Below are 55,316 nucleotides of genomic sequence, written 5' to 3'. Positions count from 1 at the left end.
CGCCGGGTCGTCCGCACGCGGGCAGAACTCAAACACCCAACGGGGGAGCATCCATGCACAACAAGAAGCCACGTCCCGGCTCGGCGCCCGCCTGCGCGCGTCAACTGGGGATTCTCTTTGCTGTCACCCTGGCACTGGCCGCCTGCGGCGGCGGTGGTGGAGGAGGGGCCGGCACGGGCGGAACCGAGTCGGGCGCCTCGGCGCCGGCACCGTCCACCTCGCCACCCCCGCCGCTGCCCGAACCCGCGTTCGAGCCGCCACCCACGAACACGCCGGTCGTTCTGCCCGCGCCAGTCGCTGCCCCGGTGCAGGCGCCGCCGCCCGCGCTGCAACTGCCATGGGGCGTGGACCTCGGCAACCCCGGCGCGCCCGTGGCCCCGGTGGCCGCCACCTCATCGCCCACCGCGGGCGGCAACACCGCGTCCAAAGCCATCGATGGCAGCGGCAGCACGCGCTGGGAAAGCACCGCCACCAACAACGCCTGGATCCAGTTCGACTTCGGCGCCAAGACGCCGATCGGCTACCTCAAGCTCGTCTGGGAGAACGCCTATGGCAAGGAGTACGCGCTGCAGGCGTCCGACGATGGCCAGAACTGGTACCAGCTGCGCTACGTCATCGCCGGCAAAGGCGGCGTGGAAGAGTTCTTCAACCTCAATGCCAACGTGCGCTACTTGCGACTGCAAGGCGTGGCGCGTGGCACGCAGTATGGCTACTCCCTCTACGAGGTCGTGTTCAAGTCACCGGGCAGCGACAACTCCCTGCCGACGCTGGCGACCTCGGCCGTGCCCTTCCCGCCCAATGGCAACGGTCGCCAACCCCTGCCCGCGCCCGCCAATCCGCTGGAGACCATCCAGTTCTCGCTGCCCGACGGCACCCTCGTGACGCGCTGGGGCATGGTCGGCCGTTCGCGCCATGCGCGCGAACGCGGCGAGGACTGGAACGAGATCGGCCACGGCCCCAACGAGACCGTCGACGCGGCCGGCCAGCCGCGCGACAAGGGACCGGGCGCGCACCTGAACTTCGTCGCCAACTACTTCAAGAACCGCACCTGGGGCGTCGAGTTCATCGACAACAGCAAGGTGCCCGGCGTCACCCGGCCGCGCCTGGTCATCAACCACTACTTCCAGCAGCCGCAGCGCGGCGGTGGCCTGGGCTTCGTGCGCAACTTCAGCAACCCGGACGTCACCGGCTTCGGCTGGATGAGCCCGGGAGACTTGCTGGACGATTCGACGTACACGCAGGGTGGACAGGGCATCGCCGCGTGCCCGGTGATCCCGCTGCCACCGCAGGGCGCCTTGCGCCACCCCACGAGCGGCTACAACGGTGTCATTGGCGCCAACGGCGGGTGCAGCTGGGTGTTCGATCAGCTCCCGGCCTACACCGACCTGCGCCCCGATGCCAACGGCGTGCTCGTGCCCACGGGGCCGCGCATCCCCTCGCGCGCGCTGGCGGTCGGCGATGCCTTCGAGTTCACCAGCTCGTTCTTCTCCACCCGCGCCGACATGGACGCCCTGGGCGACAGCGGCGGCTTTCGCTACTACACGAACGAGCTGACCTACGTGGTGGGCGAGGGCCTGCGCCCCTGGTACGGCGTGCAGCCGCGCCTGATGAACAAGCCCCTGCCGCTGGAGACGCTGCAAGGCGGGCTGGGCTCCATCTCCTACGACTACGCCGACAACCCCAGCTTCATGTTCCAGCAGCCGCACAACCACATCGGCATGAAGAACATGCAGCGCTTCGTGGAAGGCCGGCGCTGGTTGCACACGAACCTGTGGACGGGTGAGCACAACGAGGCCGGCAACGACCGCAACGACGCCGGCATCGGTCTGCAGGGCCCGCTGTTCAACCAGTCCACCTGCGTCGGCTGTCACATCAACAACGGCCGCGGCATCGCCCCGAGCGCGATCAACCAGCGCCTGGACACCATGGCCGTGCGCGTGGCCGCCATCGACGGCAATGGCCAGCAGGTGCCGCACCCCAGCTATGGCCTGGCGGTGCAAATGAACGGTCGCTCGGCGCCTGGCGCTTCGATCGACTGGGGCACGGGCGTGCGGGTGATCGGCTTCGACACCCGCAACGTCACCCTGGCCGACGGCACCGTCGTCGAGCTGCGCAAGCCACGCGTGGCCTTCGACGGACCGACGCCGCCGGTGTATTCCCTTCGCAGCGCGCAGCCCATGATCGGCATGGGTCTGCTCGAGGCGATCACCGACGAGGAGATCCTGTCTCGCGCCCGCAGCACGCCCGATGCCGACGGCGTGAAAGGCACGGCGAACTTCGCCTACGACCCGGAGACCGGTGCGGTGCGTGTGGGCCGCTACGGCTGGAAGGCGTCCAAGGTCAGCTTGCGCCACCAGGTGGCCAGCGCGGCGCTGACCGACATGTCCGTGACCTCACCCGTCTACCCCAACCGCGAGTGCATGGCCGGGCCGGCCCGCTGCTCGGCCACGCACAAGCTCGAGCGCGGCCTCGGCGAAGAGGCCCTGCAGTCGATCACGCGCTACCTGGGTCTGCTGGGCGTGCCGGCGCAGCGCAGCGTGGCCAGCGGTTTTCCCAAGGGGGTGGCCCCGCTGCCCTATCTCGACGTCAAGCCGACGCAGGTGGCGCTGGGCGCCACGGTCTTCGCGAACGCGCGCTGCACGAGCTGCCACGTCAGCCAGATGAAGACGGGCAAGGGCACCGAGTTCGCCGAGGTGCGCGAGCAGACCATCCGGCCCTACACCGACCTGCTGCTGCACGACATGGGGCCGGACCTGGCCGACCAGCTCGTCGAAGGGCAGGCCAGCGGCAGCATGTGGCGCACGCCGGCCCTGTGGGGCATCGGCTACACGCAATGGGTGGCGGGGCGCAACGGCATGGCGGGCTACCTGCACGACGGCCGCGCGCGCACGCTGACGGAGGCCATCCTCTGGCACGGCGGTGAGGCCACGGCCAGCCGACAGCGTTTCGAGGCGCTGTCGACAGCGGACCGCGAGGCCTTGCTGCTCTTCCTGGGGTCGCTGTGAGCCGCGCGGCGCCTCGGCGGCGGCGCCTGCTGCTGGCCGCGCTGGCGGGCGCATCGGTCGCCGCCTGTGGTGGTGGTGGTGATGGGGGTGGTGGCACCGGTGATCCGGGCGCGTCCCCTGCGCCGGGCGCTGGCTCACAGCCTTTGCCGCGAACGAAAAGCGCCAAGCGCGGCATCGCCTACGACCTCGGGGCCGCGGCGGACTTCGCTGCGCTCGCGCCGGGTGTCAGCTGGTGGTACGGCTGGGGATCGCAGGTGCACGGAGGCACCTCGATCGACCTGCGCGCCAGCCACGGCATGGACTTCATCCCCATGCTCTGGAACGGCAACTTCAACGACGCCCAGATCGTGCAGATGCTGCAGGCGGACCCGGCCATCCGCCACCTGCTGGTCGTCAACGAACCCAACCTGGTCGACCAGGCGAACCTGACCCCGGCGCAGGCGGCCGCCTTGTGGCCCCGCTTCGAGGCCATCGCCCAGGCCACGGGCGTGCAGATCGTGGGACCCCAGGTGACCTGGGGCACGATGCCGGGCCACGCCGACCCCGTGGTGTGGCTCGATGCCTTTCACGCCGCCTACCGCGGCGCCCACGGCGGACGAGATCCCCGCATCGATTGCCTGGGCTTCCACTGGTACGACTACGGGCTGGCGGCGCAGCTCGATCGGCTCACGCGCTACGGCAAACCCTTCTGGGTCACGGAAATGGCCAACTGGCACGTGGGCGACGGCAGCGCCGAGATCGACAGCGTGGCCAAGCAGAAGGTGCAGATGAGCGACATGGTGGCCACTTGCGAGGCGCGTGCCGACGTGCAGCGCTACGCCTGGTTCACGGGCCGCTGGAACCCCGACCCGCACTTCACCAGCCTGCTGGCGGGGCCCGGGGTGTTGTCCGAACTGGGGCAGCACTACCTGTCGCTGCCGTTCTCCGTCTGATGAACCGGAGGCTCCGGGGACGCCGGCCAGACCGCGTGCCGCCCCGTCAGCGGGGCATCTCGCTGCTCCATACCGAAGCGAAGGCTTCGTGAAAGGCCTGTTGCATCAGTGAGGGCGGCCGATGGCGGTTGCGCAGCACGGCGATCGGCAGGCGCTCGCGTGTCTGGAACGGCCGAACGGTGAGGCGGCTGAAGGTCGAACCCGCCACGGCCGCTCGATCCACGACGGCCACGCCGCCGCCCGACTGGGCCTCCCAGCAGGCCGAGGTGGCGGAGCGAACGAGCGAGTGGATGTTCAAGGACGCCGCTTCGCGACCGTAGGCCTTCTGAAGCGCCTGGCCATAGGGGGTGTCGGGCGGCGAACCGATCAGGCGTTCACTGAGCAGGTCCGCCGGGGTCACGGCGCGCTTCTTCGCGAAGCGGTGGCCTGGCGGGGCCACGCAGGCGAAGCCGCATTCGTAGCGCGCGACCTGCTCGAGGTTGGGGTGCACATGGGGCAGCAGGGCCACGCCGACATCGGCCGAGCGATCGAGCAGGGCATCGACCAGGATGGGGTTGATGAGGATCTCCATGCGCGTCTGCAAGCCAGGGTAGCGGCGCGACAACTGCGCCAGCGCGCGCGGCACGAGGTAGGGCGCCAGGCTTGCTGACACGGCAACGGTCAGCGTGCCGCTGCGCGGCGTGGCCAGGCTGCGGGAGACATCGCGCACGCGCTCCACGCCGCGCCACAGGGCGTCGATCTCGGCGTGCAGCGCCTGCGCCTCCGCCGTGGGCACCAGCCTGCCCTTGACGCGCGCGAACAGGGTGAAGCCCAACTGGCGCTGCGATTGGGCGAGCGTCTTGCTCACCGCCGGCTGAGAGACGTGCAGCAGTTCGGCCGCTCCGCTCACGCCGCCGGTGAGCATGACGGCCCGGAACACTTCCATTTGGCGCAGGTTCATCGCGACAACATAACCGATGGTTAAGGGCTGTCCAACTCTTTTCATTTGACCGTGCCAGGCCTCTCACCCGACCATGCATCCCAGAGGCCATGACGGCCCGATCACCGGAGACATGCCATGCGCGACAGCCATTCGTTCACTCGACGCCAAACCCTGATGGCCGGCCTGATGGTCGCGGCCGTGCCCTCCTGGGCACAAGGGTCGAAGTTCCCGGCTCGACCGGTGAAGCTGGTGTTGCCACAACCACCGGGCGGGGCGGCCGACCGCCTGGCCCGCCTGGTTGGCGAGCGGCTCGAGAAGCACTGGGGACAAGCCGTCGTGATCGAGAACAAGCCCGGCGGCGGGGTGGTGATCGGCACACAGGCGGTCGTGCGTTCGCCCGCCGACGGCTACACCATCGGCCTGCTGGGCAGCTCGCTCAGCATCAACGCGCTGCAGCGCAAGGATCTTCCCTACGAGCTCAAGGACCTTCAGCCGATCGCCCGCGCGGGCTACTACACGGTGGCGCTGGTCGCCGCGGCCAGCTTCCCGGCCAACGACATCAAGTCGCTGATCGCTTACGCCAAGACCCAGCCGGCCAACAGCATTTCCTTCGGCTCCAACGGCATCGGCACCTCGGCCCATGTGGCCGGCGAGATGCTCAACCACATGGGCGGCATCCAGTTGCAGCACGTGCCCTACAACGGCGCGGCCAAGATGTACACCGACATCGCCGGTGGTGTGCTGCCCATCGGCTTCTCGGTGGTGAGTTCGGCCGACAGCTTCATCAAGGCCGGGCAGATGAAGGTGCTGGGTGTGACCAGTCTGCAGCGCAGCCCCTTGTTCCCCCAGTGGCCCACGATCGCCGATACCTTGCCGGGCTTCGAGGCCGTCAACTGGGCCGGATTCTGCGGCCCCGCAGGCATGCCCCGTGACATCACCGAGCAGATTGCCCGCGACCTGATCGCCGTGCTCAAGGCGCCCGACATGGCCAAGTCGCTCGAGGCCTCGGGCTTCGAGCTCTCGACGCAGGGCCCCAGCGAGTTCGGTGAGTTCATCCAGAGCGAAGTGAAGCGCTTTGCCACCGTGACCCAGCCCTTGCCGGGCCAGAAGTGAGCGATGAGAGTGAGAGTGAACCCGTGACCGCCAGCTACCAACTCTCCCGCAGCATTCCTGCCGACGCCCCCTACGACCTCGTGGTCGCGGGCGGCGGACCCGCAGGCACCGCCACGGCGGTGTGTGCCGCGCGCCTGGGCCTGAAGGTGCTGCTGGCCGAGGCCACCGGTTGCCTCGGCGGCATGGGCACCAGCGGCCTGGTCGCCTCCTTCGGCCCGGTGTCGGACGGCGAACGCATGCTGGTGGGTGGCTTCATGAAGGAACTGCTCACGACGATGTGGGAGCAGAAAGCCTTCGCGCCCCAGGTCACGCAGGACTATTTGAACCGCCAGCTCAACCGCTGGGTGCCGTTCCAGCCCGAGCACCTCAAGCGGATTCTTGACGACTTCACGGTGCAGGCCGGCGTCGAGGTGCGCTTCTTCACGCGCGTCGTGGAAGCCGATGTCGACGGCCGCCGCGTCAATGGCGTGGTGGTCAGCAACGTGGAAGGGCTTCGCTACGTGCCCGCCAGGGCCTTTGTCGATGCCACAGGCGACGCCGCGCTGGCCACGCTGGCGGGTGCGGAGTGCAAGGTGGTGCTGCGCGACACCGAGACCGTGGCGCCGAGCACGCTGTGCTCCCTGATCGCGGGCATGGACTGGGACGATCCCGCCTATGCGGACGATGGCCTGGACAAGATCAAGGCCCGCGTGCGCAGCGAATGGGTGCCGCAGGCGATCGAGGACGGCTTCTTCAGGCAGGAAGACCGCTTCTTTCCCGGCATGAACCGCGTGGGGCCGCAGGGTGCGACGCTCAACGCCGGCCATGTGTTCAACCTCAACCCGCTGTCGGTGCGCAGCCTGTCCGATGGCATGGTGTTCGGCCGCAAGCTCGCCGTGGAGTACACCGAGTTCTACCGGACGTACGTCCCTGGCTGCGAACGGATCGAACTGATGGGCACGGCGCCGTCGATGGGCGTGCGCGATTCGCGGCGCATCGTCGGCGAGTTCGAGCTGGGCATGGACGACTTTCTGGCGCGCCGCCAGTTCGCGGACCAGGTGGCCGTCTACAACCGGCCGACCGACGTGCACCCGAGCGACACCAGCCGCAAGGAATACGAGCGCTTCCTCAAGGACTTCCACGGCAAGGACAACCTGGGCCGTGGCGAGTGCGTGGGCATCCCCTACAGCATCCTCGTGCCGCGCGGTTGGGAGAACCTGTGGGTGGCGGGCCGCTGCCACTCGAGCGAGACCAAGGTGCACGGCTCCATCCGCGCGCAATCGGCCGCGTACATGATGGGGCAGGCAGCCGGCACGGCCGCGGCGCAGTCGATTCGCACCGGGCAACCGGCCAACGACCTCGACACGCGCGCGCTGGTGGAGACGCTGCGCGAGGCGGGGGCCTACCTGCCGCAGAAGACGCTCGCGCGCGAGATGACGCGCGCGTGAGCGCGGCTGGCCCGGTCTTGGCGCGTGTCAGGCCTTGGGTGTTTTCAGGAAGCGGCCAAAGAAGGCCGACAGCTCCTCATGCGCCTCCAAGGGCAGCACGTTCGCGACGTACTGGTCGGGCCGCACCACCACCAGCGCGCCGCGGCCGCGGTCGATGCCGCGCAGCGTGAAGATGTCCGGGCCGTTCTTCAGGTCCGGGCAGAAGACCTTCTCGTAGTCGATCAGCCCGAAGCGCCCCTTGCGCGGCAGCAGCAGTGGGGGCAGCTTGTCGACCTCGAGCTCGCGGTGCCCCTGCTGGAAGATGGCGCGCAGGTCGATCACGCTGTCGATGTCCGCGCCCGCCGGGGTGAAGCGGCGCATCGGTGAGTCCGCCGATTGGTCGAGGAAGTGGGCCAGCGCGCGCAAGCGATCCCCACTCGCGTCGGCGAAGGCGTAGAGGCGCCACGCGGCGTCGGCACGCGCGGCGTGGCCCAGGTGCATGGGCTTCGCATCGGCCAGGCGGATCACCGGCGCCGAATGGAAGCGCATGCCGATGGTGAAGCCCGTGGCCAGGTGCTGGTGCACGGGCGGGGCGGTGAGCACCGTCTCGCTCGGGTAGTGCGTGGCCACACCGGCGGTGTAGCGACCCGACTTGACGAAGTAGGCCTGCAGTTCGGCCGGGTCCACGCCACCGAGCTCGGGGTGCTTCGGGTCCTTCGGCGGCGAGGCCATGATCTTCGACCACTCCTTGTCGAAATCGATCAGGCCCTGGGCGATGGCGTGGCGCTCGATGCCGTAGGTGCGCAGCAGCTCGGGCCCCGCCCGGCCTTCGAGCACCGACACCAGCTTCCAGCCGAGGTTGAAGGCGTCCTGCATGGACACGTTCATGCCCTGGCCGGCCTTGGGGCTGTGCGTGTGGCAGGCATCGCCGGCGATGAACACGCGCGGCAGGCGCGCGCCGGCCTGCGCCTGCGGCACGTCGTCGAAGCGGTCGGTGACGCGCTGGCCGACCTCATAGACCGAGGACCAGGCGACGTCGCGCACCTCGAGCGTGTAGGGGCGCAGCACGCGCTGCGCGACCTCGACGATCTTGTCGGCCGTGTAGCGCTCGCGCAGGTCCGAGCGCTGGGCCGGGTCGACCTCGCCGAGGTCGACGTACAGGCGCACCAGGTAGCCACCCTCGCGCGGGATGAGCAGGATGTTGCCTTCGTCGGCCGACTGGATCGCCGCCTTCAGACGGATGTCGGGAAAGTCGGTGACCGCGAGCATGTCGACCACGCCCCAGGCGTGGTTGGCGAAGTCGCCGCGCGGCTCGGCGCCAATGGCCTGCCGCACGCGGCTGCGCGCGCCGTCGCAGCCGACGACGTACCTGGCGCGCAGCGTGCGGGTCGCGCCGCCGTCCACCTCGCGCAGCGTGACGCGCACGGGGTGCTCACCGTCGGCGTCCACCGTGAGGTCGACGAACTCGAGGCCGTAGTCCGGCTCCAGCCGGGTCGGCGACTGGCGCATGAAGTCCAGCAGGTAGGCCTGCATGCGCGCCTGGTTGACGATGAGATGCGGCATCTCCGACAGGCCGTCTTCCACGTCCTGCACGCGCCCGGTGCGCACGATGCGCGAGCGCTCGCCCGGCGCGGGGCGCCAGAACGCGGTCTCGTTGACCCAGTAGCCTTCGCGCCGCAGTTTGGCGCCCAGGCCGAAGGCCTCGAACATCTCCACCGTGCGGCAGGCCACGCCGTCGGCCTGGCCCAGTTCGAGCGGGCCTTGGCGACGCTCCACGAGGCGGGTGCGGATGCCCGGGAACTGGGCCAGTTGCGCGGCCAGCACCACGCCGGCGGGGCCGCTGCCCACCACCAGTACGTCCACCGTTTCATCGGGCCCCCAGGACCGGTCCGTGGCGCCGGGTGCGGCGGCCAGCAGGTCGGGGTCGCCGGGGCGGTAGCCATTCAGATAGAACTGCATCGTGTCTCCATTCGGGTGCCCGGCAACTATCCTCGCCGCTCTCTATTGCGTCCAGCCACAATACGCCATACCCGCCATATCGTTTTTCAATAGAACTCATGTCCAAGCTCGACCTCGACTGGCTCGGCGTGTTCGTCGAGGTCTACAAGACGCAGAGCGTCTCGTTGGCTGCGCAGCGCCGCGGCATGGCGCAGGCCAATGCCAGCATCGCCCTCAACAAGCTGCGCCGCCACTTCAACGACCGCCTGTTCTGCCGCACCTCGCGCGGCATGGAGCCCACGCCGCGCGCGCGCGCCATCTACCCCGAGCTGCTGGAGGCCTGGCAACGGGTCGAGAAGGCGCGCCTCACGCCCGAGGTGTTCGATCCCGCCAGGGCGCAGCGGGAGTTCCGCATCTGCATGAGCGACATCAGCGAGGTCGTGCTGCTGCCGGCGCTGGTCAACCACCTGGGGCGCATCGGGCCGCACATCCGCGTCGAGGCGGAGAAGGCCTCGGCGCAAAGCCGCGGCCGGCTGGAGTCGGGCGATGTGGATCTCGCGGTCGGCTTCATGCCCGACCTGGAGGCCGGCTTCTTCCAGCAGGCGCTGTTCGCGCAGGACTTCGTGGTGATGGCCTCGCGCGAGCACCCGCGCATCCAGAAAAGCCTGACGAAGCACCGCTTCGAGGCCGAGGGCCACATCGTCGTGACGACCTCGGGCACCGGCCACTCGATCGTGGACAAGGTGCTGGGCCGGCATCAGGTGCAGCGCCGCGTCGTGCTGCGCGTGCCCAGCTTCCTGGGCGTGGCCCGCATCGTCGCGCAGACCGAGTTGCTGGTGGTGGTGCCGCGGCTGCTGGGCGATGTGCTGGCCTCGCAGGACCGCGTGAGACTGTTCGAGCCGCCGTGGTCACTGCCGAAGTACAAGGTCAAGCAGCACTGGCACGAACGCTTCCACGCCGACCCCGGCAACGTGTGGTTGCGCCAGACGATGGCGCAGTTGTTCGCGGGGAACTGAGCCGCCGCTCAGGCCTTCGATGGCCGCTGCGCCTTCCGCTGGCCGATCGCCTGCGCGTCGCGGTGCCACTGCAGTTGCCGCAGCAGCCCGGCCTTCATGCGATCCGTCAATGCCGCCGCTTCGATCATGGCGGGCCAGAGCGCATAGGCCGCTTCCCGGCAGCGGCGCAGCGCCGTTAGCACGGGTTTTTCGACGATGCCCAACTGCGCGCAAAAGCCGCGCACCAGGTGCACGGTCAGCACCGAGTCGCGGTTCAGGCCCTCGGGCTGATCGGGGCTGAGGTGCAGCGCGCGGCCACGCGGCATCCCGGCGTAGGCCGCGTAGCCGACGATGTCGTAGGCGGGCGGCAGCTCGGGCGTGCGGCCGTCCGGGTAGCGCAGGCCCATGTTCTTGAGGTGCATGTCGGCGTTGCCCAGCATCTCGCTCACCAGGATGCGGCGCAGCAGCTCCTGCACGGCCGGCTCGCCCAGCGTGGGCAGCGCCATGAGCACGCGCGCCACCGAGAGGTAGTCCCGCGTGTACTTGGCCTCGGGCTGCACGCCCAGGATCTGGGCGAAGTCTTCGCAGTGCACGCGCCGCGTGGGGGTGTCCGCGTCCCGGTCGTAGCGCTGCACCGCCAGGAACCGGCTGCTGGCACTGGCGTCGCCGAGGTCGTAGCGGTGCTGGGCCTCCAGCCGCTCCAGCGGGGCGAGTTCGGCCTGCACGACGCTCACCCCCGCGGCCGCGGCCAGGCGCAGCGAGAGTTCTTCCAGTTCGGGCAACAAGGGCTGGCCCACGACGGGCAGCTTGGCGATGACGTGCCGGGCCTGGTCGCGCTCGTCGAGCCGGGTGCGGGCGACGAATCGGTCGCCGAGCTTCAACACCGAGAGCTTGGCCTGGATGCCCGAGACGGAGATCGCGTCCTGGATGGGTTCGGCCGTGACCGACATCTCCAGCGCGTCGTGGTCCGAGGTGACGAGGCGCTGCATCTGCGCGTGGTCGAGGTCGGCGGGGCGCACGTAGACGTTGCCGGGCAGGTCAGCGCCGGTGGCGGCGAGCAGTTCGAAGTGGTCGTTGATGCCGCAGCCGCGCAGCTCGGCGATCTGGTTGCGCAGGGGGCCTTCGGGCAGCAGGCCCTGGAACCAGGCCGGCAGCAGCCAGCCGCGCTGGGGATCGCGCGAGAGCGATCCGTTGAGGACCGGGCTGCTCACGCCGCGCCAGAAGGCGGACTGGGCCTGCGCGTCGGCGGCCAGGAAGCCGACCGAGAGCAGCTCCTGGTTCGGGTCGTCGGCGAAGGCGTCGTGGGCGACGAAGCGGTTGGTGGTGTGCTCGGGCGAGACGGGGTACTGGAACAGGTGGCCGGCCGCCCGCTCGCCGATGAAGACCTCCAGCGCTTTCATGGCTTGAGCGCGCGCTGCACCAGGGTCTCGACGACCGGTTCGCTGACGCCGAGCGCTTCGCCACGCGCCGCCGCCTTGGGCAGGAGCACGGGTTCCAGGCCGAGCTTGTCGGCCACCGCGAGCAAGGTGCTGAGCTTGAAGTCCTCGGTGCCCTTGAACACGTTCACCGCGGTCTGGCGCGAGAGCCCGGCGGCCTGGCGCAGGGCCTCCTGGGTCATGCCGCTGCGCTTCAGCGCGGCGCGCAGGGTCTGGGAGATGTCGGCGATGCTTGTCATGTCAGTCAAACAAGAATAATTGACGAATATTCTGCTTTGATTGTCTTTTTGGTGGGCGGTTTGTCAAGACCGGCGTTCAACAAAGCAGACCAATCGGCATTTTGTCTACTTTGATGGACATCTGCCGATGCAACAAATGCGCTCGCCACCGCCCGCTTATCTCGCGACCGCCTGCGGTCGGGTCGCCTCAAGATGGCGGCCACGGCGGACGATACGCCGAGCACGCTGCCGCCGTTGCGGTGGCCAATGCCCAACTCCTTACTCCGGACCCTTGCATGAAACTCAATGACCTCAAGGTCGGCAACCGCCTGGCCTTCGCTTTCGGATTGGTTCTGCTCATCACGGCGCTCATGTCCGGCATCGGTGTCTGGCGCCTGCAGGAGCTGGCCCAGACCACGCAACAGCTGGCCACCATCGACAACGAGAAGCTGAAGCTGGCCATGCAATGGCGCCAGACCATCGACCTCAACTGGATTCGCACGCGCGCCGCCGCGCTCGACTCGGACACCAGCCGCATGAGCGAATGGCAGGCCGCCATGGACAAGACGTCCGAGATCACGCTCGCGTCGCGCAAGCGCATCATCGAACTGGTGCAGTCGGAAGAAGGCAAGCGCCGCATCGCCGCCATCGACGCCGCGCGTGAGGCCTATCGCACCCCGCGCGCCAACCTGCTCAAGCAGCGCCTGGCAGGTGAGGACATCAGCGCGGCTCTGGACCGCGACCTGCGACCGCTGGCCGAGGCCTACCTCGACTCGATCGTCAAGCTGGAGGAGTTCCAGCAGTCCATCTACGACAAGACCCTGGCCGAGGCCACCGCCACCGCCGCGCAGGGCCGCACCATCCTGATCGCGGGTGGCGTGCTCGCCCTGCTGTTCGGCGCCGCCGCCGCCTTCGTGCTGAGCCGCTCCATCACCGTGCCCTTGCAGCAGGCCGCCGACAGCGCGCGCCGCATCGCCGAGGGCGATCTCACCAACCGCATCCACAGCGACGGTCGCGACGAAGCGGCCCAGTTGCTGCAAGCCCTCAAGGGCATGCAGGACAACCTCTCTCGCGTGGTCTCCAACGTGCGCGGCAACGCCGAGGGCGTGGCCTCGGCCAGCTCGCAGATCGCGCAGGGCAACCAGGACCTGTCGGCCCGCACCGAGCAACAGGCCTCGGCGCTGGAGGAGACGGCCGCGTCGATGGAGCAACTGAGCTCCACCGTGCGCCTGAACGCCGACAACGCCCAGCAGGCCAACCAGCTGGCGATGAGCGCCTCCACCGTGGCGGCGCAGGGCGGCGAGGTGGTGGCCCGCGTGGTGGACACCATGAAGGGCATCAACGACAGCTCGCGCCGCATCGCCGACATCATCAGCGTCATCGACGGCATCGCCTTCCAGACCAACATCCTGGCCCTGAACGCGGCCGTGGAAGCGGCGCGCGCCGGTGAGCAGGGCCGGGGCTTTGCGGTGGTGGCGGGCGAGGTGCGCAACCTGGCGCAGCGCAGCGCGGAGGCGGCCAAGGAAATCAAGGGCCTGATCACGGACAGCGTGGAGCGCGTGGAGCAGGGCTCGGCCCTGGTCGATCAGGCCGGCGCCACGATGAGCGAGGTGGTGGCCAGCATCCGCCGCGTCACCGACATCGTGGGCGAGATCAGCGCCGCCAGCAGCGAGCAGAGCTCGGGCGTGGCCCAGGTGGGCGAGGCCGTGACGCAGATGGACCAGGCCACGCAGCAGAACGCGGCGCTGGTCGAGGAAAGCGCGGCGGCGGCCTCCAGTCTGAAGACGCAGGCCGCGCAGATGGTGGAGTCCGTGGCGGTGTTCCGGCTCTCGCACGGCTGAGTCACTGCGCGCCCATCGGCGCGCACCAGACCTCGAAGGCGGCCGGCAGGCCGCCTTTTTCTTTGGGCGAATGGGTGCGGATAGTTGCTCAAGCGGCAACTATCCATTTCTGCGGCGCTGGTTTATTCCCGTTCCGGCAATCTTTACAGTTCATCCCATGCCGAACACAAAGCGGCATACAGAGCAAACCCCCGTTAACTACCCGTTATCTCAAAGGAACTGTCATGAAATCCGCCAAAAGCATTGCCCTCTCCCTGACCCTTGCCCTCGGCGCCGGCGCCGCCTTCGCTGAAGGCCCGATCGAAGGCAACGAGGTCTTCAACTTCCAATCCACCCTGAGCCGCGCCGAAGTGCAAGCCGACGCCGTGCAAGCCAACCGCGCCGGCCTGATCGCCCGCGGTGAAGTGCTGCCGGTCGAAGACAAGGTCGCCAACAGCGGCCTCAGCCGTGACCAGGTGCGCGCCGAAGCCGTGCAGGCCAACCAGGCCGGCCAGATCGCCCGCGGCGAAATCGTGTCGGTGACCACCGGTGCGTAACGACAGCGCGCACCACGCGCTCGACGACGACGGCCCTTCGGGGCCGTTTTCGTTTTTGGGGGCCTGCTCAGGCGATGAGGCGCTCGAGCCAGCGCGTCCACCGGGGCACGCGGGCGGAGGCCGGCGGCGCGGACAGGCCCAGGGCCAGCAGGCGCTGCTCCACACTGGGCACACCGGCCTGCCGCGCCGCCTGGAGCGGGGTGAGGCCTTCCAGTTCGGAGAGCAGGTCGGGCCGGGCGCCGTGGTCCAGCAGGTAGTGGGCCACCGCTTCCTGCCCCTCCAGCAGGCAGGCCACCAGCGGCGTCGACAGGAATTCGGGGTGCACGTGGTTCAGGTCCACCCCCATTCGCACGTGGTACCGCACCAGGGGCAGGTTGCCCGCGCAGGCGGCCGAGAACAGTTCTTTCCAGTCTCCAGCGGACACGGTGTCTCCTCAACGAATGGCCCGGTCTGGCGCCGGGCTGGGGCAGAGAATAACCGGCCCGTTCCGCCCTTCGCCCGCCATGAAAACCCTGTACTGCACCGCCTGCTCGACGCGAAGGCCTTCGGCACCGGTTTCGCGCAACCGCACGACGAGGTCGTGAAGGCCTGAGCGCGGCACTTGCCCGCGCGCACTGGCCCGCGCGGTCACACCCGGTCACAACGGGCGCCTGCGCTATCCTGTCCCGCGGCACCAATGCCGTCGGATGGGACGATGACCACATTTGCTTCCTCGCTGAAGAAGGAAATCGCGCGCGTCGCGCGCAAGGAGTTGAAGGACGAGCTGGGCGCACTGCGCAAGGCCTCGGCCAGCTACCGCACCGAGATCGCCGCCCTCAAGCGGCAGGTTCGCGAGCTGCAGGTGGCCCTGCGCCAGACCAGCCGTCGCGCCGACAAGGCCCTGCACACGGTCGCGCCCGACGAGCCGGCCGAAGCACCGAAGCGCGGCCGGCGCGCGGTGTTCAGCGCGGAACGCTTCAAGGCCCAGCGCGAACGCCTGGGCCTCACCCAGAAGGACATGGCCGCCTACCTCGGCACCTCCACGCTGTCGGTATGGAAATGGGAGACGGGCCAAGTGACGCCACGCGCGCGCTTCCTGCCGGCCATCCTCGGCCTGCGCACCATGGGCAAGCGCGAGGTGATGCAGAAGCTGGGCACTCAGGACGGCTGAGCCCGCACAGGGTCACCGGCCCGGGCCCGCGCCGGCTTGGCGGCCATGGCCGTTCGAAGATGAATGCGCCCCCAGCGGCGCCCATCGTTGCGGGATTCGAAACAGTGCGTTGTCCGCCGCGCTGTTTTTCTCTGTCAGGGAAAACCCTAAAGTACATCCCATGTCGAACAGAAAACGGCATTGACAGACAAACCCCCTCAACGACCCGTCATCTTCAAGGAATTGCCATGAAAACCGCTCAAAACCTCGCCCTGTCCCTCGTTCTGGCCCTCGGTGCCGGCGCCGCCTTCGCCGAAGGCCCCATCGAAGGCAACGACGTCTTCAACTTCCAATCCACCCTGAGCCGCGCCGAAGTGCAAGCCCAGGCGGTGCAGGCCAACGAAGCCGGCCTGATCGCCCGCGGCGAAATCGTCCCGGTGGAAGACAAGGTCGCCAGCACCGGCCTGAGCCGTGCGCAAGTGCGCGCCGAAGCCGCCGAAGCCGTGCGCCTGGGCCTGACCGCCCGCGGCGAGCTCCTGCCCGTGGCCACCCCCGCCCAAGCCGAGCAGATCCGCAACGCCGGCCTGCGCGCCGTCGGTGGCAACCAGCTGGTGCAGTCCGGCAACGCCGCCGTGATCGCCAACTGAGCGAACCGCGCCCCACGACAACGGCCCTTCGGGGCCGTTTTCTTTTACGCTCCGTGCCCGTGATCGGCGATACTGCCTTTATTAACTCTTTAGAGAATTACAGCGCGTGAGCAAGTCTTCCCCATCGGCCCCCGAAGAGCGCCTGCGGGACGCCGATCGTTCGCAGGCGACCATCCTGAACGCCGCGCGCGACGAGTTCTCGGAGCACGGACTGGGCGGCGCGCGCATGGACCGCATCGCCGAGCGCGCGGGCCTCAACAAGCGCCTGATCTATTACTACTTCGAGGACAAGGAGCGCCTCTTCCAGGCGGTGCTGGAGCAGACCTACCACCACATCCGCGACGAGGAGCACAAGCTCAACCTGGTGCACCTCAAGCCCGAGGTGGCGCTGCGGCGCCTGGTGGAATTCACCTGGCAGTACTACCTCGACCACCCCGAGTTCCTCACCCTGCTCAACAGCGCCAACCTGCACAAGGCGCGGCACCTGGCGCAGTCCGAGCGCGCGCGCGAGCTGAACTCGCCGCTGGTGCGCATGCTGGAGGACATCCTGGCGCGCGGCCAGGCCGACGGCAGCTTCCGCGGCGGCGTCGATCCGGTGCAGCTCTACATCTCCATCGCCGGCCTGGCCTACTTCTACCTGTCGAACAACCACACGCTCTCGGCCATCTTCGGTCGCGACCTGATGGCCCCCAAGGCGCTCAACGAACGCCTCTCGCACATGTGCGACGTGATCCTAGGGTATGTCCTGAGAGGCTGAGCCAGCGGGCGCCTTGACGGCGGGGTGGGCGGTTCCTAGCATTAACCGTTCGGTGAATTAACCCCAGCCAGGAGACATCGCATGACCACCGCCCGGCCGCTGCGCCAACTGCTCATCGCCGCTCTGCTCGCCGCCGCCGCAGGCGGCGCACTCGCCCAGTGGAAGCCCGATCGCCCGATCACGCTGATCGTGCCCTGGGCGCCCGGCGGCTCCACCGACCAGGTCACGCGCGTGACCGCGGCCGAACTGGAGAAGCACCTGGGCCAGAAGATCGTGATCCTCAATCAGCCGGGCGCCTCGGGCTCCGTGGGCACCAAGAACGCCCTGGCCGCGCCGGCCGACGGCTACACCTGGACGGCCGGTGGCGCCAAAGACCTGGGCACCTACAAGGTGCTGGGCATGCTCGACACCTCCATCGGCGACTGGAACCTGTACCTGAACGTGGCGCACATCGCCGTGGTCGGCGTCAACGCCGACACGCCGTACAAGACCATGGACGACCTGCTCAAGGCCATGAAGGCGAATCCGGGCTCGGTCTCGGTGGCCACCGCGGGCGTGAACTCCAGCGGCCACTCCGCGATCGAGGCCCTGTCGCGCGCGGCCGGCGTCACCTACAAGCACGTCACCTACGACGGCGGCGCGCCCGCCGCCGTGGCCGCCGCCTCGGGCGAGACGCAAGTGACCACGCAGCTCGCGGCCGAGCAGACCGACATGATCCGCGCCAAGAAGATCCGCCCGCTGGCGGTGGTGGGCGACAAGTCGATCGAGATCGAGGGCTACGGCACCATCCCGCCGCTGTCGCAGTTCATTCCGGGCTTCAAGGACCCGATCAACTACTTCGGCGTCTTCGTGCCCAAGGCCGCGCCGCCCGAAGTGGCGCAGACGCTCAACCGCATCTGGGCCACCGAGATGGTGAAGAACGAGGCGCTGAAGAAGTACGCGCAGTCGCGCGGTGCCATGTTCGCGCCGATGTCGGGTGAGGAAGCGCAGAAAGCCGTGTTCCCCGCCGTGCAGTCCTACGCCTGGACGCAACAGGCCGCCGGCAAGGCCAAGGTGTCGCCCGACACCGTGGGCATTCCCAAGCCCTGATCCGCCCCAGGCCCTGACATGTCCGAGGGAGGAACCACCGCCCGCTCCGATCTTCGGGGCGGAGCGGGCTGGCTGGGTTTTGGCCTGCTGATCCTGATCGGCTCCTGGCGCATGGAGCGCTTCGAGTCCATGGGCGCGCAGCTCTATGCGATGCCGGGCTTCGTGCCCGCCTTGCTGGGTGGTGTGCTGGTGCTGCTGGGCCTGGCGCTGATGCTGCGCGGCTGGACGCGGCGGCGCCACGAAGCCGCCGGCGCCGGTGGTGCCGCGGCACCGCTGCTCAATGGCCGCATCGCCGCCACGCTGGCGCTCACGCTGCTGTATGCGGTGGTGCTGATCGGCCGCCTGCCGTTCTGGCTCGCCACGGCGCTGTTCGTGGCCGCCTTCGTCGCCCTGTACGCGCCGCCCGGGCAAGGCCGTGCGCGCCGCCTGGTGCTCGCGCTGCTGGCGGGCGCCATCACCTCGGCCGTGGTCACCTGGGTGTTCCAGTTCGTGTTCCTGGTCCGCTTGCCCTGACGTATTCCCGCATGTTCGACGGACTGATCCTTTTCGGCCACTCCATCGCGAACTTCGCCGCGCCCGCCACCGTCGGCCTGGCGCTGCTCGCTTCGCTGGTGGGGGTGGTGATGGGCGCGCTGCCCGGCCTCACCGCCACCATGTCGCTCGCGCTGGTGACCACGCTCACGCTCAAGCTGCCGCCCTCGCAGGCGCTGCTGATCCTCATCTGCACCTACGTGGGCTCCATCTACGGCGGCTCGCGCTCGGCCATCCTGCTCAACATTCCGGGCACGCCGGCGTCGGCCGCGTCCTGCCTGGACGGCTACCAGCTCGCGCGCCAGGGCATGGCCGGCCGCGCGATGGGCATCGCCACCACGGGTTCGGTGATGGGCACGCTCATCGGCATGTTCTTCCTGGCCACGCTCACGCCGGTGCTGGGCGGGCTGGCACTGAAGTTCGGCGCCTACGAGTTCTTCTGGCTCGCGCTGTTCGGCGTGATCATCGCGGGCACGCTCACCGGCGACGACCCGCTCAAGGGCTGGATCGCGGGCATCGCAGGCCTGTTCGTCGCCACCATCGGGCAGGAACCGCAGTACGGATTCGAGCGCTTCGCCTTCGGCGTGCGCGATCTCGCGGGCGGTATCCAGTTGGTGCCCGCGCTGGTGGGCGCCTTCGGCTTTGCCGAACTGCTCACCAACATGCGCGCGCGCCAGGCGCCAGTGAAGATCAGCGCCTTCGACACCGTCATCCCCAAGCTGCGCGACGTGTTCCAGTACTGGCGCACCATCCTGCGCTCGGGCCTCATCGGCACCGGCGTGGGCGTGGTGCCCGGCGTGGGCGAGGACGTGGCGGCCTGGTCGTCCTATGCCGCGGCCAAACGCGCCAGCAAGGAGAAGGAACAGTATGGCAAGGGCTCGGTGGAAGGCCTGATGGCCGCCGAGACCGGCGACAACGCCTGCGTGCCGGGCGCGATGATCCCGGTGCTCACGCTGGCCATCCCGGGCTCGGCGCCCGCCGCGGTGCTGATGGCCGCGATGATCATCCACGGCGTCAAGCCGGGCCCGCTGATCATGGTGGAGAACCCTTCTTTCGTGTACGACGTGGTGGCCATGATGCTGTTCGCCACCCTCGGCATCCTCATCTACGGCCTGGTGCTCACCAAGGCACTGGTGCAGGTGCTGCGCGTGCCCCAGCACCTCATCGTGCCCATCATCTTCGTGCTCTGCGCGGTTGGCAGCTTCGCCATCGCGGGCCGGCTGTTCGACGTCTACGTGATGCTGGCCTTCGGCCTCATCGGCTTCGCGCTGCGCCACTACGGCTACCCGATGGCGCCGCTGGTGCTGGGCATCGTGCTGGGCGACCTGCTGGAGAAGAACCTGCGGCGCGCGCTGATCCTGTCCGACGGCGACCTCACACCCTTCTTCACGCGGCCCATCGCGGGCACCGTGGCCGCGCTGATCGTCGCCACCATCGCCTGGCGGCTGTGGGCGCTGTACCGCCCGCGCCCCACACGCGCGCCGGCATGAAGCTCTCGCTGTGCAACGAAGTGCTGCGCCCGCTGCCCCTGGCCGCGCAGTGCGAGGCCGCCGCGCGCATGGGCTACGCGGCGCTGGAGATCGCGCCGTTCACGCTGGCCGATGACCCCGCGACGCTGAGCGTCGCCGATGCGCGCCAGTGGCGGCACACGGCGCACGACCACGGGCTGGCCATCAGCAGCCTGCACTGGCTGCTGGTCAGGCCCGAAGGCCTGTCGCTGGTGAGCGATGACGCCGCGCTGCGCCAGCGCACGCTGGCCCTGCTGCGCCACCTCATCGCGCTGGCGGCCGCCTGTGGCGCGCGCGTGCTGGTGCACGGTTCGCCGCACCAGCGCTCGCCCCGCCCGGGGCAGCGCCTGGCCGATGCGCTCGCGCGCTTCGAAGACGCCATGGCCGAGCTCGCGCCGCACGCCGAAGCGGCCGGCGTCGTCTATTGCGTCGAGCCCCTGGGCCGCATCGAAACGCCAGTGATCAACACCGTGGCCGAGGCGGCCGCGCTGGTCGATCGCATCGGCTCGCCCGCCCTGCGCACCATGCTCGACGTGAGCGCCGCCTCGCAAAACGAGACGGAGCCCGTGCACGAGGTGTTGCGCCGCTTTCTCGTCAGCGGCCACATCGCGCACGTGCAACTGAACGACCGCAACCGCCGCGGGCCCGGCCAGGGCGACACCGACCAGCGCCCCGTGTTGCAGGTGCTGAAGGACACGGGCTACACCGGCTGGGTGGCGGTGGAACCCTTCGACTACGTGCCCGACGGCCCGGGCTGCGCCGAGGCCAGCGCGAGGCACGTGCACGAACTCTGGAATACCTTGACATGACCAGCGTGAACCTGCGCCTCCACGAGATCGAGCTGTACGAGCGCCACGTCACGCTGCGTCTGCCCTTCCGCTTCGGCGCGGCCACGGTCACGCAGTGCCCCCAGGCCTTCGTGCGCGTTCACGCCGAGGCCGAGGGCCGGCGCGTGGAAGGCGCCGGCGCGGAGCTGATGGTGCCCAAGTGGTTCGACAAATCCCCCGCGCTCACGCACGAGCAGAACTTCGAGCAGTTGCGCGAGTCGCTGCGCAACGCGCGCGAGGCCCTGCTGGCCGGACGCGACGCGCTCACGCCCTTCGCGCATTCCCAATCGGGTGGCGAGGCCGCCATTGCGGTCTCGGTGTCGCGCGGACTGCCGCGCCTGGCCGCCCAGTTCGGCGCGGCGCTGCTGGACAAGGCCGTGGCCGACGCGGCCCTGCGCGCGGCGGGCCTGGGCTGGGTGGACGGCCTGCGCGCCGGTGTGCTGGGCGACCCGTGGAGCGCGGGACTCGCGCTGTCGCACCCCGACGAGGTGGTGCTGCGCCACACCGTGGGCCTGGCCGACCGCCTCAGCGAAGACGACCCCGGCACCGACCCGGGCGACGGCCTGCCCGCCACGCTGGAAGCCGCCATTCGCCGCTACGGCTTGCACCACTTCAAGCTCAAGCTCAGCGGACGCATCGAGGCCGACGTCGAGCGCCTCATGCGCATCGCCGCCGTGCTGCGCGCGCACGCACCGGCGCACCGCGTCACGCTCGACGGCAATGAAACCTTTGCCGACGCCGCGAGCCTCGGCGCCTATTGGCGGGCGCTTCGCGGCACGCGCGAACTGGCCGATCTGCTGCACCGCACCGTGCTGCTGGAGCAGCCCCTGGCGCGCGCCGTGGCGCTGAGCGAATCCATCGCGCCGCTGGGCATCGAGGTGCCGGTGATCCTGGACGAGTCCGACGACCACGCCAACGCGCTGGACGAAGGCCTGGCACTGGGCTACCGGGGCATCTCCAGCAAGGCCTGCAAGGGCATCTACCGCTCGCTGCGCAACGCGCGGCGCATCGCGCAGGACCCGCGCCTGCTGCTCTCGGGTGAAGACCTCACCTGTCAGGCCGGCCTGGCGGTGCAGCAGGACACGCTGCTGGCGGCCAGCCTGGGCGTTCGCCACATCGAGCGCAACGGCCACCACTACGTGGACGGCTTCGGCCATGCGCCTGCCGAAGAGGCCCAGGCCTTCGCCACCGCCCACGCGGGCTTCTACGAGGTGCACGCCGGGCGGCCCCACCTGGCTGTGCGCGAGGGCCGGCTGGACCTGCGCTCCCTGCGCGTGCCGGGCTTCGCGAGCGCCGCACTGCCGCAGTGGCGAAGCCTGCAAAGCATCGCCAGAAATTAACCATCTGTTGAATTGTCGCCTCACACAGCCAAGGGTATTCCCTAGTATTCGAGGCAGTCGCACCCGTTGTCCTTCGACATCCCGAGCTTCATAATCCCATCTATTCACCGATCAGTGAATTAAAACCCCATCCCGGAGACAAGACATGCAATTGATTCGCGCCGCGGCCCTGGCCGTGTCCACCCTGGCCCTGAGCCTGAGCGCCGCCGCGCAGGGCGCCTACCCGAACAAGGCCATCCGCGTCATCGTGCCCTTCGGCGCTGGCAGCACCACGGACATCATCGCCCGCGCCATCACCGACAAGATGAGCCAGAGCCTGGGCCAGCCGGTGATCGTGGACAACCGCGGCGGCGCCAGCGGCACCATCGGCCAGGCCGCCGTGGCGTCGGCCGCGCCCGATGGCTACACCATCATGATCCATTCGTCTTCGCACACGGTGAGCCCCTCCACCTTCGCGAAGCTGCCCTTCGACACGGTGAACGATTTCGCCGGTGTCACGCCGATCTCCTCCACGCCCAACGTGCTGGTCATCGCGCCGAGCAAGAACCTCAAGACCCTGCCGCAGCTCGTGGCCCACGCCAAGGCCAACCCCGGCAAGATGAACTTCGCCTCGGCCGGCCAGGGCAGCGCCACCCACCTCAACGCCGAAAAATTCAAGCTGGCCGCGCAGATCGACGCGGTGAACATCCCCTTCAAGGGCTCGGCCGACGCCGTGACCGAAGTGCTCGCGGGCCGCGTGGACTATTACTTCTCGCCCATCGCGCCCGTGATCGGGCAGATCCGGGACGGCCAGTTGCTCGCCCTGGCCGTGGGCTCGCCGCGCCGCGCCAGCGCCTTGCCCGACGTGCCCACCACCGCCGAGGCCGGCGTGCCCGGCTCCGAATTCAACTTCTGGATCGGAATGATGGCGCCCGCGAAAACGCCGCGCGACGTGGTGAACCGCCTGCACGACGAGGTGGTGAAGGCCCTGGCCACGCCCGAGGTGAAGGAGCGCTTCCTCAAGCTCGGCGCCGACGCCTGGACGCTCAAGCCCGAGGCCTTCGACGCCTACATCAAGGACGAGATCAAGAGCAACGCCGCCGTGGTGAAGGCCGCCGGCCTGCTGGCCACGAACTGACTTTTCCCCGCACGACAGACAGCACAAGGACGCTCACATGGCAGTCAAGACACTCGGCCTCATCATGCACGGCGTGACCGGGCGCATGGGCATGAACCAGCACCTCATCCGCTCCATCTGCGCCATCCGCTCGCAAGGCGGCGTGACCCTGAGCAACGGCGACCGGGTCATGCCCGACCCCATCCTCATCGGCCGCAACGCCGAGAAGATCGAGGCCCTGGCCAAGGCCCACGGCATCTCACGCTGGGGCACCGACCTCGACGCCGCGCTGGCCAACCCGGCCGACACGGTGTTCTTCGACGCCGGCACCACGCAGATGCGCCCCACCCTGCTGGCCAAGGCCATCCGCGCGGGCAAGCACGTGTACTGCGAGAAGCCCATCGCCACCAACCTCAACGAAGCGGTGGAGATCGCGCGCCTGGCGCAGGAGGCCACGCAGAAGCAGGGCCTCAAGCACGGCGCGGTGCAGGACAAGCTCTTCCTGCCCGGCCTGCGCAAGCTCGACATGCTGCGCCGCGCCGGCTTCTTCGGCCGCATGCTCAGCGTGCGCGTGGAGTTCGGCTACTGGGTGTTCGAGGGCGACCTGCAGCCCGCCCAGCGCCCGAGCTGGAACTACCGCAAGGAAGACGGCGGCGGGATCATCCTCGACATGATGTGCCACTGGCGCTACGTGCTTGACAACCTGTTCGGCGAGGTGAAATCGGTGTCGTGCATCGGCACCACGCACATTCCCAGGCGCTGGGACGAAGCCGGCCAGCCCTACGAGTGCACGGCCGACGACGCCGCGTACGCCACGGCCGAACTCACCGGCCACAACGGCGAACCCGTCATCGCGCAGCTCAACATGAGCTGGGCCACGCGCGTGAACCGCGACGACCTGGTGACCTTCCACGTCGACGGCACGCACGGCTCCGCCGTCGCCACGCTGACCGGCTGCAAGGCGCAGAGCCGCGTGAACACGCCGCGCCCGGTGTGGAACCCGGACGTGAAGAACACCATGAACTTCAGCGAGCAGTGGCAGGACGTGCCGGACACGCAGGTGTACGACAACGGCTTCAAGATCCAATGGGAGCACTTCATCCGCCACGTCGTGGAGGACGCCCCGTACAAGTGGACGCTGCCCGAGGGCGCCAAGGGCGTGCAACTGGTGGAGGCAGCCCTGGCGAGCTGGAACGAGCGCCGCTGGATCGACGTGCCTCCCCTGAAGGTGTGACATGGCGCTCTCTCTGCAACTGCCCACCGCCTCGGGCGCGCTCGCGGCCTACACCCTGCGCGGCAGCGCACCGGTGAAGCCCGCGCCGGGCGTCAAGTTCAACCGCATCGCCTACTCCGCCGCGCACGTGGTGGCCGATCCGCTCGCGGCCATCGACCCCTGGCTGCAATGCGCCATCGACTGGGACAGCACCATCGCCTACCGGCAACGCCTGTGGTCGCTCGGTCTGGGCGTGGCCGAGGCCATGGACACCGCGCAGCGCGGCATGGGCCTGGACTGGCCGACCTCGCTGGAGCTCATCCGCCGCTCGCTCGACGCCGCGAAGGACCACCCCGGCGCGCTGGTGGCCAGCGGCTGCGGCACCGACCACCTGGTGCTGGAGAACGTGAAGACGGTCGACGAGGTGATCGCGGGCTACGAGGAACAGATGGCCGCGATCGAGAAACTTGGCGGCAAGCTGATCGTGATGGCCAGCCGTGCGCTGGCGCGCGTGGCCAAGGGCCCGGCCGACTACGAGCGCGTCTACGACCGTGTGCTGAGCCAGGCGAAGCAGCCCGTGGTGCTGCATTGGCTGGGCGACATGTTCGACCCCGCGCTCGCGGGCTACTGGGGCACGAAGGACCTGGACGCCGCGATGGACACGGCGCTCGGCATCATCGCCGCGCACGCCAGCCAGGTGGACGGCATCAAGATCTCCCTGCTCGACAAGGACAAGGAAATCGCCATGCGCCGGCGCCTGCCGGCGGGGGTGCGCATGTACACCGGCGACGACTTCAACTACGCCGAACTCATCGCGGGCGACGGCTTCGGCAGCGAGAAGACGCACGGCCAGAGCGATGCGCTGCTGGGGATCTTCGACGCCATCGCGCCCGCCGCCGCCGCCGCGCTCGGTGAACTGGCGCAGGGCAACACCGCGCGGTTCCACGACATCCTCGGCCCCACGGTGCCGCTGTCGCGCCACATCTTCGCGGCGCCCACCCGCTTCTACAAGACGGGTGTGGTCTTCATGGCCTGGCTCAACGGCCACCAACAGCACTTCACCATGGTGGGCGGCCAGCAGAGCACGCGCTCGCTGCCGCACCTGGCCGAATTGTTCCGCCTGGCCGACGCGGCCAACCTGCTCGAGCAACCCGAGCTGGCGGTGCGCCGCATGAAGACGCTGCTGGCCCTGCACGGCATCGACCACTGACCGTTCGGGCTGAGCCTGTCGAAGCCCTCTCCATCACCACCCCGGCCTTCCCATGCGCGACTTCTCATCCGACCACCGCTGGCTGTCCATCAACACCGCCACGGTGCGCAAGAGCCGGGGCCAGGACCTGCCGCTGCCGCAGATCCTGGACGCCGTGGCGCGCCACGGCATCCCCGCCATCTCGCCCTGGCGCGACCAGGTCGCCGCCGCCGGCCTGAAGACCATCTCCGCGCAGGTGAAGGCCCTGGGCCTGAAGCTCTCGGGCTATTGCCGGGGCGGCATGTTCCCGGCGGTGGACGCCGCCGGTCTGGCCGCCGCGCGCGACGACAACCGCCGCGCCGTGGACGAGGCCTGCGAACTCGGCGCGCCCTGCCTGGTCCTGGTGGTGGGCGCGCTGCCCGGCGCGCTGGCGGGCAAGGCCGCGCACAAGGACATCGCGCGCTCGCGGCAACAGGTGAGCGAGGGCATCGCCGAACTGCTCGAGTACGCGAAAAAGAGCGGCATGCCGCTCGCCATCGAGCCCCTGCACCCCATGTACGCGGCCGACCGCGCCTGCATCAACACCATGGAACAGGCGCTGGACGTGTGCGACGCGCTCGACCCGTCGAAGAGCGGCGCGCTGGGCGTGGCGGTGGACGTGTACCACGTGTGGTGGGACCCGAAACTGCAGGCGCAAATCGAACGCGCCGGCCGCGAGCGCCTGCTGGCCTTCCACGTCTGCGACTGGCTCACGCCCACCACCGACCTGCTCAACGACCGCGGGATGATGGGCGACGGCGTGATCGACATCCCGCGCATCCGCGGCTGGGTGGAAGCCCAGGGCTTCGCGGGGTTCAGCGAGGTCGAGATTTTCTCGACCGGCAACTGGTGGCAGCGGGAGCACGACGAGGTGCTGAGGACCTGCATCGAGCGGCACCGCAGCGCGGTGTGAGCGACGCGTTGCTGGCAAAGGGCCCGCTCAGGCGCCCTGCGCGCCCAGTGCGACGAACTCCCCCTCGAAGTGCCCCACGGCCCGGCCTTCGAAGCGCAGGGTGGAGGCGATGGTGATCCTGGCGCGGCCCCTTCGCACCAGCGTTCGGGTGAACAGGTCCCACTGCTCGGCGGATGGCGACTCGGCGCGCGCCGTGAAGTCGCCGCTGATGGCCTGTTCGTAGTGCATGGTGTTGCGCTGGATGACCAGGCGCGTCGCATGGCCGGCGGAGGTCAGCTTGAGGTGCAGCAGCGACCAGGCCGACAGGATGGCCAGCGCCGAGGCGCTGCCACCGAACACCGTTTCCCTGTGGTTGATGTTCGGGGCCAAGGGCGCGCCCAGGACAACATGGTCCGTGCTGGCCGCTTCCACCCGAACCTGCATGGCCGCAGACAGGGGGATGTGTCCATGAAGGTAGCGCTCGAGTTCGGCTGGGCTCACTGTGTGGCTCCCCGGTTGTGCAAGGCAGGTGCATGGAGCATGGCAGATCTCCGTCGTGCTCACCGCCCCATGTGCGGCTGCTTCGCGAACAGCTCCGCCGCCCACTCCACAAACGCCCGCACCTTGGCGCTCAGGTGCCGGTTGGGCGGGTACACCACGTAGACCGGGATCGTCTCGCAGCCCCACTCGGGCAGCACCTGCACCAGCTCGCCGCGCTCGATCAGCGGCATGGCCACGAAGCTGCCCGTTTGCGCCACGCCCAGGCCGGCCAGCAGCGCGGCCGTCATGGCGTTGCTCTCGTTCACCGAGAGCTTGTAGCGGCCCGAGATCTCCAGCTTCTGCCCGTCCTTGTGGAATTCGTTCGGGTACATGCGCCCCGTGCGCGTGGAGAAGTAATTGATCATCGTGTGCTCGGTCTCCAGCTGCTCGGGGTGCGTGGGCGTGCCGTGCGCCTTCAGGTAGGCCGGTGAGGCCACCGTCACCAGCGGCAGGTTGGCGATGCGCCGCGCCACCAGCGACTGCTCCTGCAACTCGCCGCCGCGGATCACGCAGTCCACGTTGTCGGTGATCAGGTCCACCGGGCGGTCGGTGACGCCGAGGTCGAGCTGGATGTCGGGGTAGCGGCGGTAGAAGTCCGCCAGCGCGGGAATGATGATGTACTGCGCCACCGAGGTGCCCACGTCCACGCGCAGCCGCCCGCTGGGCTTGGCCTGGGCGTTGGTCATGCTGGCCTCGACGTCGTCCAGGTCGTTGAGCAGGCGCGCGGTTCGCTCGTAATAGGCGGCGCCGTCGGGCGTGACCGTCACGCGCCGCGTGGTGCGGTTGAGCAGCTTGACCTTCAGGCGCGATTCGAGGTGCTGCACCAGCTTGGTCACCGTGCCCTTGGGCAGATCCAGCGATTCGGCCGCCTTGGTGAAGGTGCCCGCCTCCACCACGCGGGCGAACACGCGTATCGATTGCAACTGGTCCATTCCCTCAACTCCTGTCTTGTCGTGTGCAGCGATTGTTGCGGCGCGATTGTTCACGCGCCGGAAACAGAGCGGTGTGTGCAGACCGCTTTTTCCGCACGATCGATGTGCCTATAGTCGCCGACATGGATTCAACTGCCACCTTCCCCCTGCCGGTGCAGACGCTGTCGGTGCCGGGCCAGGCCGCGCTCACGCTGCGGGTGCTGGGCCGCAAGCCGCGCGGCGGTGCGCTGCCGCTGGTGCTGCACTTCCATGGCGGCGCCTTCGTCTCGGGCGACCTGGACAGCGGCGCCTGCCTGGCCGAGCTGCTGGCCGGCTCCGGCGCGGTGGTGGCTTCGCTGGCTTACCCCCTGGCACCGGAGCACCGTTTCCCCGAAGCCCTGGAAGCCGGCTACGCCGCGCTGGAGTGGCTGTACAAGCAGCGGTCGAAACTGGCCGGCAAGGACGCGCCGCTGTTCGTGGCGGGTGAGGAAGCCGGCGGCAACCTCGCGGCCGCCATGGCGCTGATGGTGCGCGACCGCGCCCACCCGCCGCTGGCCGGCCAGATCATGGTCGCGCCCATGCTGGACCCGTGCAACGCCACCGCCTCGCTGCGCCAGAGCCTGGGCGACTGCGTGGAGTGCAAGTACGCCGACGGCTGGAAGCAGTACCTGCGCGGTCCCATGGACGCCGAACACCCCTACGCCGTGCCGGGCCTGGCCCAGCGCCTGGCGGGCCTGCCGCCTGCGCTGGTGCTCACCGGCGCCGACGACCCCATGCGCGACGAGGCCCTGGCCTATGCCGAGCGCCTGCGCGGCGCCGGCATCCAGGTGCAGGCCCACGTGCTGGGCGCCGACACGGGCTGGCCCGAGTCGCTGGCCGAGCCGCTGACCGGCGAATGTCCCTGTGCCAACGAGGCGCGGGAACGCCTGCGCGCCTTCTTCCAGGCCGCGACGCCGCCGCCACCGTCCTGACGGACGAGCCGCTCCCCTTTCCCCTTTTCTCCCGATGTCATCCCCGGCCACCCGCCGGGGATGGCTTTGCTCACCCTCAAAAAGGATCAGACCATGTCCCGCCCGTCCGCCAAGCCCACCGCCCTCGGCCGCATCCTGGTGCCCACCGCCGTGCTGGCCGCCATTTCCGCCGCCGTGTTCGTGATCGCCCAGCAGGCGATGACCGCCCAGGCCAGCGCGCCCACCGACGCAGCGGCGCCGCCGCCCATGCCGGTATCGGTCGCCACCGTCGCTGAAAGCGACGCGACCACCTGGGACGAGTTCTCCGGCCGCCTGGAAGCGGTGGAGCGCGTGGACATCCGCTCGCGCGTGGCCGGTGCCGTGCTGGCCACGCACTTCCGCGAAGGCGCGCTGGTGAAGAAGGGCGACCTGCTCGTCACCATCGACCCCGCGCCCTACGCCGCCGAGGTGGCGCGCGCCGAGGCCCAGGCCAGCGCCGCGCAGGCCCGCCTGAGCCACGCCAAGGGCGAATTCGCGCGCTCGCAGCGCCTGTGGGAAGACAAGGCCATCGCCCAGCGCGAGCTGGACGACCGCCAGAACGCGCTGCGCGAGGCCGAGGCCAACCTGCTGGCCGCGCAGGCGCAGGTGCAGACCGCGCGCCTGAGCCTGGGCTACACGCAGGTGCGCGCGCCGGTGGCGGGCCGCATCGGCAAGGTGGACGTGACGGTGGGCAACCTGGTCGCCGCCGGCCCGGGCGCGCCGGTGCTCACCACGCTGGTGTCGGTGAGTCCCATCTACGCCAGCTTCGACGCCGACGAACAAACCGTGGCGCGCGCGCTCGAGGGGCTGAGCCAGGGCGGCACCAGCGCACGCCAGGCCATCGAGCGCATCGCCGTGCAGATGGGCACGGCCGGCAGCAATGACACGCCTTTTACCGGGCGCCTGCAGCTCATCGACAACCAGGTCGACGCGCGCAGCGGCACCGTGCGCGTGCGCGCCGTCTTCGACAACAAGGACGGCAGCCTGATGCCCGGCCAGTTCGCGCGCATCCGCATGGCACAGCCGAAGCATGAGCGCCAGCTCCTGGTGAGCGAGCGCGCCATCGGCACCGACCAGGACAAGAAGTTCGTGCTGGTGGTGGGCGAGAACAACACGGCCGAGTACCGCGAGGTGACGCTGGGCGCCCCGGTGGACGGCCTGCGCAGCGTGCGCAGCGGCCTGAACCCGGGCGAGCGCATCGTCGTCAACGGCCTGCAGCGTGTGCGCCCCGGTGCGGTGGTGCAGCCGCAGCCCGTGGACATGAAAACCGCGCGCGCCACCAGCGACGCACAGACGCTCGCGGCCAACAAGCCGTGATGCGCCCCGAGTGAAGAGAACAACATGAACCTCTCCAAATTCTTCATCGACCGGCCGATCTTCGCGGGCGTGCTCTCGCTGCTGATCCTGATCGCCGGCCTGGTCGCCCTGCGCGGCCTGCCCATCTCCGAGTACCCCGAGGTGGTGCCGCCTTCCGTGGTGGTGCGCGCCCAGTACCCGGGGGCCAACCCCAAGGTCATCGCCGAAACGGTGGCCACGCCGCTGGAGGAATCCATCAACGGCGTGGAAGGCATGCTCTACATGGGCAGCCAGGCCACCACCGACGGCGTGATGACGCTCACCGTCACCTTCAAGCTGGGCACCGACCCGGACAAGGCCCAGCAACTCGTGCAGAACCGCGTCTCGCAGGCCGAGCCGCGCCTGCCCGAAGAGGTGCGCCGCCTGGGTGTGACGACCGTCAAGAGCTCGCCCGACATCACCATGGTCGTGCACCTGGTGTCGCCCAACGACCGCTACGACATCAACTACCTGCGCAACTACGCGGTGCTGAACGTGAAGGACCGCCTGGCGCGCATCGAAGGCGTGGGCCAGGTGCAGATCTTCGGCGGCGGCGACTACGCCATGCGCGTCTGGCTGGACCCGCAGAAGGTCGCGCAGCGCGGCCTCTCCGCCGGTGATGTGGTGGCCGCCATCCGCGGCCAGAACGTGCAGGCGGCCGCCGGAGTGGTGGGCGCCTCGCCCGGGCTGCCCGGCGTCGACCTGCAGCTCTCCGTCAACGCGCAGGGCCGCCTGCAGACAGAGGAAGAGTTCGGCGACATCATCATCAAGAGCAGCGCCGACGGCGCCGTGACGCGCCTGCGCGATGTGGCCCGCCTGGAGATGGGTGCGGCCGACTACTCGCTGCGCTCGCTGCTGAACAACCAGCCCGCCGTGGGCATGGGCGTGTTCCAGGCCCCGGGCTCCAATGCACTGGAGATCTCGGCCCAGGTGCGCGCCACCATGGCCGAGCTGCAGCAGCACATGCCCGAAGGCGTGGAGTACCGCATCGCCTACGACCCCACGCAGTTCGTGCGCGCCTCCATCGACTCGGTGATCACCACGCTGCTGGAAGCCATCGCGCTCGTGGTGCTGGTGGTGATCCTGTTCCTGCAGACCTGGCGCGCCTCCATCATTCCGCTGCTGGCGGTGCCGGTGTCGGTGGTGGGCACCTTCGCGGTGCTGCACCTGCTGGGCTTCTCCATCAACGCGCTGTCGCTGTTCGGCCTGGTGCTGGCCATCGGCATCGTGGTGGACGACGCCATCGTCGTGGTGGAGAACGTGGAGCGCAACATCGAGGCGGGTCTCTCGCCGCGAGAAGCCACCTACCGCGCCATGCGCGAGGTCTCGGGCCCCATCATCGCCATTGCCCTGGTGCTGGTGGCCGTGTTCGTTCCGCTGGCCTTCATCAGCGGCCTCACGGGCCAGTTCTACAAGCAGTTCGCGGTGACCATCGCCATCAGCACGGTGATCTCGGCGATCAACTCGCTCACGCTCTCGCCCGCGCTGGCGGCCCTGCTGCTCAAGGGACACCACGAGCCGAAAGACGCGCTCACGCGCGGCATGGACCGCGTGTTCGGCGGCTTCTTCCGCGCCTTCAACCGCGTGTTCCACCGGGGCTCCGAGGCCTACAGCGGCGGCGTGCGCCGCGTGGTCGGCCGCAAGGCGCTGATGATGGCGATGTACCTCGCGCTCGCGGCGCTCACGGTCGGCCTGTTCAAGGCCGTGCCCAGCGGCTTCGTGCCCGCACAGGACAAGCAGTACCTGATCGGCTTCGCGCAGTTGCCCGACGGCGCCACGCTGGACCGCACCGACGAGGTGATCCAGCGCATGGGCGAGATCACCAAGCAGAACCCCAACGTGGAAGATGCCATCGCCTTCCCGGGCCTGTCCATCAACGGCTTCACCAACAGCTCCAACGCCGGCATCGTCTTCGCCACGCTCAAGCCCTTCGCCGAGCGCCGCAACGCCGACCAGAGTGGCGCCGCCGTGGCGGGCCAGTTGAACCAGGCCTACGGCGAGATCCAGGACGCCTTCGTGGTGATGTTCCCGCCGCCGCCGGTGGCCGGTCTGGGCACCACGGGCGGCTTCAAGCTGCAACTGGAGGACAAGGCCTCGCTGGGTTACGAGGCGATGGACGCGGCGGTCAAGGCCTTCATGGCCAAGGCCTACCAGACGCCCGAGCTGGCCGGCATGTTCACGAGCTGGCAGGTCAACGTGCCGCAGCTCTACGCCGACATCGACCGCACCAAGGCGCGCCAGCTCGGCGTGCCCGTGACGGAGATCTTCGACACCATGCAGATCTACCTCGGCAGCCTGTACGTGAACGACTTCAACCGCTTCGGCCGCACCTACAGCGTGCGCGCCCAGGCCGACGCGCCCTACCGCGCCCGCGCCGAGGACATCGGCCTGCTCAAGGTGCGCTCCGCCAGTGGCGAGATGATCCCGCTGTCGGCGCTGATGAAGGTCGATTCCACCTTCGGCCCCGAGCGCGCCATGCGCTACAACGGCTACCTCACGGCCGACATCAACGGCGGCCCGGCGCCGGGCTTCTCCTCGGGCCAGGCGCAGGACGCGATCGAACGCATCGCCGCGGAGACGCTGCCCGCGGGCATCGGCTACGAGTGGACCGAACTCACCTACCAGGAAATCCTCGCGGGCAATTCCGCGCTCTGGGTGTTCCCGCTGGCCATCCTGCTGGTGTTCCTGGTGCTGGCCGCGCAGTACGAGAGCCTCACGCTGCCGCTGTCCATCATCCTCATCGTGCCCATGGGCCTGCTCGCGGCCATGACAGGGGTGTGGCTCGACGGCGGCGACAACAACGTGTTCACGCAGATCGGGCTGATCGTGCTGGTGGGCTTGTCGGCGAAGAACGCGATCCTGATCGTGGAGTTCGCGCGCGAACTGGAGTTCGCGGGCCGCACGCCGATCCAGGCCGCCATCGAAGCCAGCCGCCTGCGCCTGCGCCCCATCCTGATGACCTCGCTGGCCTTCGTGATGGGCGTGCTGCCCCTGGTGCTGGCCACCGGCGCGGGCGCCGAGATGCGCTCGGCCATGGGCGTGGCGGTGTTCGCCGGAATGATCGGCGTGACCGCCTTCGGCCTCTTCCTCACGCCGGTGTTCTACGTGCTGCTGCGACAACTGACGGGCAACCGCCCCCTGCGTCAGCACGGCGAGACGCCCCACTTCGAGGGCTTCGCCAGCGGCGGCGCCGACGTGCGCCCCCTGCCCGCCGCCCCGCTGACGCATTGAAGGAATCGACCATGAAAACACTCAACCGCCTCCTGCCGCTGGCCGCCGCGCTGGTGCTGGCCGGCTGCGCCACCGCGCTGCCGCCCCTGCCCAAGGCCGTGGACACGCCGCCGCAGTTCAAGGAGCTGCGCCAGAACGAGCGCTGGACCATCGCCCAACCCGCCGAAGCGCAGAGCCGCGGCACCTGGTGGAAGGCCTTCAACGACCCGGTGCTCGACGAACTCATCGAGCGCGCGGGCGCCGGCAACACCGACATCCAGCAGTCCGCCGCACGGCTGGCGCAGGCGCGCGCCCTGCTGCGCGGCGCGCAGGCCGACCGCGCGCCGCAGATCGGCGCGGGCGCTTCGGCCAACCGCGGCGCGGGCGCCGACACCGCGAACGGCCCCACGCCCGCCACGCTGCTGCAGGCCGGCCTGAACCTTTCCTATGAAGTGGACCTGTTCGGCCGCCTCTCGCGCGCGCAGGACGCCGCCTCGCTCGACGCGCAATCGCGCGAGGCCCTGCTGCAGAGCACGCGCCTGCTGGTGCAGGCCGAGGTGGCGCAGACCTACCTGGCCCTGCGCGCCACCGACACCGAGCGCGCGCTGGTGCAGGACACCGCCACCGCCTACGCCGACACCCTGCGCCTCACGCAGCGCCGGTTCGAGGCCGGTGACGTGGCCGAGCTCGACGTCATCCGCATCCAGACCGAACAGGCCGCGACCGAGGCCGAGGTGATCGCACTGGACCGCGTGCGCGCCGAGCTGGAACACGCGCTGGCCGTGTTGCTGGGCGAGCCCGCCTCGGGCTTCTCGCTGGCCCCCACCGCCACGGCGCGCGCCCTGCCCGTGATCCCGCCCGGCGTGCCGGCCACCGTGCTCGCGCGCCGGCCCGACGTGGCCGCCGCGCAGGCCTCGCTGCTGGCCGCGCAGGCGCGCGTGGGCGTGGCCCAGGCCGCCTGGTTCCCGCGCGTGTCGCTCACCGGCGCGGCGGGCTTTGCCTCGCCGGAGTTGGGTGAGCTGTTCCAGTGGTCCGCGCGCTCCTGGGGCGTGGGCGCGCTGCTTTCGCTCCCGCTGTTCGACGGCGGCCGGCGCGAGGCCGGCGTGCAGAACGCACGGGCCGAGTTCGACGCGGTGTCGGCGCAGTACCGCGGCCAGGTGCTCAACGCCCTGCGCGAGGTGGAAGACCAGTTGTCTTCCCTGCGCCTGCTGCACGAGCAATCGCTGGCGCAAGGCCGCGCGGTGAGTGCCGCGCAACGCGCCAGCGCCATCTCGGAAACGCGCTACCGCAACGGGCTGGTGAGCCAGCTCGAGTTGCTGGACGCGCGCCGCAACGAGCTGCTCAACCGCCGGCAGGCGCAGCGGGTGGAAGCGGCGCAGCAGCAGGCAACGGTGCGGCTGATCCGGGCGCTGGGCGGGGGATGGGCCGACGCCTAACCCGGTAGCGCTTGCCCTGTGAAGGCACAGGCCTGCGGCAAGTACTTGTCGAGGATCGCGACGATCGTCGCTGCTTCGGCCCTCGAGACGGGAGGAAAGGGCGAGGTGTACGAGGTGCTGTTGCGCCGCTCGTGTGCCTTGCTCACCAACGCCACCTCGCCCGGGCCAAGCTTCAGATCCTGAGAGACCCGAAGGATGGCGAGGTTACGCCCCGAGTCCTTCGTGCGCACCTCGTGGAATTCGAGCATGGCCTGAACGATGGCGTAGTAGCCCTCGTAGGCCATGGTGAAGACTTGAAGCGTCTTGTCCGGATTCAGGCTTTTCGCGACATCCAGGTAGTCGCTTGCGTTCTTCAGGTAACCGGCCACCGCGCCGGGTGTGGGTTGCACGGCCTCGAAGGCCCTGGTCTTGATCAGGTTCTCGTATTCAGTCGGTCTCGCCATGCACGTCCAGGTTCAGTCGCGGCCCCTGCGCGATTTGAGCAACGACGGGATCGTTGGCCAGCAGCGCCTGCCATTCGCTTGGTTCATAGAGGCCAAGGTGCACCGTGCGCCCGAGTTCCCCTTCCACCCGGTGCATGGCCTCGCTCACATCCAGCAGCGGCGCGGTACCGACGACGATCAGATCGACATCGCTGTGTTCGGTATCAGTTCCCTTCGCCACCGAGCCGAAGACGAAGGCCTCATGGATGCCCGATGCGAAAGGGCGAAGCGCCCGCTCCAGCGGCTCCGTGAGTGCGAACGACTTGCGCGCGATGCTGCTCAACTCAGGATAGAGAAAGAACCCGGTGTTGGCTCTGATGCTTCTCACACGGCCGCGCCGAGGCTCTTCCTTCAGCACCCCACTGGCCAGCAACTTCTCGATCTGTCGCTGCGTATTGCCCCGGCCGGATGCCGCCATCGTCAGCAGTTCCTGCATGGTGTAGGCCTGCTCGGGGTGCGAGAGCGTGGCGGCCAGCACCCGCTGCATGGCGGGGGTGAAGAGGAAGTCGGCGGCGGACATGGCCCCATTATGGGGCTTTAAAGCCACGAAATGGGGCTTTCCTCAAAAACCCATCGTGCGCACGAACCCGTTCACGTCCCGGCGCGGTGTCTCGAACCCATTCACCGCCGCGCGCTCGTCGCGGTAGCCCAGCGACAGGCCGCACACCGTCACCTGCCCGTCGGGCATACCCAGCACGGGCGCGATGACCGCGTGGTACGGCGCGAAGCTCACCTGCGGGCAGGTGTCCAATCCGCGCGAGCGGGCGGCCAGCATCACGCTCTGCAGGTACAGGCCCAGGTCCAGCCAGCTGTGCGGCTTCAGGCAAGCGTCGATGGCGAAGATGAGGCCCACCGGCGCGCCGAAGAAGCCGAAGTTGCGCCGCGTCTGGCGGGCGCGCGCCGCGGCGTCGGTGCGATCGATGCCCAGGGCCTGGTAGTAGCGCGCGGCGAAGTCCGCCTGGCGCGCGCCGTATTCGTCTGGCAAAGGCACCGGGAAGTGGTGCGGGGGCGGCAGTTGGCCGCTGTCGAACACCGCGGTGATCGCGGCCTCCAGGCGCTGGATCGCCTCGCCCGCGAGCGCGTAGACCTGCCAGGGCTGCGTGTTCGAGTTGCTCGGCGCACGACCGGCCACGCGCAGGATCTCCAGCACCGTCTCGCGCGGCACGGGCTCGTCGCGGAAGGCGCGCACCGAGCCGCGCGAGCGCAGCAGGCCGTCGAGACAGGCGGCGGTGTCGGCGATGGAAAAGCTCATCGCATATCCCCTTCCGGCGCCGGGTGGTACGCGATGCGCCCGGCCGGCAGGAAGAACAGCGCGATCACCGCGCCGTCCTTGGCCTCGGGGTAGTGGTGGCTGCCGGGCGGCGGCGCGGTCCAGCCCGCTTCGCACCAGCCGTTGGGGCCCGCCAGCGCGGCGCCCGGCGTCACGGGGATCACCATGTTGAACTCGCCATAGGGGTGCGCGTGGTACTGCCCGCGGTAGCTGCCTTCGGGGTTACCTTGCGTGTTGCCCCGGCTGTCCATGTAGACGGCGGTGATGCTGAAGTGGTGCGTGCGCGCCGAGGGTTCGAGCAGGCGACTGCGGCGGTAGATGGGCCCGTCGATCTCGACGTTGGCCGCCCAGCCATCCGCCACGCCCCGCTTGATCAGTTTTGCGAGCGTGTCGTAGAGCGCGCTGCCCGGGCCGCGTTGCGCGTTGAGCCAGCGCTCGACCTCGGTGCCCGCCGTCATGTCCTTCACCTCGGCCAGAAAAGGCAGGCAGCACTCGATGAGTTCCTCGCGTTCGCGGATGTCGGTGTCGGGGTTCATCTCACTCCTCCATGCGGAAACCCGAGGCGCGCACCACCGGCGCCCAGGTCTCGCGTTCCTGGCGGATCATGGCCGCGAACTCCTTCGGCGTGCGCGTGCGCACCTCCAGGCCCACCTTCTCGTAGCCGGCGCGCAGCGCGGCGTCGCGACTGGCCTTCTCGATGGCGGCGTGCAGGGCGTTGACGGTGTCGGCCGGCGTGCCGGGTGGCGCAAAGACGCCGTAGGTTTCCGCGCCGCGGATCTGGCCGAAACCTTGCTCACCGAAGGTCGGCACGTTGGGCAGAAAGCGCGAGCGCTGCTCGCTCGTCACGCCCAGGATGCGGACCTTGCCCTGCTGCAGGTAGGGCAGGAAGTCGGCCACGAAACCGAAGTACGCGGGGATCTGCCCACCCAGCAGGTCCTGCATGGCCGGGGCCGACCCGCGGTAGGCGATGTGCTCCAGTTTTAGGCCAGCGGCTTCTGACAGCTGGTAGCCCAGGAAGTGCGCCACCGAACCCGCGGCGGGCGAGGCGTAGAGGGCCGCGTTGGGCGTCTGGCGCACCCAGGCCACGTACTCCGGCAAGGTCTTCACGCTGGCGGGCACGTTGCCGCTGACCGCGAAGGCGCAGCCCGCCGTGACCACGGAAGACACCGGCACGAAGTCGGCATCGGCGTCGTACTGGAGCTTGGTGTAGACGTGCGGGTAGATGGTGAGCGCCGAGGTGTGCGTGCACAGCAGGGTGTTGCCGTCGGCGGTTTCGCGCTTGAGCTGGCTGTTGGCGATGCGCCCGGCTGCGCCGGCGCGGTTGTCGACGATGTACGTGCGGCCATCGCGCCGCCACGCGTCGGCGAGGTGGCGCGCGGTGGTGTCCAGCGTGCCACCGGCGGGGTAGCCCACGAGCATCTTGCCCGGGGTGTTGGCCAGCAAGGGCCAGGAGGCGCCGGCAGCGGGCAGGGCCGCCAGCAGTTGTGCGAACGCGCGACGGGAGAGTGTGTTCATGGGGTCCTCTGCTTTCAACGGCGACCGATGTCCGTTGACCCGAATGCTGCGACGATCGCGGGTTGCAGGGAACTGCTCTCTGTGCAATGGTTCGTTGCACGGCATTCATATCGGAGCGAACACGCATGAGCATCGGCAAGGTGGACCTCAATCTGCTCAAGGTCTTCGACGCGGTCTTCGAGGAGCGCAACCTGGTGCTCGCGGGCCGGCGCCTGCACCTGAGCCAGTCGGCCGTGAGCCACGCGCTGGCGCGGCTGCGCGAGGTGGTGGGTGACGAGCTCTTCGTGCGCACCGGGCGCGGCATGCAGCCCACCGGTGGCGCGCTGCGCATGGCGCCCGCGCTGCGCGACGCGCTGCGCCGCATCGAGGCCACGCTGGATGTGGGGCCGTTCACGCCGCGAGCATCGCAGCGCCGGTTCGTGATCGCGGCCAACGACCACGTCACCGCCGTGCTGGTGGCACCGCTGTCGCGCAAGCTGCAGCGCGCCGCGCCCGGCGTCGATCTCGTGATCCGCCCGTCCACGCGGCTGGACCTGGCCGAGCAGATCGACCTCGGGCGCATCGACCTGGCGATCGGCATCTTCTCGCAGGTGCCGCCGCGCATGAGCGCGCGCACGCTGATGTCGCAGGGCGAGGCGATCCTCATGCGCAAGGACCACCCGGCGGCGCGCGGCAAGCTCACGCTGGCGGCATTCTCGCGTCACCCGCTGGTCACGATCTCGGTGGGCGGGCAGGAGGAAGGCGCGGTGGACGGTTTCATCCTGGAGCGCGGGCTGGCGCGCCAGTCGGAGATGTTCGACCGTGGCGCGCTGCGCGAGGCGCTGGACGCGCAGGGCGTGCAGCCGCGCGTGCGGGTGACCGTACCGCACTCGCTCGCCATCCCGGCGCTGCTGCGCGACAGCGACATGCTGTCCATCGTGCCGGCCTCGCTGGCGCGCGCCCTCACGCGCGGCGACGCCGGGCTGGTGATGCGCCAGCCGCCCTACCCGGCCAGCCAGGCCACCACGCGCGCCGTCTGGCACAGCCGCCACGACCACGACGTCGGACACGCCTGGCTGCGCGACACGGTGGCCGAGGTGGCGGGCGGGCTCGGCGAGCGGCGTGTGGCGAAGGCCTGAGGGTTCAGGCCAGCACGTTCACCTGCGTACCCAGGCTGCCCGAGTTGGCCAGCGGCAGTGCACCGGTGACGCCCTGCAGCAGCGCCAGCGCGGCGCTGCCTTCCATGTCCATGGACTTGCGCAGCATGGCGAGCTGCACCTTCTGGGCCACGTCGGCCTGCTGGTTGGCCACGACGGCCTGGACCATGGCGGCGGGGGAAACGTCCACGGGGACTCCTGGCGGTTGAATCGATTGCCCTTCGTATCGGACGGCGCCCGCCGTTCTTGAGCGATGCGCCGCCGGGCCGCCCCGTCTCAGCCCGGGCCGGGGCCCTCCGCCGTGAGCGCCTGCATCAGCGCGATGAAGCGCTGCGCTCCCCGCCCCAGCGGCCGCTCCGCGTTCCACACCACGTCCACCCACAGGCGCAACTGGTTGCTGATGTTGCCGAAGCGGATTTCGGTGAGCTCGCCGGCCGCCACCAGTGGCTCGATCAGCCGGCGCGGCAGGTAGGCCCAGCCCAGACCGGCCTGCACCAGGCTCAGCGTGGCCAGGTGGCTGTCGGTGCGCCAGAGGTGGCGCGAGAGCAGCATGCGCGGGTCGCGCCCGCGCGGGTCGCGGCTGGCGACGGCGATCTGGCGGATCTCGATCAGGTCGTTGAGCTGCAGCGCGCCCTGGCGCGCACGCGCCTCGGGGTGGTCGGCCGCGATCACCGCCACGAACAGCTCGGTGCCCAGCTCCTGGAAGCCCTCGCGCTCGTCGCTGCCCGGGCGCTCGAACACCAGGGCCAGTTGCGCCTCGCCCGCGTGCAGCATGCGCAAGGCGTCGGCCTGCGGCGCCGACAGCACCTCCACCAGCAACGCCGGGAATTCCTCGGCCAGCACCGCCAGCGAGCGGCTCCAGGGCGCCGACAGCAGCTCGGGCGCGATGGCGATGGTGAGCTGGCGCTCCAGCCCCTGGTGCAGGGCCTGGGCGTGCGCGCCCAGGCGGCGCAACTGGCCGGCGATCTGCCGCGCCTGCGGCTCCAGCGCGCGCGCCACGTCGGTGGGCCGGGGCTCGCGCGCGCTGCGGTCGAACAGCACCAGGTCCAGCTCGGCCTCCAGTTGCGCGATGGCCATGCTCACCGCCGACGGCACACGCCCGAGCTGGCGCGCGGCGGCCGAAAAAGACCCCGTGTCGAGCACCGCGAGGAAGGTGCGCAGGTTGTCGCTGGTGAAGGCCATGGCGCCTCGATCTTTCAGTTTTTCTGAAATTATCTGACTTTTACCATCAGAAAACCCCGCATAAAGTCCCGCCATCGCCCCCGCCCGTCCGCCGCGGGGGCCGCATTCAAGGGGCTCGGCCATGCAAGGCATCCAACGAAAAATCGTCTACGTCTCCCTCTACGAGCTGTTCGCCATCGCCGCCTCCAGCGCGGGGCTGGCCCTGCTGTCCGACAGCGGCCTGGGCCACGCCAGCGTCGCCGCCGTCGCCGCCTCGGCCATCGCGGTGGTCTGGAACCTCGTCTACAACACCCTGTTCGAGCGCTGGGAGGCCCGCCAGGCCGTCAAGGGCCGCGGCGTGGCGCGGCGCGTGGCGCACGCCCTGGGTTTCGAGGCCGGCCTGGTGGTGATGCTGGTGCCGCTGTTCGCCTGGTGGCTGGGCGTGTCGCTGTGGCAGGCCTTCGTGCTGGACCTGGGGCTGATCGTGTTCTTCCTGGTCTACACCTACGTGTTCAACCTGGGCTTCGACCGCGTGTTCGGCCTGCCGGCCTCGGCCACACCGCAGCCCGCCCTGGGTCATTGACGCGGGACGGCGCTCAGGAATCCTGGAACAGGCTTTCGCGCACGCCCGAGCCCTCGGGCAGCGCGAATTCCTGGCGCACCGCGCGGCCGAAGTAACCCTGACGCACCGCCTGGCTGATCTGCCAGTCGGCGATGGTGGCCTGCGCCTTCTGCACCTCGAGCAGGCGCATGGCCGGGGTGCGGAAGTAGATGATGAGCGCGGCTTCGCGCGGGTTGAAGCCTTCGCTCAGGCCCAGGTCGATGACCGCCTGGCGCAGTTGCGACGGCACCGTATTCGAGGGAATGCCCAGGTCGCCCAGCGCGCGACTGAGGCCGAAACGGAACCACGCTTTCTTCAACATGAAGAAATTAGAGCATCGGACCGTTCAGCGGCGCCCCCGGGAAGGCCCTCACAGTCGCCCATCTGTATGACCGAGGCAACCCCGTCCGAATGGTTGCCAGTGCGAGTAAGGGATTTGTATGAATGAGAATAATTCTCATACAATCCGGTGCTTGCCTGCAAAGGCAAGTCCGTAGCCAGCCAAGGGGCGCGCCGCGCCCGCTCAGCCAGCCACTTCCGATTCGACACCCCAACGGAGTGGCTGTTGACGCCAGCGTGGTGCAGGGCGCAAGCAGCGCCCTGAAACCATGCCCAACACCCGAACCCGCCCGCCCCTGGCCGCCCGCGGCGCACAGCGCACGCTGCTGGCCACCGCCGTCACCACCCTCATCCTCTCGGCCACCGCCACGGCCCGCGCGCAGTCCTCGCCCGAGTCCGCGCCCACGCTGGGCACCGTCAACGTGACGGCGCCCAAGGAACAGGAAAGCGCCACCGGCCCCGTGCGCGGCTACGCCGCGACGCGCAGCGCCACCGCCACCAAGACCGACACGCCGCTGCAGGAGACGCCGCAGTCGGTGACCGTGATCACCGCCGACCAGATCCGCGACCAGGGCTCGCCCAACCTGCAGGAGGCGCTGCGCTACGCGGCCGGCGTGCGCAACGAGCTCTACGGCATCGACAACCGCGGTGACTGGTTCTCGCTGCGCGGCAGCGAAGAATCCACCCTGCTCTACAACGGCCTGCGCGAGCCGCTCACCGGCTACTACGGCGTGGTGCGCACCGAGCCCTACAACTTCGAGCGCATCGAGGTGCTGCGCGGCCCCTCGTCCATCATCGCGGGCCAGAACGACCCGGGCGGCGTCGTCAACCTGGTGCCCAAGCGCCCGCTGGACGCGCCGCGGCGCGAGGTCGGCGTGCGCATCGGCAACGACTCCCTGCGCGAGGTGCACGCCGACCTCACCGGCCCGCTCAATGCCGAGGGCACGCTGCTCTACCGCCTCGTCGCGGTGGAGAAGGACAGCAAGACGCAGATCCGCTTCGCGCAAGACGACCGGACCTTCGTGGCGCCATCGCTCACCTTCAAGCCCAACGCGCAGGACAGCTACACCGTCTACGCCGAGTACCAGAAGGACTTCAGCCAGAACACCAACGCCTTCCTGCCGCTGGCCGGCACGCTGTACCCCGCGCCCAACGGGCCGATCCCGCGCGACCTGTTCGCGGGCGAGCCCGACTGGGACACCTACGGCGGCACGCGCAAGCGCGTGGGCTATGCGATCGACATCGGCCTGGGTGACCAGTGGCGCCTGAGCCACCAGTTGCGCCACGACCGCGTGGACGGTTTGATGGAGTCGATGTACGTGGCCTGGTGGGACGGCTTCCGCAATGCCGCGGGCGGCGCCGACGCCAACGGCCAGTACCTCAACCGCCCCTGGTACATCTACGACGACGGCCTGCGCCTGACCACCGGCGAGGTCCTGCTCAAGCGCGACTGGCAACTGGGCGGGGTGACGCACAAGCTGGTGTTCGGCATGGACGCGACGACCATGGACACCAGCCGTACCTCGGCCTCGGGCGATGGCACCCCGCTCAACGTCTACAACCCGGTCTACGGCACGTTCCCGCGCCCCTCGCTGGGCAACGCCACGCCGACCGAGACGCGCGTGCGCCGCCAGGGCTGGCTGCTGCAGGACCAGATGAAGTTCGACAACGGCCTGAGCGTGCGCGCTGGTGTGCGCCACGACAAGGTGCGCAACACCGCGGTCGGTGGCGAGACCGAGCGCGACTCGGCCACCAGCGTCAACCTGGGCGTGGTCTACGAGGTGATGCCCGGCGTCTCGCCCTATGCGAGCTACTCGGAGTCGTTCAACCCGGTCGCCGGCACCGACGCCTTCGGCCAGGTCTTCAAACCCAAGCAAGGCGAGCAGGTGGAAGTGGGCGTGAAGTGGCAGTCGCAGACGCTGCCGATGCAGGCCACGGCCGCCGTGTACTCGCTCAAGGAAAAGAACCGCCTGGGCGACGACCCCGACAACTTCGGCTTCAGCAAGCAGATCGGCAACTCGCGCGTGAAGGGCGTGGAACTGGAAGGCCAGGCCCGCGCGGGCGCCTGGCAGTACCTAGCCAGCTACACCTACACCAACGCGCGCGCCAGCGCCTCGGCTTTTGGCGGCAATCTCGCCTTCCCCGAAGAGCAGCTCGAAGGCATCCCCAAGCACATGGCTTCCTTCTGGGCCGTGCGCGACTTCCGCGACCTTGGCATCCCCGGCCTGTCGCTGGGCGCGGGCGCACGCTACGTCGGACAGGTGGGCGATGGCACGGGACAGGTCTTCGTGCCCTCGGTGACGCTGTTCGACGCCATGGCCGCCTGGGAAACCGGCCCCTGGCGCTTCGCGCTGAACGTGAACAACCTGGCCGACGAGGACTACATCGCCGTCTGCCTGGCACGCGGCGACTGCTGGTTCGGCAGCCGGCGCAAGGTGATCCTCACCGCCGACTACCGCTGGTGACCACCAGATCGTCCACCCCCAAGGAAGCCCCCATGAACGCCACCACCGCGCCATCCACGGCCCACGTCTTCGGCCGCATCGCGGCCAGTCTGCTGGGCGGCTACGCCTTCACCTGGGGCGTCACCACGCTCGGCATCACCGGGCTGGTGGCGCTGGGGGTGGACTACCACGAGGCCCACACGGTGCTGATGCTGCTGGCCTTCCTGGTCTTCCTCGCCGTCTTCCTCTGGGCCTTCGCGGCGCGCAGCCTGGCGCGCGTGTGGGCCGTGCTGGGCCTGGGCGGCGCGGGCATGACCGGCGCCGCCTGGCTGCTGCAGCAACAACTGACCTAGGAGCCGGCCATGCTGTCCAACTTCCGCCTCTCCATGACCTGGCTGCACACCTGGTTCGGCCTCGTGCTGGGCTTCGTGCTCGTGGTCGTGTTCTTCTTCGGTTCGCTCTCGGTGTTCGACCGCGAGTTCGACCGCTGGGCCATCCCCGAAACGCGCTTCGAGCCGCAGCCCATGCCCTCCTTCGACCAGGTGCTGCTGCCCATCCTGCAGCGCGTGGAACCCGACGAAGTGGACTACGCGGCCAACATGCCGCTGCTGCACGACAGCGCCCAGGGCCCCATGACCCCGCGCCTGCAATTGCCGGCGGACGAGTTCTGGGCCTACACCACGCACCGCGACCCGGTGCTGGCCATGGGCGTGGGCTTTCGCGTGCCGCAGCCGAAGGACCCGCTGGGCCACAACCACATCCACGGCGACACCACCATCGACCCGCGCAACGGCGCGATGCTGCGCGAGGGCCAGCAGAAGATCGGCAGCGAGTTCTTCTACCCGCTGCACTACAGCCTGCACCTGGAGTGGAAGTTCATCGGCTTCTGGATCGTGGCGCTGGCGGCGCTGACCATGCTCGCCATGCTGGTCACGGGCCTGGTGATGCACCGCAAGGTGTTCGCCGAGCTGTTCACCTTCCGCCCGGGCAAGAACCCGCGCCGCAGCCTGCTGGACCTGCACAACCTCACCGGCGTGGTGGCCCTGCCCTTCCATTTCTTCTTCGCCTTCACGGGCCTGGTCATCTTCGCGGCCTTCTACTACCTGCCGGTGTCCGACACCATGCTGCGCCCGCTGGCGCAGGCACACGCGGTGGCCGAGGCCGCCGCCACCGGCCTGCCGCACGAGCGCGCGGGCGTGGCCGCGCCCCTGGCCTCGGTGGACGCGATGGTGGAGGAGGCCAAGCGCCGCTGGGACGCGCGCGGCATGCCCGGCCAGGTGGGCTTCCTGCAGGTGCACCACGTGGGCGACGCCAACAGCTACGTGAGCATCTACCGCGCCGGCAGCGACCGCGTGGCCCTGGTGGGCCAGGCCGTGCACTTCAAGGGCAGCACCGGCGAGGTGCTGCGCGAGGAGCCGGCGCCCACCGTGCCGCACGGCATCGAGGAGTTCCTGACCGGCTTGCACCTGCAGCACTTCGAGCACTGGCTGCTGCGCTGGCTCTACGTGTTCGGCGGCCTGCTTGGCTGCATCTGCATCGCCACCGGCTTCCTGTTCTTCGTCGAGAAACGCAAGCGCCAGCACGCGCAGCAGGGCGTGGCGGGCAGCCGCGTCGTGGACGCGCTGGCCGTCAGCACCATCACCGGCACGCTGATCGCCACCGCCGCCATCCTCATCGCCAACCGCGTGCTGCCCGCCGAACTGGCGGACAAGGGCGCGTGGGAACGCCTGGCGTTCTGGCTGGCCTGGCTGCTGGCCACCGCGCACGCCTTCTGGCGCAGCGCGCCGGTGGCGCGGGCGCGCCTGTCGCCAGCCTGGCGCGAGCAGTGCTGGGCCATCGCCGTGTTGAGCCCGCTGGCCGTGCTGCTGAACTGGGCCACCACGGGCGACCACCTGGGCCAAACGCTGTTCCGCTACTGGCCGGTGGCCGGCGTCGACCTGGCGCTGCTGGCCACCGCCGGCCTGGCGGCCTGGGCGGCGCGCCGGCTGGCGCGGCGCGAGCGCGCGGCCCCTGCGCCGGCCCCGCCCACCACGCACCTGCCCGCCGAGGAGGCCGCCCATGTCTGAGGCCGCTCTGCTTGCGCTGGCCGCACTGGCCTCCCTGGCTGGCATGGCGCTGTTCGCGCTGGCCCTGCCCGCGCACTGGGCGCAGGTGGCCGGCGCCCACGCCCCGCTGTCGCCCACCCTGCAGCGCCGCCTGCGCGCGGGTGGCGCGCTTGCGCTGGCGGCCTCGCTCGGCCTGTGCCTGGCCGCCGACCACCCCAGCATGGCCGTGCTGGTGTGGGTGATGTTGCTGGCGCTGTCGGCCTGTGGCCTGGCCATGTGGCTGTCGCGCCGGCCGGCCTGATGCCGCCCACCGCATTCCCCCGCTTCCGAGACCCTCCATGAACAAGCGCTACACCCCATCTTTCGCGCCTCGACCGAACGCGCTGGCCCTGGCCACCCTGCTCGCCACCGCCGCGCACGCGCAGGTGCCGCCCGCACCGTCCACCGAGCCCAGCGGCGGCACCCTGTCCACCGTCACGGTCAAAGCCAACGCCGACGCCTCCGCCGAGGGCCTGAGCGCGCCCTTCGCCGGGGGCCAGGTGGCGCGCGGCAGCCGCGTGGGCGTGCTGGGCAACCAGGACATCATGGACACGCCCTTCTCCACCACCGGCTACACCGCCGAACTCATGCAGGACCAGCAGGCGCGCAGCGTGGGCGACGTGCTGCTCAACGACGCTTCGGTGCGCGCCGCGCGCGGCTTCGGCAACTTCCAGCAGGTCTACAACATCCGCGGCCTGCCGGTGTTCTCGGACGACGTGGCCTACAACGGCCTCTATGGACTGGTGCCGCGCCAGTTCATGGCCACCGAGTTCATCGAGCGCGTGGAAATCCTGCGCGGCGCCAACGCATTCGTCGGCGGCGCCGGCCCCGGCAGCAGCGCGGGCGGTGGCCTGGGCGGCCTCATCAACGTGGTGCCCAAGCGCGCGCCCAACGAGCCGCTGAGCCGCGTCACCGCGGGCGTGCAGACGGGCGGGCAGGTCTCGCTGGCGGCCGACCTGGCGCGCCGCTTCGGCCCCGATCAGGCCACCGGCCTGCGCCTGAACCTGGCCCGGCGCGACGGCGGCACCGGCGTGGATGGCGAGAAGCAGACGCTGGACGTCGCGGCGCTGGGCCTGGACTGGCGCGGCCGCGGCCTGCGCCTCTCGGCCGACCTGGGCTTCCAGGACCACCGCCTGCGCGAACCGCGCCCCAGTGTCACGCCGGGCACCGGCTTGCCCATCGCCGAGGCCCCGGACCCGAGCAAGAACTTCGCGCAGCCCTGGACCCGCTCCGACGGCCGCGACGTCTTCGGCACGGTGCGCGCCGAGGTGGACCTGAGCGACCAGGTGGTGGCCTGGGCCGCCTTCGGCGCACGCGAGGGCGACGAGGACAACGTGCTGTCCAATCCCACGCTCGCCGACACCGCCGGCAACACCACGGCCGAGCGTTTCGACAACGTGCGCAAGGAGTCCGTGCAGACCGCCGAGGCCGGCGTGCGCGGCCGCTGGCGCACGGGCGGCATCGACCACGAACTGATGCTCTCGGCCGCCACCTTCAAGTCGCGCGCGCGCAATGCCTATGCGTTCTCGCCCTTCGGTGGCATCGCCAGCAACCTCTACCAGCCCACGCCGGTGGCCGCGCCCGCGGCCAACTTCTTCCTCGGCGGCGACCTCGCCAACCCGCTGGTGACCGAGCGCCTCGGCGCCTCCAGCCTGGCCGTGGCCGACACGCTGTCTTTCCTCGACGGCGACGTGCGGCTCTCGCTGGGCCTGCGGCGCCAGAGCCTGCGCAACACGGCCTACAACTACACCAGCGGCGCGCAGGAATCGCACTATGACGAGAGCCGCACCACGCCGATGCTGGGGCTGCTCGTCAAGCCGTCGCGCGCCTGGTCGCTCTACGCCAACTACGCCGAAGGCCTGGTCAAGGGCGACACGGCCTCGGGCGTCGGCATCGTCAACGCGGGCCAGATCTTCGCGCCCTACGTCTCCAAACAGAAGGAGATCGGCGCCAAGTACGACGGCGGCGGCATCGGGGCCAGCGTCGCGCTGTTCTCTCTGCGCAAACCCAGCGCCTACGTGGAAAACAATGTGTACGGCGTGTTCGGCGAGCAGCGCAACCGCGGCCTGGAGTTCAACGTCTACGGCGCGCCCGTGCGGTCGGTGCGCGTGCTCGGCGGCCTCACGCTGCTGGACGCGAAGCAGATGCGCACCCAGGGCGGCGTGAACGACGGCAAGGACGCGATCGGCGTGCCCGGGCACCAGCTCAACCTCGGCGTGGAGTGGGACCTGCCCGTCGCGCGCGGCCTCACGCTGGACGCCCGCCTCATCCGCACCGGCAAGCAATACGCCGACGCGGCCAATACGCAGGCGCTGCCGGCCTGGAACCGCGTCGACGTGGGCGCGCGCTACCTCACCGAGTTCAACGGCAGCCTGCTCACCCTGCGCGCGCGCGTCGAGAACCTGACCGACAAGGGCTACTGGGCCTCGGCCGGCGGCTTCCCCGGCGCGGGCTACCTGGTGCTTGGCGCGCCGCGCACCTTCGTCGTCAGCGCCAGCGTGGACTTCTGATGCCCAGCCCGCGAGCCCTTCGCGCCTGGTCCTGGGTGCACAAGTGGAGCAGCCTGGTCTGCACCGTGTTCATGCTGCTGCTGTGCCTCACCGGCCTGCCGCTCATCTTCCACCACGAGATCGGCCACCTGCTGGGCACCGAGATCGAGGCGCCCGAGATGGCGGCCGACGCGCCGCGCATCAGCCTGGACCGCGTGCTGGAGATCGCCATCGCCGAACACCCCGAGAAGGGCGGCATGTACGTCTCGCAGGAAGAGGACGACGACCGCGTCTGGTACGTCACGTTGTCGGACACGCCGCTGTCGGACTCTGGCCTCAAGCAGGTGGCCGTGGACGCGCGCACCGGCGAGGCGCTGGGCCAGCCGCCGCTGGACAGCGGCTTCATGCACCTCATGTTCTCGCTGCACGTGGACCTGTTCGCCGGCCTGCCCGGCACGCTGTTCCTGGGCTTCATGGGCTTGCTGCTGCTGGTGGCCCTCGTCTCCGGCGTGGTGCTGTACGCGCCTTTCATGCGCAAGCTCGGCTTCGGCGAGGTGCGGCGCGACCGCTCCTCGCGCGTGCGCTGGCTCGACCTGCACAACCTGCTGGGCATCGTGACGCTGACCTGGCTGTTCGTGGTCGGCGCCACCGGCGTCATCAACACCTGGGCCGATCTCTTGGTGCGCTACTGGCAGACGGACCAGATGGCCGAGATGGTGGCGCCCTACCGCGGCCAGCCGCCGCTGGATCGGGATCGGCTGGGTTCACTGCAGGCGGCGGTGTCGGCCGCGGTGGCGCTGGAGCCATCCATGAAGGTGGGCTTCGTGGCCTTTCCCGGCACGCTGTTCACCAGCCCGCACCACTACGGCGTGTTCATGCGCGGCACCGATCCGCTGAACTCGCGCCTGTTCAAGCCCGTGCTGGTGGACGCCGTGACCGGGCAGGTGACCGACAGCCGTGAACTGCCCTGGTACCTCACCGGCCTGCTCATCTCGCAGCCGCTGCACTTCGGCGACTACGGCGGGCGGCCCATGCAGATCCTCTGGGCCGTGCTCGACATCCTCACCATCATCGTGCTCGGCAGCGGGCTGTACCTGTGGCTGCGGCGCGGCGTGACCGGCAGCGCCGATGCGGTCGAACTGCCGCGGGCCCTGACCGGCCGTGAAGCCCCGAACCTGAACCGTGAAGCGACCCATCCATGAAAGCCCTGTGGAATGCGCTGGGCCCGGTGTGGGCGTGGCCGGTGGTGATCGCGCTGGCCTCGGCGATCGGCCTGGTCACGGCGCTGCTGGGCGACGGGCCGTGGGACTGGGTGTCGTGGCTGTGCCTGGGTTCGGTGACCGGGGCCTGCGTGTGGCTGGGGTGGGGGCGGGGGCGCTGACGGCTTGCGTCAAACAACCAAAATGGTAAAAATATAACCAAGTTGGTAATCTGCTTGCATGGAGAAGCGCACGCCCCATTGCAAGTTGAGCCAGATTCACCGGTTGGTCAGATCCGGCGCCATCAGAGCGACCTTCAGCGCGCTGGGTGGCGCCGCCAACATGGGCTGCGGCACGCTCGCCGACATGTGCTCCGTCGTGCTCGCCTTGAGCCCGTCGGACTTCTACAAGAGCATGACCGCCCATGCCGACCACACGATCTGGCAGGACGTGTACCGACCACGCACGCCTTGGGGGCAAGGTCTACCTCAAGCTCACCGTCGTCGACGACGTGCTGATCGTTTCTTTCAAGGAGCTCTGACCATGAAATGCCCGGCATGTGGTGGTGCGGAACTGGTCCACGACTCCAGGGACATGCCCTACACCTACAAGGGACAGGCAACAACCATTGCAGCGGTCTCGGGCGACTTCTGCCCCGCCTGCGGAGAAGCGGTCCTCGACACGGCGGGCAGTGATCGCGTGAGCGCGGCCATGATGGCGTTTCAGCGTGAGGTCAACGCGTCCTACGTATCGCCTGACTACATCGCCCAGGTGCGCCACAAGCTCAAGCTGACGCAGCGAGACGCCGCCGAAATCTTCGGCGGCGGCGTGAACGCATTTTCCCGGTACGAGTCGGGGACGATTCGACCTCCCGTTGCCCTGGTGAAGCTCCTGAGGGTGCTCGACAGGCACCCGGAGTTGCTGTCCGAGGTTCGGGAGACCCGATCGTCAACACCATGACCTCCCGGGTCATGGCTTTCGCGCTGGGCTGCCGGCACAGTGAGCCCATCAACACCAAGGAGCCTCACATGTCGGACCTCTCCCAACTCCCCCTCGCCGTCGGCCACATGATCGGTCTGGGCGCCCTCGGCTCGTGCATCGGCATCGGCATCATGGCCAGCCGCTACCTCGACGCCTCGGCGCGCCAGCCGGAGATGATGGAGGCCCTGCAACCCAAGGTCTTCCTGCTCGCGGGCCTGCTCGACGGCGCCTTCATCATCTCGGTGGCGCTGGGCGTGTGGTTCGCGCTCGCGGCGCCCTTCCCTTCCTGATCACCTCGACCCGATGCGCCAGCCACCGCCCCGTTCGCGCGTGCTCGTGATCGGCGCCGTCGGCCGCGCGGGCGCCGCCGTGCTGCGCGAGCGGCTGGGCCAGGTCGGGGCGGTGCCGGTCAAGGTGCTCTGCACGCGCGCCTTCGCGCACCAGCCTCGGGGCCTGGACCACGCGGTGGTGGACGGCGGCGACTGGCGCGACTGCCTGCCCCACGCCTCGGCGCGGGACGAGGTGCTCATCGTCCTCGACACCCCGCGCCACGCCCGCGAGGCGGTGTTCTGGCGACCCGAGCGGACTGCGCTGGTGCCGCTCATGGAGGCCCTGCACGCGCGGGGCGTGCGCCGGCTGGAGCTCGTGTTCGGCCCCGGCCACGCGCCCAGCGCGACGGAAAGCGCCGCCTTGCAACGGCTGGGTTTTGGCGCGCGCGAGGCCGGGCGGCGGCCGCCCGTGGCCGCGCCGCAGGGCCCCACCGGCAGTTGGCCCGAGCGGCTCGCCGCGTGGATGCTGCGCACGCTGATCGACACCCTGCACGCCCTGGGGATGCTGCGGCGGCCCTGAACCGGGTACCGTGCGAGCGGGCATGGCGCTTGCCCGCGCCCCAAGGCCATCGAATCAAGGAGCACCGAATGAGCACGCCATCCCTGCACCGCGGTCGGCTGATCGGCTACCACGCCGCCTTCGCGCTCAGCGGATGATGGGGAGCCGGCTCCACCCGCGCTGCGGTGAAGGCGTGATTGGTTGTTTCCGGTGGACTGCATAAGATGCGCCGGATGACAGCCCATTTCGCTGCCACCCCCGTGGGCCGGGAGACCCGCGCTTGCTGAAGCCCCCGCTCGCCTTCGCCCGCCGGCCGCTCACCTTCCTTGGCGAGGTGCTGCTGTCGGCCGGCGCCGCGCTGGGCGGGCGGCGCCGCTACCGCGCGCAGGACGCGGCGCGCGTGCTGGCCGACACCAGCGCCCGCGCCGTGGGCATCGTCTGCCTGGTCAATTTCCTCGTGGGCGCCATCCTGGCCTTTGTGGGCGCCGTGCAATTGCTCAAGTTCGGCGCCGGCATCTTCGTGGCCGATCTCGTGGCCATTTCGGTGGCGCGCGAGATGGCGGCCATCATCACCGCCGTCGTCATCGCCGGGCGCACCGGCGCCGCCTTCGCGGCCGAACTGGCCACCATGCAGACCAACGAGGAGGTGGACGCGCTGGAGGTGCTGGGTCTGCCGGCCATGGACTTCCTGGTGCTGCCGCGCGTGGCGGCGCTGCTGGTGATGATGCCGCTGCTCTTCGTGTTCGCCTGCCTCGCGGGCCTGGTGGGCGGCATGGTGGTGGCCTCGGTGATGCTCGATCTCTCGCCAGCGGCCTACATGAACCGCACCGCGGACGCGCTCGCCTGGACGCACCTGGGCCTGGGCGCGGCCAAGTCGCTGGTGTTCGGTGCGCTCATCGGCATGGTGGGCTGCTACCACGGGCTGTACGCGCAGCGCAACGCCGCCGGCGTGGGCGTGGCCACCACGGGCGCGGTGGTCACCAGCATCGTGGCCATCATCGTCATCGACGCCGTGTTCGCGCTGGTGGCGAACACGCTGGGGATCTGAATGGCCTTGCTGAGCGTGCATAACCTGGAGATGCGCTTCGGCGAGAAGCTGATCCAGCGCGAGGTGTCCTTCGAGGTGCAGGCCGGCAGCATCTTCGCCGTGATGGGCGGCAGCGGTTGCGGCAAGAGCACCCTGCTCAAGCACCTGGTGGGCCTGCTGCCGCCCGCCAGCGGCAGGGTGCTGCACGGCGGCGCGGACTACTGGGCCGCCAGCGACGCCGAGCGCGAGGCCATGCGCCTGAGGTTCGGCATGCTGTTCCAGAGCGCGGCGCTCTGGTCGTCCATGACGGTGCTGGAGAACGTCTGCCTGGCCCTGGCGCGACAGACCTCGCTGGACGGTACGCAGCAGGAGGCCCGCGCACGCGAGGTGCTGGAATGGGTGGGCATGGCCGATGCCGCCGACAAGCTGCCGGCCAGCCTCAGCGGCGGCATGAAAAAGCGCGCGGGGCTGGCGCGCGCCATCGCCTCCGAGCCACCCCTGCTGTTTCTCGACGAGCCTTCGGCGGGCCTGGACCCGATCAGCTCGCGCCGGCTCGACGACCTGATCCTCGACATCCGCGAGCGCACGGGCGCGGCGGTGGTGTTCGTCAGCCACGAACTGCCCAGCTTGTTCGCCATCGCGGACGACGGCATATTCCTCGACGCGGACAGCAAGCGGCCGATCGCGCACGGCCGCCCGAGTGAACTCGTGAAGACCCGCGTCCATCCCACGGTCGATGCCTTCCTGCGAAGGGAAGCGCTCCCCGACCCGCCAGCGCCGCCCGCGCCTGGAGACCCCGCATGAAACGCCACGCCCTTCTCATCGGCAGCTTCGTCGCCGCCGCCCTCTTCATCGTGCTGGCCGGCATCTTCTGGCTCAGCGGCAGCGACTGGTTCAGCGATCAGAGCAAGGCCACCGTCTTCTATGAGGACAACGTGAGCGGCCTGTACGTGGGCGCGCCGGTCACCTTTCGCGGCGTGGCCATCGGCGAGGTCACCGAGATCGGCATCCGCGTCAACGCCGACACCCTGCGCACCACCGTGCCGGTGGTGATGAAACTGCGGGCCTCCACGCTCGCCAGCGCCGGCGGCGACATATCGACCCTGGTCCAGCGCGGACTGCGCGCGCGCCTGGTGTCCGAAAGCATCGTCACCGGCCAGAAGGCGGTGGAGCTCGACTTCGAGCCGCAGACGCCCGCGAAGCTGCATGGCGCCTCGCGCCACCCCGAGATTCCCGCGCTGCAGGACCGCTTCGGCCCGCTGATCGAACAGGTGGCCGAGCTGCCGCTGCGCGAGACGGTGAGCGAGATGCGGGCCACCGCGGAGGAGATGCGCAAGACCCTGGTGGCCGTGCAAAAGACGCTGGGCGGCGTTCAGTCCGCGCTGACGGAGGCTTCATCCGAACTCAGGCAGACAACAGTGGCGTCGCGTCACACGCTCGCGGCGGCGACCGAGGCCATCCGCCAGCTCCAGGCCAGTTCCACCAACACGCTGGCGTCCATCGAGCGCCTGTCGCTGAGCACCGAACAGACCGTGCGCGAGGCGCGCCCCGAGTTGCAGCAGGCGCTGGTCGGCGCGCGCGAAGCCACGCAGTCCGCCCGGTTGGCGATGGACCGCCTGGCCGACATCGCCGCGCCGGACGCGCCGCTGCGCGCGGACCTGGAGACCGCCGTGCGCGACCTGTCGCAGGCCGCGCGCGGGCTGCGCTCCTTCAGCGAGCTGCTGGAAGAAAAACCCAACGCCATCATTTTCGGGAACCGACGCGAATGACCACCACCCCGCTCCACCGCCGCGCCGCGGCCCTCGCGCTCACGGTGGCCACCGCGGCCTTCGCCGCCGGCTGCGTGTCGACACCCGATCGCCCGCCCACGCTGCTGACCCTGCCGGGCCCCACCACGGCAAGCGCGCCCGCACCGGCGACCGCTGCGCCGCGCGAGGGCCGCACGCTGGCCATGGCCCGCCTGGACATCCCCGAGTACCTCGTCTCGCGCCGCGTGCGCTACCGCACCGACGGCAGCACCCTGGCCGAATGGCCCGACACCTTCTGGGCCGAGCGCATCGAGGTGGGCATGTCGCGCGAATTCGCCTCGGCGCTGCGCGCGCGTCTGCCGGGCTGGCGCCTGTGCGAAAGCCAGTGCGCCGAGTGGTCACCCGCTGCTGGCCTGCGGGTGGTGATCGACCGCATGGACTACTCGCGAGCGCAGCGGCGGCTCCAGGCCAGCGCGCGCGTCGCCGTGGTGGGCCACGGCGCCGACGCGCGCAGCGTCAACACCCAGCGGCTCGAGTACGAATTGACGTCCGAGGCGGACACCCCGCAGGCCCAGGCGCAGGCCTACGCCGACCTGCTGGATCGCCTGGCCACGGACGCGGCCGCCGCGGTGGCGGGGCTGCGGCCGTAGGCTCAGGCGCCCGCTTCCACCGAGACGATCTCGCCGCGGGCCGTGCGGCCGCTGCGCTGCGCCTGGAGGGCTTCGGCGCGAACCTGCTCGCGGCTCAGACCGGTGCCGGCGACGGCCTCGTCGGCCGGGATGATGTCGCCGCGGGCCGTGCGGCCTTCGCGGTTGGCTTGCACCGCCTGGGCTTGCACCTCGGCGCGGCTCAGGGTGGATTGGAAGTTGAAGACTTCATTGCCTTCGATGGGGCCTTCGGCGAAGGCGGCGCCGGCACCGAGGGCAAGGGTCATGGCAAGGGCGAGGCTTTTGGCGGATTTCATGACAGTTCCTTTGAGATAACGGGTAGTT

At 69.7% G+C, this 55,316-nt stretch carries 55 protein-coding genes and 1 pseudogene; 40 read left to right on the top strand and 16 right to left on the bottom strand.

What is annotated here, in order from left to right:
- Positions 1-53 precede the first annotated feature (53 nt).
- Together GTO19_RS16330 and GTO19_RS16325 are read left to right on the top strand one after the other, a co-directional pair.
- The gene (locus tag GTO19_RS16330; protein ID WP_291023063.1) at positions 54-3,005 is read left to right on the top strand and encodes a di-heme oxidoredictase family protein; all 2,952 of its coding nucleotides are present in this window, start codon (positions 54-56) and stop codon (positions 3,003-3,005) included.
- 143 nt (positions 3,006-3,148) lie between these two features.
- A complete protein-coding gene (locus GTO19_RS16325) occupies positions 3,149-3,937 on the top strand; it encodes a glycosyl hydrolase (RefSeq protein WP_291023061.1) in 789 nt (262 codons plus the stop codon).
- Positions 3,938-3,983: 46 nt separating this feature from the next.
- Here GTO19_RS16325 and GTO19_RS16320 read toward each other — a convergent pair whose 3' ends face one another.
- Entirely contained in the window at positions 3,984-4,877 is an 894-nt protein-coding gene (locus GTO19_RS16320) for a LysR substrate-binding domain-containing protein (protein WP_291023060.1), read from the bottom strand.
- A 117-nt stretch (positions 4,878-4,994) separates the two neighbouring features.
- On the opposite strand from GTO19_RS16320, the gene GTO19_RS16315 reads away from it, so the two are divergent.
- Both GTO19_RS16315 and GTO19_RS16310 read left to right on the top strand, forming a co-directional pair.
- A complete protein-coding gene (locus GTO19_RS16315; protein ID WP_291023058.1) occupies positions 4,995-5,972 on the top strand; it encodes a tripartite tricarboxylate transporter substrate binding protein in 978 nt (325 codons plus the stop codon).
- A gap of 23 nt (positions 5,973-5,995) precedes the next feature.
- On the top strand, positions 5,996-7,399 hold the full coding sequence (locus GTO19_RS16310) for an FAD-dependent oxidoreductase (protein ID WP_291023056.1): 1,404 nt from the start codon (positions 5,996-5,998) through the stop codon (positions 7,397-7,399).
- Between the two features lie 27 nt (positions 7,400-7,426).
- On the opposite strand, the gene GTO19_RS16305 is transcribed toward GTO19_RS16310, so the two are convergent.
- Complete coding sequence (locus tag GTO19_RS16305) at positions 7,427-9,337, bottom strand: FAD-binding monooxygenase (RefSeq protein ID WP_291023053.1); 1,911 nt, start codon at positions 9,335-9,337, stop codon at positions 7,427-7,429.
- 98 nt (positions 9,338-9,435) lie between these two features.
- Here GTO19_RS16305 and GTO19_RS16300 point away from each other — a divergent pair, with 98 nt between their 5' ends.
- Entirely contained in the window at positions 9,436-10,332 is an 897-nt protein-coding gene (locus tag GTO19_RS16300; RefSeq protein ID WP_291023051.1) for a LysR family transcriptional regulator, read from the top strand.
- 8 nt (positions 10,333-10,340) lie between these two features.
- Here GTO19_RS16300 and GTO19_RS16295 read toward each other — a convergent pair whose 3' ends face one another.
- Positions 10,341-11,711 (bottom strand): type II toxin-antitoxin system HipA family toxin, encoded by a 1,371-nt coding sequence (locus tag GTO19_RS16295; protein WP_291023049.1) that lies wholly within the window; start codon positions 11,709-11,711, stop codon positions 10,341-10,343.
- Positions 11,708-11,986 carry a helix-turn-helix domain-containing protein gene (locus GTO19_RS16290; protein WP_291023047.1) on the bottom strand — a complete coding sequence of 93 codons (279 nt, stop codon included), beginning with the start codon at positions 11,984-11,986 and terminating at the stop codon, positions 11,708-11,710. The genes GTO19_RS16295 and GTO19_RS16290 overlap by 4 nt, the downstream gene beginning before the upstream one ends.
- A 275-nt stretch (positions 11,987-12,261) precedes the next feature.
- On the opposite strand from GTO19_RS16290, the gene GTO19_RS16285 reads away from it, so the two are divergent.
- Positions 12,262-13,806 carry a methyl-accepting chemotaxis protein gene (locus tag GTO19_RS16285; RefSeq protein ID WP_291023045.1) on the top strand — a complete coding sequence of 515 codons (1,545 nt, stop codon included), beginning with the start codon at positions 12,262-12,264 and terminating at the stop codon, positions 13,804-13,806.
- 224 nt (positions 13,807-14,030) lie between these two features.
- Entirely contained in the window at positions 14,031-14,342 is a 312-nt protein-coding gene (locus GTO19_RS16280) for a DUF4148 domain-containing protein (protein WP_291023044.1), read from the top strand.
- A gap of 67 nt (positions 14,343-14,409) precedes the next feature.
- On the opposite strand, the gene GTO19_RS16275 is transcribed toward GTO19_RS16280, so the two are convergent.
- Positions 14,410-14,766 carry an ankyrin repeat domain-containing protein gene (locus GTO19_RS16275; protein ID WP_291023042.1) on the bottom strand — a complete coding sequence of 119 codons (357 nt, stop codon included), beginning with the start codon at positions 14,764-14,766 and terminating at the stop codon, positions 14,410-14,412.
- Positions 14,767-15,036: 270 nt separating this feature from the next.
- On the opposite strand from GTO19_RS16275, the gene GTO19_RS16270 reads away from it, so the two are divergent.
- From GTO19_RS16270 to GTO19_RS16215, 12 genes are all read left to right on the top strand, one after another.
- Entirely contained in the window at positions 15,037-15,492 is a 456-nt protein-coding gene (locus GTO19_RS16270; protein WP_291023040.1) for a helix-turn-helix domain-containing protein, read from the top strand.
- Positions 15,493-15,719: 227 nt separating this feature from the next.
- Positions 15,720-16,118 carry a DUF4148 domain-containing protein gene (locus GTO19_RS16265; RefSeq protein WP_291023038.1) on the top strand — a complete coding sequence of 133 codons (399 nt, stop codon included), beginning with the start codon at positions 15,720-15,722 and terminating at the stop codon, positions 16,116-16,118.
- Positions 16,119-16,224: 106 nt separating this feature from the next.
- A complete protein-coding gene (locus GTO19_RS16260) occupies positions 16,225-16,875 on the top strand; it encodes a TetR/AcrR family transcriptional regulator (protein ID WP_291023036.1) in 651 nt (216 codons plus the stop codon).
- A gap of 81 nt (positions 16,876-16,956) precedes the next feature.
- On the top strand, positions 16,957-17,964 hold the full coding sequence (locus tag GTO19_RS16255; protein ID WP_291023035.1) for a tripartite tricarboxylate transporter substrate binding protein: 1,008 nt from the start codon (positions 16,957-16,959) through the stop codon (positions 17,962-17,964).
- Between the two features lie 18 nt (positions 17,965-17,982).
- Entirely contained in the window at positions 17,983-18,477 is a 495-nt protein-coding gene (locus GTO19_RS16250; protein WP_291023031.1) for a tripartite tricarboxylate transporter TctB family protein, read from the top strand.
- Positions 18,478-18,488: 11 nt separating this feature from the next.
- On the top strand, positions 18,489-19,985 hold the full coding sequence (locus tag GTO19_RS16245) for a tripartite tricarboxylate transporter permease (RefSeq protein ID WP_291023030.1): 1,497 nt from the start codon (positions 18,489-18,491) through the stop codon (positions 19,983-19,985).
- Positions 19,982-20,812 carry a sugar phosphate isomerase/epimerase gene (locus GTO19_RS16240; protein ID WP_291023028.1) on the top strand — a complete coding sequence of 277 codons (831 nt, stop codon included), beginning with the start codon at positions 19,982-19,984 and terminating at the stop codon, positions 20,810-20,812. Before GTO19_RS16245 ends, GTO19_RS16240 begins: the two co-directional genes overlap by 4 nt.
- Positions 20,809-22,170: a hypothetical protein gene (locus GTO19_RS16235; RefSeq protein WP_291023026.1), complete on the top strand. Its 1,362-nt coding sequence runs from the start codon at positions 20,809-20,811 to the stop codon at positions 22,168-22,170. The genes GTO19_RS16240 and GTO19_RS16235 overlap by 4 nt, the downstream gene beginning before the upstream one ends.
- 145 nt (positions 22,171-22,315) lie before the next feature.
- Positions 22,316-23,287: a tripartite tricarboxylate transporter substrate binding protein gene (locus tag GTO19_RS16230; RefSeq protein ID WP_291023024.1), complete on the top strand. Its 972-nt coding sequence runs from the start codon at positions 22,316-22,318 to the stop codon at positions 23,285-23,287.
- Positions 23,288-23,324: 37 nt separating this feature from the next.
- Entirely contained in the window at positions 23,325-24,500 is a 1,176-nt protein-coding gene (locus tag GTO19_RS16225; RefSeq protein ID WP_291023021.1) for a Gfo/Idh/MocA family oxidoreductase, read from the top strand.
- Position 24,501: 1 nt separating this feature from the next.
- Positions 24,502-25,689, top strand: a complete 1,188-nt coding sequence (locus tag GTO19_RS16220) for a dihydrodipicolinate synthase family protein (RefSeq protein ID WP_291023019.1) — start codon at positions 24,502-24,504, stop codon at positions 25,687-25,689.
- Between the two features lie 52 nt (positions 25,690-25,741).
- A complete protein-coding gene (locus GTO19_RS16215) occupies positions 25,742-26,620 on the top strand; it encodes a sugar phosphate isomerase/epimerase (protein ID WP_291023017.1) in 879 nt (292 codons plus the stop codon).
- Between the two features lie 27 nt (positions 26,621-26,647).
- Here GTO19_RS16215 and GTO19_RS16210 read toward each other — a convergent pair whose 3' ends face one another.
- Complete coding sequence (locus GTO19_RS16210; protein WP_291023015.1) at positions 26,648-27,100, bottom strand: YiiD C-terminal domain-containing protein; 453 nt, start codon at positions 27,098-27,100, stop codon at positions 26,648-26,650.
- A 59-nt stretch (positions 27,101-27,159) separates the two neighbouring features.
- Positions 27,160-28,071 (bottom strand): LysR family transcriptional regulator, encoded by a 912-nt coding sequence (locus GTO19_RS16205; protein WP_291023012.1) that lies wholly within the window; start codon positions 28,069-28,071, stop codon positions 27,160-27,162.
- Positions 28,072-28,193: 122 nt separating this feature from the next.
- Between GTO19_RS16205 and GTO19_RS16200 the strand changes: the two genes are divergently transcribed.
- The 4 genes from GTO19_RS16200 (at position 28,194) to GTO19_RS16185 (ending at position 35,020) form a co-directional block, all read left to right on the top strand.
- Complete coding sequence (locus GTO19_RS16200) at positions 28,194-29,021, top strand: alpha/beta hydrolase (RefSeq protein WP_291023010.1); 828 nt, start codon at positions 28,194-28,196, stop codon at positions 29,019-29,021.
- A gap of 93 nt (positions 29,022-29,114) precedes the next feature.
- Complete coding sequence (locus tag GTO19_RS16195) at positions 29,115-30,356, top strand: efflux RND transporter periplasmic adaptor subunit (protein ID WP_291023008.1); 1,242 nt, start codon at positions 29,115-29,117, stop codon at positions 30,354-30,356.
- A 24-nt stretch (positions 30,357-30,380) separates the two neighbouring features.
- Complete coding sequence (locus tag GTO19_RS16190; RefSeq protein WP_291023005.1) at positions 30,381-33,605, top strand: efflux RND transporter permease subunit; 3,225 nt, start codon at positions 30,381-30,383, stop codon at positions 33,603-33,605.
- An 11-nt stretch (positions 33,606-33,616) separates the two neighbouring features.
- The gene (locus GTO19_RS16185) at positions 33,617-35,020 is read left to right on the top strand and encodes an efflux transporter outer membrane subunit (RefSeq protein WP_291023003.1); all 1,404 of its coding nucleotides are present in this window, start codon (positions 33,617-33,619) and stop codon (positions 35,018-35,020) included.
- On the opposite strand, the gene GTO19_RS16180 is transcribed toward GTO19_RS16185, so the two are convergent.
- The 5 genes from GTO19_RS16180 to GTO19_RS16160 are packed head-to-tail and all read right to left on the bottom strand — an operon-like array spanning position 35,017 to position 38,287.
- On the bottom strand, positions 35,017-35,463 hold the full coding sequence (locus GTO19_RS16180; protein WP_291023001.1) for a hypothetical protein: 447 nt from the start codon (positions 35,461-35,463) through the stop codon (positions 35,017-35,019). The genes GTO19_RS16185 and GTO19_RS16180 overlap by 4 nt on opposite strands.
- The gene (locus GTO19_RS16175) at positions 35,447-36,022 is read right to left on the bottom strand and encodes a nucleotidyltransferase domain-containing protein (protein ID WP_291022999.1); all 576 of its coding nucleotides are present in this window, start codon (positions 36,020-36,022) and stop codon (positions 35,447-35,449) included. The genes GTO19_RS16180 and GTO19_RS16175 overlap by 17 nt, the downstream gene beginning before the upstream one ends.
- 42 nt (positions 36,023-36,064) lie before the next feature.
- Positions 36,065-36,754, bottom strand: coding sequence for a nitroreductase (locus GTO19_RS16170; protein WP_291022997.1), 690 nt, complete (start codon positions 36,752-36,754; stop codon positions 36,065-36,067).
- The gene (locus GTO19_RS16165; RefSeq protein ID WP_291022994.1) at positions 36,751-37,308 is read right to left on the bottom strand and encodes a DUF4863 family protein; all 558 of its coding nucleotides are present in this window, start codon (positions 37,306-37,308) and stop codon (positions 36,751-36,753) included. Before GTO19_RS16165 ends, GTO19_RS16170 begins: the two co-directional genes overlap by 4 nt.
- Before the next feature lies 1 nt (position 37,309).
- Positions 37,310-38,287: a tripartite tricarboxylate transporter substrate-binding protein gene (locus tag GTO19_RS16160; RefSeq protein ID WP_291022992.1), complete on the bottom strand. Its 978-nt coding sequence runs from the start codon at positions 38,285-38,287 to the stop codon at positions 37,310-37,312.
- A gap of 125 nt (positions 38,288-38,412) precedes the next feature.
- On the opposite strand from GTO19_RS16160, the gene GTO19_RS16155 reads away from it, so the two are divergent.
- Entirely contained in the window at positions 38,413-39,405 is a 993-nt protein-coding gene (locus GTO19_RS16155) for a LysR substrate-binding domain-containing protein (RefSeq protein WP_291022990.1), read from the top strand.
- 4 nt (positions 39,406-39,409) lie between these two features.
- Here GTO19_RS16155 and GTO19_RS16150 read toward each other — a convergent pair whose 3' ends face one another.
- Entirely contained in the window at positions 39,410-39,613 is a 204-nt protein-coding gene (locus GTO19_RS16150) for a putative motility protein (protein WP_291022987.1), read from the bottom strand.
- Between the two features lie 86 nt (positions 39,614-39,699).
- Entirely contained in the window at positions 39,700-40,605 is a 906-nt protein-coding gene (locus GTO19_RS16145; protein WP_291022984.1) for a LysR family transcriptional regulator, read from the bottom strand.
- Positions 40,606-40,726: 121 nt separating this feature from the next.
- On the opposite strand from GTO19_RS16145, the gene GTO19_RS16140 reads away from it, so the two are divergent.
- Positions 40,727-41,167 (top strand): PACE efflux transporter, encoded by a 441-nt coding sequence (locus GTO19_RS16140; RefSeq protein ID WP_291022982.1) that lies wholly within the window; start codon positions 40,727-40,729, stop codon positions 41,165-41,167.
- Positions 41,168-41,180: 13 nt separating this feature from the next.
- On the opposite strand, the gene GTO19_RS16135 is transcribed toward GTO19_RS16140, so the two are convergent.
- Positions 41,181-41,507 (bottom strand): hypothetical protein, encoded by a 327-nt coding sequence (locus tag GTO19_RS16135; protein ID WP_291022980.1) that lies wholly within the window; start codon positions 41,505-41,507, stop codon positions 41,181-41,183.
- 286 nt (positions 41,508-41,793) lie between these two features.
- On the opposite strand from GTO19_RS16135, the gene GTO19_RS16130 reads away from it, so the two are divergent.
- From GTO19_RS16130 to GTO19_RS16060, 15 genes and pseudogenes are all read left to right on the top strand, one after another.
- A complete protein-coding gene (locus tag GTO19_RS16130; RefSeq protein ID WP_291022978.1) occupies positions 41,794-43,989 on the top strand; it encodes a TonB-dependent siderophore receptor in 2,196 nt (731 codons plus the stop codon).
- Between the two features lie 32 nt (positions 43,990-44,021).
- On the top strand, positions 44,022-44,321 hold the full coding sequence (locus GTO19_RS16125; RefSeq protein ID WP_291022976.1) for an iron uptake protein: 300 nt from the start codon (positions 44,022-44,024) through the stop codon (positions 44,319-44,321).
- A 9-nt stretch (positions 44,322-44,330) separates the two neighbouring features.
- Positions 44,331-46,034, top strand: a complete 1,704-nt coding sequence (locus tag GTO19_RS16120) for a PepSY domain-containing protein (RefSeq protein ID WP_291022973.1) — start codon at positions 44,331-44,333, stop codon at positions 46,032-46,034.
- The gene (locus tag GTO19_RS16115) at positions 46,027-46,314 is read left to right on the top strand and encodes a DUF3325 family protein (protein WP_291022971.1); all 288 of its coding nucleotides are present in this window, start codon (positions 46,027-46,029) and stop codon (positions 46,312-46,314) included. The genes GTO19_RS16120 and GTO19_RS16115 overlap by 8 nt, the downstream gene beginning before the upstream one ends.
- 37 nt (positions 46,315-46,351) lie before the next feature.
- Positions 46,352-48,562 (top strand): TonB-dependent receptor, encoded by a 2,211-nt coding sequence (locus GTO19_RS16110; protein WP_291022968.1) that lies wholly within the window; start codon positions 46,352-46,354, stop codon positions 48,560-48,562.
- Entirely contained in the window at positions 48,562-49,743 is a 1,182-nt protein-coding gene (locus GTO19_RS16105) for a PepSY domain-containing protein (RefSeq protein WP_291022966.1), read from the top strand. The genes GTO19_RS16110 and GTO19_RS16105 overlap by 1 nt, the downstream gene beginning before the upstream one ends.
- Positions 49,740-49,922 (top strand): hypothetical protein, encoded by a 183-nt coding sequence (locus tag GTO19_RS16100; RefSeq protein ID WP_009516775.1) that lies wholly within the window; start codon positions 49,740-49,742, stop codon positions 49,920-49,922. Before GTO19_RS16105 ends, GTO19_RS16100 begins: the two co-directional genes overlap by 4 nt.
- Positions 49,923-49,980: 58 nt before the next feature.
- Positions 49,981-50,281: pseudogene (locus GTO19_RS16095) on the top strand (type II toxin-antitoxin system MqsR family toxin).
- Between the two features lie 2 nt (positions 50,282-50,283).
- Entirely contained in the window at positions 50,284-50,700 is a 417-nt protein-coding gene (locus GTO19_RS16090) for a type II toxin-antitoxin system MqsA family antitoxin (protein ID WP_291022962.1), read from the top strand.
- Between the two features lie 68 nt (positions 50,701-50,768).
- Complete coding sequence (gene atpE, locus GTO19_RS16085; RefSeq protein ID WP_035620420.1) at positions 50,769-51,011, top strand: F0F1 ATP synthase subunit C; 243 nt, start codon at positions 50,769-50,771, stop codon at positions 51,009-51,011.
- A gap of 13 nt (positions 51,012-51,024) precedes the next feature.
- Complete coding sequence (locus GTO19_RS16080; RefSeq protein ID WP_291022960.1) at positions 51,025-51,570, top strand: hypothetical protein; 546 nt, start codon at positions 51,025-51,027, stop codon at positions 51,568-51,570.
- Between the two features lie 259 nt (positions 51,571-51,829).
- Positions 51,830-52,597, top strand: coding sequence for an ABC transporter permease (locus GTO19_RS16075; RefSeq protein ID WP_291022958.1), 768 nt, complete (start codon positions 51,830-51,832; stop codon positions 52,595-52,597).
- The gene (locus GTO19_RS16070) at positions 52,598-53,380 is read left to right on the top strand and encodes an ABC transporter ATP-binding protein (RefSeq protein WP_291022956.1); all 783 of its coding nucleotides are present in this window, start codon (positions 52,598-52,600) and stop codon (positions 53,378-53,380) included. It abuts the gene before it with no gap.
- Positions 53,377-54,345, top strand: a complete 969-nt coding sequence (locus GTO19_RS16065; protein ID WP_291022954.1) for an MlaD family protein — start codon at positions 53,377-53,379, stop codon at positions 54,343-54,345. Before GTO19_RS16070 ends, GTO19_RS16065 begins: the two co-directional genes overlap by 4 nt.
- Positions 54,342-54,974 (top strand): membrane integrity-associated transporter subunit PqiC, encoded by a 633-nt coding sequence (locus tag GTO19_RS16060; protein WP_291022952.1) that lies wholly within the window; start codon positions 54,342-54,344, stop codon positions 54,972-54,974. The genes GTO19_RS16065 and GTO19_RS16060 overlap by 4 nt, the downstream gene beginning before the upstream one ends.
- Positions 54,975-54,976: 2 nt before the next feature.
- Here the strand turns inward: GTO19_RS16060 and GTO19_RS16055 are convergent, their stop codons facing one another.
- The gene (locus GTO19_RS16055; protein WP_291025878.1) at positions 54,977-55,288 is read right to left on the bottom strand and encodes a DUF4148 domain-containing protein; all 312 of its coding nucleotides are present in this window, start codon (positions 55,286-55,288) and stop codon (positions 54,977-54,979) included.
- Positions 55,289-55,316 lie beyond the last annotated feature (28 nt).

This window comes from Hydrogenophaga sp., from assembly GCF_011772445.1.
In the GTDB taxonomy this organism is placed as follows: Bacteria; Pseudomonadota; Gammaproteobacteria; order Burkholderiales; family Burkholderiaceae_C; genus Hydrogenophaga.
Note: the sequence above shows the minus strand (reverse complement) of the source record. Positions and strands in the feature narration are given on the sequence as shown.

What these genes read in the sequence shown, in the direction of transcription:
- GTO19_RS16270 (WP_291023040.1), top strand. Translation starts at nt 15,037, where the DNA reads ATGACCACATTTGCTTCCTCGCTGAAGAAGGAAATCGCGCGCGTCGCG.
- GTO19_RS16145 (WP_291022984.1), bottom strand. Translation starts at nt 40,605, where the DNA reads ATGGCCTTCACCAGCGACAACCTGCGCACCTTCCTCGCGGTGCTCGAC.
- GTO19_RS16315 (WP_291023058.1), top strand. Translation starts at nt 4,995, where the DNA reads ATGCGCGACAGCCATTCGTTCACTCGACGCCAAACCCTGATGGCCGGC.
- GTO19_RS16125 (WP_291022976.1), top strand. Translation starts at nt 44,022, where the DNA reads ATGAACGCCACCACCGCGCCATCCACGGCCCACGTCTTCGGCCGCATC.
- atpE (WP_035620420.1), top strand. Translation starts at nt 50,769, where the DNA reads ATGTCGGACCTCTCCCAACTCCCCCTCGCCGTCGGCCACATGATCGGT.
- GTO19_RS16230 (WP_291023024.1), top strand. Translation starts at nt 22,316, where the DNA reads ATGCAATTGATTCGCGCCGCGGCCCTGGCCGTGTCCACCCTGGCCCTG.
- GTO19_RS16175 (WP_291022999.1), bottom strand. Translation starts at nt 36,022, where the DNA reads ATGTCCGCCGCCGACTTCCTCTTCACCCCCGCCATGCAGCGGGTGCTG.
- GTO19_RS16235 (WP_291023026.1), top strand. Translation starts at nt 20,809, where the DNA reads ATGACCAGCGTGAACCTGCGCCTCCACGAGATCGAGCTGTACGAGCGC.
- GTO19_RS16130 (WP_291022978.1), top strand. Translation starts at nt 41,794, where the DNA reads ATGCCCAACACCCGAACCCGCCCGCCCCTGGCCGCCCGCGGCGCACAG.
- GTO19_RS16215 (WP_291023017.1), top strand. Translation starts at nt 25,742, where the DNA reads ATGCGCGACTTCTCATCCGACCACCGCTGGCTGTCCATCAACACCGCC.
- GTO19_RS16225 (WP_291023021.1), top strand. Translation starts at nt 23,325, where the DNA reads ATGGCAGTCAAGACACTCGGCCTCATCATGCACGGCGTGACCGGGCGC.
- GTO19_RS16290 (WP_291023047.1), bottom strand. Translation starts at nt 11,986, where the DNA reads ATGACAAGCATCGCCGACATCTCCCAGACCCTGCGCGCCGCGCTGAAG.
- GTO19_RS16100 (WP_009516775.1), top strand. Translation starts at nt 49,740, where the DNA reads ATGAAAGCCCTGTGGAATGCGCTGGGCCCGGTGTGGGCGTGGCCGGTG.
- GTO19_RS16065 (WP_291022954.1), top strand. Translation starts at nt 53,377, where the DNA reads ATGAAACGCCACGCCCTTCTCATCGGCAGCTTCGTCGCCGCCGCCCTC.
- GTO19_RS16070 (WP_291022956.1), top strand. Translation starts at nt 52,598, where the DNA reads ATGGCCTTGCTGAGCGTGCATAACCTGGAGATGCGCTTCGGCGAGAAG.
- GTO19_RS16330 (WP_291023063.1), top strand. Translation starts at nt 54, where the DNA reads ATGCACAACAAGAAGCCACGTCCCGGCTCGGCGCCCGCCTGCGCGCGT.
- GTO19_RS16240 (WP_291023028.1), top strand. Translation starts at nt 19,982, where the DNA reads ATGAAGCTCTCGCTGTGCAACGAAGTGCTGCGCCCGCTGCCCCTGGCC.
- GTO19_RS16200 (WP_291023010.1), top strand. Translation starts at nt 28,194, where the DNA reads ATGGATTCAACTGCCACCTTCCCCCTGCCGGTGCAGACGCTGTCGGTG.
- GTO19_RS16080 (WP_291022960.1), top strand. Translation starts at nt 51,025, where the DNA reads ATGCGCCAGCCACCGCCCCGTTCGCGCGTGCTCGTGATCGGCGCCGTC.
- GTO19_RS16280 (WP_291023044.1), top strand. Translation starts at nt 14,031, where the DNA reads ATGAAATCCGCCAAAAGCATTGCCCTCTCCCTGACCCTTGCCCTCGGC.
- GTO19_RS16135 (WP_291022980.1), bottom strand. Translation starts at nt 41,507, where the DNA reads ATGTTGAAGAAAGCGTGGTTCCGTTTCGGCCTCAGTCGCGCGCTGGGC.
- GTO19_RS16305 (WP_291023053.1), bottom strand. Translation starts at nt 9,337, where the DNA reads ATGCAGTTCTATCTGAATGGCTACCGCCCCGGCGACCCCGACCTGCTG.
- GTO19_RS16180 (WP_291023001.1), bottom strand. Translation starts at nt 35,463, where the DNA reads ATGGCGAGACCGACTGAATACGAGAACCTGATCAAGACCAGGGCCTTC.
- GTO19_RS16190 (WP_291023005.1), top strand. Translation starts at nt 30,381, where the DNA reads ATGAACCTCTCCAAATTCTTCATCGACCGGCCGATCTTCGCGGGCGTG.
- GTO19_RS16320 (WP_291023060.1), bottom strand. Translation starts at nt 4,877, where the DNA reads ATGAACCTGCGCCAAATGGAAGTGTTCCGGGCCGTCATGCTCACCGGC.
- GTO19_RS16090 (WP_291022962.1), top strand. Translation starts at nt 50,284, where the DNA reads ATGAAATGCCCGGCATGTGGTGGTGCGGAACTGGTCCACGACTCCAGG.
- GTO19_RS16255 (WP_291023035.1), top strand. Translation starts at nt 16,957, where the DNA reads ATGACCACCGCCCGGCCGCTGCGCCAACTGCTCATCGCCGCTCTGCTC.
- GTO19_RS16105 (WP_291022966.1), top strand. Translation starts at nt 48,562, where the DNA reads ATGCCCAGCCCGCGAGCCCTTCGCGCCTGGTCCTGGGTGCACAAGTGG.
- GTO19_RS16245 (WP_291023030.1), top strand. Translation starts at nt 18,489, where the DNA reads ATGTTCGACGGACTGATCCTTTTCGGCCACTCCATCGCGAACTTCGCC.
- GTO19_RS16120 (WP_291022973.1), top strand. Translation starts at nt 44,331, where the DNA reads ATGCTGTCCAACTTCCGCCTCTCCATGACCTGGCTGCACACCTGGTTC.
- GTO19_RS16170 (WP_291022997.1), bottom strand. Translation starts at nt 36,754, where the DNA reads ATGAGCTTTTCCATCGCCGACACCGCCGCCTGTCTCGACGGCCTGCTG.
- GTO19_RS16165 (WP_291022994.1), bottom strand. Translation starts at nt 37,308, where the DNA reads ATGAACCCCGACACCGACATCCGCGAACGCGAGGAACTCATCGAGTGC.
- GTO19_RS16110 (WP_291022968.1), top strand. Translation starts at nt 46,352, where the DNA reads ATGAACAAGCGCTACACCCCATCTTTCGCGCCTCGACCGAACGCGCTG.
- GTO19_RS16205 (WP_291023012.1), bottom strand. Translation starts at nt 28,071, where the DNA reads ATGGACCAGTTGCAATCGATACGCGTGTTCGCCCGCGTGGTGGAGGCG.
- GTO19_RS16285 (WP_291023045.1), top strand. Translation starts at nt 12,262, where the DNA reads ATGAAACTCAATGACCTCAAGGTCGGCAACCGCCTGGCCTTCGCTTTC.
- GTO19_RS16295 (WP_291023049.1), bottom strand. Translation starts at nt 11,711, where the DNA reads ATGAAAGCGCTGGAGGTCTTCATCGGCGAGCGGGCGGCCGGCCACCTG.
- GTO19_RS16265 (WP_291023038.1), top strand. Translation starts at nt 15,720, where the DNA reads ATGAAAACCGCTCAAAACCTCGCCCTGTCCCTCGTTCTGGCCCTCGGT.
- GTO19_RS16140 (WP_291022982.1), top strand. Translation starts at nt 40,727, where the DNA reads ATGCAAGGCATCCAACGAAAAATCGTCTACGTCTCCCTCTACGAGCTG.
- GTO19_RS16250 (WP_291023031.1), top strand. Translation starts at nt 17,983, where the DNA reads ATGTCCGAGGGAGGAACCACCGCCCGCTCCGATCTTCGGGGCGGAGCG.
- GTO19_RS16155 (WP_291022990.1), top strand. Translation starts at nt 38,413, where the DNA reads ATGAGCATCGGCAAGGTGGACCTCAATCTGCTCAAGGTCTTCGACGCG.
- GTO19_RS16220 (WP_291023019.1), top strand. Translation starts at nt 24,502, where the DNA reads ATGGCGCTCTCTCTGCAACTGCCCACCGCCTCGGGCGCGCTCGCGGCC.
- GTO19_RS16300 (WP_291023051.1), top strand. Translation starts at nt 9,436, where the DNA reads ATGTCCAAGCTCGACCTCGACTGGCTCGGCGTGTTCGTCGAGGTCTAC.
- GTO19_RS16055 (WP_291025878.1), bottom strand. Translation starts at nt 55,288, where the DNA reads ATGAAATCCGCCAAAAGCCTCGCCCTTGCCATGACCCTTGCCCTCGGT.
- GTO19_RS16115 (WP_291022971.1), top strand. Translation starts at nt 46,027, where the DNA reads ATGTCTGAGGCCGCTCTGCTTGCGCTGGCCGCACTGGCCTCCCTGGCT.
- GTO19_RS16060 (WP_291022952.1), top strand. Translation starts at nt 54,342, where the DNA reads ATGACCACCACCCCGCTCCACCGCCGCGCCGCGGCCCTCGCGCTCACG.
- GTO19_RS16160 (WP_291022992.1), bottom strand. Translation starts at nt 38,287, where the DNA reads ATGAACACACTCTCCCGTCGCGCGTTCGCACAACTGCTGGCGGCCCTG.
- GTO19_RS16185 (WP_291023003.1), top strand. Translation starts at nt 33,617, where the DNA reads ATGAAAACACTCAACCGCCTCCTGCCGCTGGCCGCCGCGCTGGTGCTG.
- GTO19_RS16195 (WP_291023008.1), top strand. Translation starts at nt 29,115, where the DNA reads ATGTCCCGCCCGTCCGCCAAGCCCACCGCCCTCGGCCGCATCCTGGTG.